This window comes from Ectopseudomonas guguanensis (assembly GCF_900104265.1).
Taxonomy (GTDB): Bacteria; Pseudomonadota; Gammaproteobacteria; order Pseudomonadales; family Pseudomonadaceae; genus Aquipseudomonas; species Aquipseudomonas guguanensis.
The window spans coordinates 1-57,671 of the sequence record NZ_FNJJ01000017.1 but is presented as its reverse complement, the minus strand read 5'-3'; the positions used below and the strand labels follow the sequence as shown (position 1 = coordinate 57,671).

Below are 57,671 nucleotides of genomic sequence, written 5' to 3'. Positions count from 1 at the left end.
CGAGCGGCAGGCCCAGATGGATCGGCCCGTCGATCTCGCTCAGCACATGGTCGACGGCTTGCTCGAGGGTACAGCGGTGCGGCATCTGACGCTCCTCGCGACATCCATGACGAATGCAGCTTGGACTGTCTGGATACCGGCATGGTTGCATGCCACCGCCCTAATAACCTGCTTACGATCTGCTGCGCGTCGGCCCTACCGCGTCAAAAACAGGCTCGGACTGCTCATTTACAGCTCGTAAACTCCGCGTCCTCGCCTGTTTTTTCCTTGTATGGCTCTAGCTCGCGAGATCGTAAACAGGCTCTAAACGAAAAAACCGCCCGGAGGGCGGTTTTTTCAGCGAAGCGTCGGGTCTTACAGACCGGACATCTTCTTGATCGCTTCGCGCAGCTCGTCGTCGGAGCAGTCGGCGCAGGTGCCTTTCGGCGGCATGGCGTTGATGCCGGAGATGGCAGCGGCGAGGATGCCGTCGAGGCCGCCCTGGTGATCGGCGCGCTCTTTCCAGGCAGCGGTGTCACCGATCTTCGGAGCGCCCAGTACGCCAGCGCCATGGCAGGCGTTGCAGTGCTTGGCGATGATGTCGTCAGCGGTACGCGCACCACCGCCGGCGGCTGCGGCAACGGTTTCGACGCCCTTGCACTCTTCACCCATGACGCACACCTCGCCTACAGGCTTGAGGCGCGCGGCAATGGCTTCATCGGTCGTGGCCTGAGCAGTCACTGCCCACAGGGCCAATACGGCAGCCGGTACTGCCAGCATTTTCTTCATCAGATTCACGGTACACCCTCTTCGTGGCTAGTCACGCCCGCGGCCACGGTTTCGCGAGCGGGCGCCAGTATAACGGTAAGCATCCCTGGCCGAAACAACCCAATTGTCGCAGGAGGAAGGCTTCAGGCTTCAGGCTTCAGGCTTCAGGCTTCAGGCTTCAGGCTTCAGGCTTATCAGTATGGACTGCAGAACCGCATCGAACGTTTCCGCTTCTAACCTGCGGCCTGTAGCTTGCGGCCTGCCGCCCCTTCCTAGAAGTTCGCTGGCGTGGTGGCGCTGATCAGGCGCGCCGGCACGTCGAACGGGTTGCGGAAGCGGTGCGGCTTGCTGCTCTCGAAGTAGTAGCTGTCGCCCGGCTCGAGGATGAACACCTCGTTACCCACGGTCAGTTCCAGCCTGCCTTCGACCAGCATGCCGGCTTCCTCGCCCTCATGGGCATACATCTCGTCACCGGTGTCGGTACCGGCCGGGTAGGTCTCGTCGAGGAAGGAAATGGCGCGGCTCGGGTGGGCCTTGCCGATCAGCTTCATGGTGATGGCGCCACTGCAGATATCGGTCAGCTCGGCGGCGCGATAGACCACCTGGGTCTGGTTCTCCTGCTCCATGTCGAGGGAGAAGAATTCCACCAGCGACATGGGAATACCGCCGAGCACCTTTTTCAGCGAGCTGATCGAGGGGCTTACGCTGTTCTTCTCGATCATGGAAATGGTGCTGTTGGTGACACCCGCCCGCTTGGCGAGCTCACGCTGGGAAAGACCTTTGAGCTTACGAATCGATTGCAGTCGAACGCCGACGTCCAATGCTGGGGTCCCCCTCTGGGAGTGATACGGAAAAGTGTTCGTATCATGGCATAGCGTTCGGAATTTACAACACTGGCGTTCATGCTCTTCTACAGCCGGCTGGATCAGCCGCCGAGATAGAGCAGCGGCACCCGCCGCAGGTTGCAGAAGATCTGGTAGGGGATGCTGCCCGCAGCCATGGCCACGTCACTGGCCAGCACCTGCTTGCCCCACAGCTCGACACGGCTGCCCAGGCCAGCCTGTGGCAGGTCGGTGAGATCGACGGTGAGCATGTCCATCGATACCCGACCGATCAGGCGGGTCGGCTGGCCGTCCACCATCACCGGCGTGCCGCTCGGTGCGTGGCGCGGATAGCCGTCGGCGTAGCCCATGGCGACCACACCGACGCGGGTCGGCCGCTCACAGACGAAACGCGCACCATAGCCCACCGGTTCGCCGGGCGGCAGCTCGCGCACGCTGATGACCTTCGACTCCAGGGTCATCACCGGGCGCAAACGCGCGGCCTGCTCCTGAGCCAGCTCGAACGGCGTGGCGCCGTACAGCATGATGCCGGGGCGCACCCAGTCGCTGGGCACTTGTGGCCAGCCCAGCACGGCCGGCGAATTGCGCAGGCTGACCTCGGCGCTGAGGCCTTCGCGAGCCTGCTGGAACACCGCCAGTTGCTCGGCGGTACGCTCGCACTCGGGCTCGTCGGCACGGGCGAAGTGGCTCATCAGCACGATCTTGCTGACCTTGCCGCTGGCCAGCAGGCGACGGTAGGCATTCTGGTACTCGGCCGGGTGCAGGCCGACGCGGTGCATACCGCTGTCGAGCTTGAGCCACAGGGTTAGCGGCTTGCCGACCTGAGCCTGCTCGATGGCCTCGATCTGCCACTGCGCGTGAATCACGCACCACAGCTCATGCTGATCGATCAGTGCCAGTTCGTCGGCCTCGAAAAAGCCTTCGAGCAGCAGGATCGGCGCCCGGATGCCGGCCTCGCGCAACGCCAGCGCCTCTTCGATGCAGGCCACGGCAAAGCCGTCGGCCTCGCTCTCCAGCGCCTGTGCACAACGCACCGCTCCATGCCCGTAGGCATCGGCCTTGACCACCGCCAGGGCGCGGGCGCCGCTGAGCTCGCGGGCCAGTTGGTAGTTGTGACGCATGGCGTCGAGATCGATCAGGGCACGGGCAGGGCGCATGGTTCGTTATTTCTCACTGCTTCGCTGATTTCGTAGCCCGGATGCAATCCGGGGATGGTCGTTGCCAAGCCCCGGATTGCATCCGGGCTACAGGCTATAAAAAAAGCCCGGCGGGACAGCCGGGCGAGAAGCCAACACAAAAAATTGTCCGGAACAATTCTTGACGTCGTTCTGCGACGGGCCGCCAAAACTGTTCACTGCGGAGACTGCCTCAGACGGCAGCCACCACGCACATTTCCACCAGCACCTCGGGCTTGTACATCTTCGCCTCGACGCAGGCACGGGCCGGCGCGTGGCCATCGGCGACCCAGGCGTCGTACTCGGCGTTGAGGCCGTCGTAGTCGGCCATATCCTTGAGGAAGATGGTCAGCGACAGGATCTTGCTCTTGTCGCTACCACCCTCGGCCAGCATCTTGTCGATGTTGGCCAGGGTCTGGCGAGTCTGCTCGCGGATGTCACCGCCGAAGTCGTCGGCCAACTGGCCGGCTAGGTAAATCGTGCCGTTGTGGATCACCACTTCGCTGTAGCGTTTGGCCACATGCAGGCGCTGGATCGACATGCTGCGAATCTCCTTTGAATTTCCGGGCCGCGCAGCCTATCAGGTGCGCAGCGGCTGCGGCGCGCCGTGCATTTCGCGAGCCTTGCGCGAATAACGCGAGATATCCAGGCCGTCGGCGCTGATCTGCGGACGCTTGTTGGCCATCAGGTCGGCGAGCAGACGACCGGAACCGCAAGCCATGGTCCAGCCCAGGGTGCCGTGACCGGTATTGAGGAACAGGTTACGGAAGGCCGTGCCACCTACGATCGGCGTGCCATCAGGCGTGGCCGGGCGCAGGCCGGTCCAGAACTCGGCGCGCTGCAGATCGCCGCCTTGCGGGTAGAGATCGGCAGTGATCATCTCCAGGGTTTCACGACGACGCGGGTTGAGCGACAGGTCGAAACCGGCGATCTCGGCCATGCCACCGACGCGGATACGACCATCGAAACGGGTGATGGCGACCTTGTAGGTCTCGTCGAGAATGGTCGAAGTCGGCGCCATGTCGGCGTTGGTGATCGGCACGGTCAGCGAGTAACCCTTGAGCGGGTAGACCGGCGCGCGCACGCCCAGCGGCTTGAGCAGCTGCGGGCTGTAGCTGCCGAGGGCGAGCACGTAGCGATCGGCGGTTTCCAGCTTGCCGTCGATCCACACGCCGTTGATGCGGTCGCCCACGGCGTCCAGGCGCTGGATGTTCTGGCCGAAACGGAACTCGACACCGAGCGCCTTGGCCATGTCAGCCAGCTTGGTGGTGAACATCTGGCAGTCGCCGGTCTGGTCGTTGGGCAGGCGCAGGGCACCGGCCAGCTTGTGCTTGACGCCAGCCAGGGCCGGCTCGACGCGAGCGATGCCGTCGCGATCGAGCAGCTCGAACGGCACGCCCGAGGCTTCAAGCACGGCGATGTCCTTGGCGGCGGCGTCGACCTGGGCCTGGGTACGGAACAGCTGGGTGGTGCCGAGCTGACGGCCTTCATAGCTGATGCCGGTCTCCGCACGCAGCTCGTCGAGGCAGTCGCGGCTGTACTCGGACAGACGCACCATGCGCTCCTTGTTGATCGCATAGCGGCTGGCGGTGCAGTTGCGCAGCATCTGCGCCATCCACAGGTACTGATCGACGTCACCGGTGGCCTTGATCGCCAGCGGAGCGTGTTTCTGCAGCAGCCACTTGATGGCCTTCAGCGGCACGCCCGGGGCGGCCCAGGGCGAGGCATAGCCGGGGGAAACCTGGCCGGCGTTGGCGAAGCTGGTTTCCAAGGCGGGGCCGTTCTGACGGTCGACCACCACCACCTCGAAGCCCTGACGGGCGAGGTAGTAAGCACTGGCGGTACCAATCACACCGCTGCCGAGAACCAGAACACGCATGTTTTTCTCCCCGCCGCGCCCAAGGCGCGTGCGTTACAGGCCATTGTTGTCGATGGGCGCAGTATAGGAAGAGCCGTGCAGTGCTTTTCACCATATACACAGCTATATTTGGCGAGAATTCTTGGCAAAAAGCCGTTTTGCAGAGGCGGATTCCCCATGAGAACCCAGCATCAAAGCCGTCGTGAACTGGACAAGATCGACCGCAACATCCTCCGCATCCTGCAGGAGGACGGGCGCATCAGCTTCACCGAACTGGGCGAGCGCGTGGGGCTGTCGACCACGCCCTGCACCGAGCGCGTACGCCGCCTGGAGCGCGAAGGCATCATCATGGGCTACCACGCCCGCCTCAACCCGCAGAACCTCAAGGCCAACCTGCTGGTATTCGTCGAAATCAGCCTGGACTACAAGTCCGGCGACACCTTCGAGGAATTCCGCCGCGCCGTGCTCAAGCTGCCCCACGTGCTGGAATGTCACCTGGTATCCGGCGACTTCGACTACCTGGTGAAGGCGCGCATCAACGAGATGGCCAGCTACCGCAAGCTGCTCGGCGACATCCTGCTCAAGCTGCCGCACGTGCGCGAGTCGAAGAGTTACATCGTCATGGAAGAGGTGAAGGAATCGCTGGCCCTGCCGGTGCCGGAATGAGCCAAGGCTGCGGACCGTAGGGTGCGCCATGCGCACCAGCTTTATATGCATTGGTGCGCACGGCGCACCCTACTCACAGCCTAGGCGGCCCCGCGAAACCCTACACGAGCCGCTGCCGCGTGGTGGCGATCAGCCGGTGCACCTGGCGCTCCACCGCCGGCTCGATCGGCTGCTCCGGTCCGCGGCCGTGGGGACAGGGCAGGTTCGGCGTGGTACCGAACAGCCGGCAGATCAGCGGGCGCTGGTCATACACCTCGCAGCCATCCGGTCCCAGGTGTACGCAGTTGTATTCGGCCAGCGCCGCATCGTGCTCGGCATCGCTCTTGACCGGCAGGCGGGCCAATTCCTCGGACGAGGCCGTGACCGGCCCACAGCAGTCGTGGCAACCGGGCACGCAGTCGAAGCGCGGGATCTGCCTGCGCAGGTGGTCGATCTTGCGGTCGGTGCAGCTCATCATTGGACATCCTTAAGCGACAGCGGCAAGTTTACTGCCAGGCGCCGCAATGTCATTCGCTCAGACGCCTCCAGTCGCGGCTGAAGCCCTTCCCACCACGGCCCGGCACTCCCTGTGAGAAGCGCTTCAGCGGCGACAGACCAAAACGCCATGAGCGAAGGCAGGCTGCTTTTTTCTGCCTGTCTCTTGGCGTGATAACAGTCACGCGCTTATGCTGCGTTTAATTTTCCACACAACAAAATCAGGATTTCGCACATGAACGCCCGCGTTCACCAGCCCGTCCACAGCCCGCAGCACGCCGCTTCCTATTACGCCGCCAGCGTCAATCGCCAGCTGGCCTACCCGCCGCTGGGTGGCGAACTGCGGGTGGATGTGTGCATCGTCGGGGGCGGCTACAGCGGCCTGAACACGGCCATCGAGCTGGCCCAGAAGGGCCTCTCGGTGGCCCTGCTGGAGGCGCGCAAGATCGGCTGGGGCGCCAGCGGGCGCAACGGCGGGCAGCTGATTCGCGGCGTCGGCCATGATGTCGAGCAGTTCGAATCGGTGGTCGGCAAGGAGGGCGTACGCCAGTTCAAGCTGATGGGCCTGGAAGCCGTGGAGATCGTGCGTAGCCGCGTCGAGCAGTTTCGCATCGACTGCGACCTGACTTGGGGCTATTGCGACTTGGCCAACAAGCCGGCGCACATGGACGGTTTTGCCGAAGACAAGGCCGAGCTGGAAAGCCTCGGTTATCGCCACGAACTGCGCATGGTGCCGAAGGAGCGCATCCATGAGGTGGTCGGCTCCGACAATTATCACGGCGCCATGATCGACATGGGCTCGGGCCATCTGCACCCACTCAACCTGGCGCTTGGCGAAGCCGCTGCCGCCCAGTCGCTGGGCGTGCAGCTGTTCGAAGACTCCCCGGTGACCGGCATCGACTACGGCAGCGAAGTGCGCGTGCACACTGCCACCGGCCAGGTACGCGCCAAATACCTGGTGCTGGCCTGCAATGCCTATATCCACGGTCTCAACCCGACGCTGAGCGGCAAGGTGCTGCCGGCCGGCAGCTATATCATCGCCACCGAACCGCTTTCCGAAGAGCAGGCGCGCCAACTGATCCCGCAGAACATGGCGCTGTGCGACCAGCGCGTGACCGTCGACTACTACCGTCTCTCGGCCGACCGTCGCCTGCTGTTCGGTGGAGCCTGCCACTATTCCGGGCGCGATCCGGCCGACATCGCCGCCTACATGCGGCCGAAGATGCTCAAGGTCTTCCCGCAGCTGGCCAACGTGCGTATCGACTTCCAGTGGGGCGGGATGATCGGCATCGGTGCCAACCGCCTGCCACAGATCGGTCGACTCAAGGACCAGCCCAACGTGTTCCACGCCCAGGCCTATGCCGGGCACGGCGTCAACGCTACGCATCTGGCCGGCAAGCTGCTCGCCGAGGCCATCGCCGGACAGGAAAGCCGCGGCTTCGACCTGTTCGCCCAGGTCCCGCACATGACCTTCCCCGGCGGCAAGCACCTGCGCTCGCCGCTGCTGGCACTGGGGATGGCCTGGCACCGCTTGAAAGAATTGCTGTAGGCCTACAGATCGCGGCTGAAGCCGCTCCTGCGGCGTGCCGTGCAGTGAAGCCGGCCCCCTACAGGTTCCAGAACGGCAGGCGCGCCTCGCGCTCGGCCTGGGCGCGGCTCAGGCCGATGTCGTGCAGTTGCTGATCGTTGAGCTTGAGCAGCACGCGACGAGTGTTCAGGCGCCGCCAGAAGGCCGGCCAGTCGCGGCCGAAGTAGCGAACCTCGCCCTTGTGCGTAGTAATCCGCACGGCCTCACCTAATGCTACAAAATCTGTATTGCTGAACCCGGTCATGGCTGTTCTCCCGTTGCCTTCTGTCATGGGAGATCAGAATGCCGTCAGAAGAAAAGTCATGACAGATTCAAAAAACTCTTATTAACTCCATACAGATCTCGTCAAACTTCCCTGAATGGGATTTTTCACCGCGATCTGTACTGGTTGCTGTCCATACACCTTGCAACAGGCGGACGATTGTCATGACGCTCTATCTGAATCTGGCCGAACTGCTCGGCACCCGCATCGAACAGGGGCTGTACCGTCCCGGCGACCGCCTGCCATCGATACGCAGCCTCAGCCAGGAGCACGGCGTCAGCCTCAGCACCGTGCAGCAGGCCTACCGCCACCTCGAGGACATGGGGCTGGCCGCACCACGGCCGAAATCCGGCTACTTCGTGCCGGTAGCACGACAGATACCGGCCCTGCCGCAGATCAGTCGCGCCGCCCAGCGCCCCGTGGAAGTCTCGCAGTGGGATCACGTGCTGGAACTGATCAGCAGCTCGCCGCAGCATGACATGCTGCAGCTGGGCCGCGGCCGCCCCGATATCAGCAGCCCGACGCTCAAGCCGCTGCTGCGCAACCTGTCGCGCCAGGCGCGCCGGCAGGACCCGGACGTACTCACCTATGGCGGCATTCGCGGCGATATTCGCCTGCGCGAACAGATCGCCCGGCTGATGCTCGACTCCGGCTGCCAACTGGAAGCCCAGGACCTGGTGGTCACCACCGGTTGCCACGAAGCCCTGTCGGCGGCCGTGCGCGCCATCTGCCAGCCCGGTGACATCGTCGCGGTCGACTCGCCGAGCTTCCATGGCGTCATGCAGGCGCTCAAGGGTTTCGGCATGAAGGCGCTGGAGCTGCCCACCGACCCGCTCACCGGAATCAACCTCGACGCCCTGGAAATGGCTCTGGAGCAGTGGCCGATCAAGGCCATCCAGCTCACCCCCAACTGCAACAACCCGCTCGGCTACATCATGCCCGACGCCAACAAGCGCGCCCTGGTCGCTCTGGCGCAGCGCTTCGATGTGGCCATCATCGAGGACGACGTGTACGCCGACCTCGCCTACAGCTACCCGCGCCCACGCAGCATCAAGTCCTACGACGAGGATGGCCGCGTGCTGTTCTGCAGCTCCTTCTCCAAGACCCTGGCGCCCGGCCTGCGCGTCGGCTGGATCGCCCCGGGGCGCTACCTGGAGCAGGTGGTGCACATGAAGTACCTGGGCACCGGCAGCACCGCGCAGCTGCCGCAGCTGGCGCTGGCCGAGTATCTCAAGGACGGGCATTACGAACCGCACCTGCGGCGCATGCGCGCGCAGTACCTGCGCAGCCGCGACCTGATGGTGGATTGGGTCAGCCGCTATTTCCCTGCCGGCACCCGGGTCAGCCGACCGCAGGGCAGCTTCATGCTCTGGGTGGAGATGCCACAGGGCTTCGACAGCCAGAAGCTCAATCGCGCGCTGTTGCCGCACAAGATCCAGATCGCGCCGGGCAGCATCTTTTCGGCGGCCGGCAAGTATCGCAACTGCATCCGCCTGAACTACGCCGAACCGCCGAGCGCGACCATCGAGGCGGCGGTGAAGCAGATCGGCGCGACCATCGCCGAGCTCATCGAGGAAGCCGACCTGCAGCAGACCCAGGCCTAGGCGCAGTAGCCCCGAGCGCGATCAGGAACGCGCTGCGCGTGCCGCGTCCATCTCGCTGAAGGCGCCAGGCTTGCTGGCCAGAATGACGAACACCAGCGCACCGGTGGCCATCATCAAAGGCAGCGCATGGCCGCTCAGCCACTGGCTGACGGCGCCGGTGGTCAGCGGCCCGACCAGGCAGCCCAGCCCCCACAGCTGGGCGACGTGCGCATTGGCGCGCACCAGCTCGTCGTCACGATAGCGCTCGCCGATCATGATCAGCGACAGGGTGAACAGGCCACCGGCGCTGGCACCGAAGGCCACCAGCACCGGCCAGATCAACGGCGTGTGCAGCAAGGATGGAATGGCCAGGCTGGACAGCAGCAGCACCACGCCGCAGGCGCGGAACAGGGTCTGCCGCGACATGCGGTCGGCCAGCCAACCGATGGGCAGCTGCAGCACCGCATCGCCAACCACCACCACGCTGACCATGAACAATGCCACTTCCTGAGTGAAGCCCTGGCGCAGGCCGTAGATCGGCAACAGGGTCAGCATCATCGCTTCGAAACCGGCAAACAGCATCACCGCCCAGGCGATCGCCGGCAGCTTGCGGCAGAACACCAGCAGTCCGCGCCCGGAGGCGCTGTGCGCATCCACCTGCGGCGCGCCGCTGCGCCCGAGCAGGATCAGCGAGCCGCCGATCAGCAGGCACACGCCCGTCCAGAACCCCGCATCGGTCGCCGTGCCGAGCGCCGTCAGCAGCAGGGGGCCGCTGAGCTGGCTGAGGGCATAGCCGGTGCCGTACAGGGCCACCAGGCGGCCGCGCCACTTCTCCACAGCAAGTTGGTTGATCCAGCTTTCACCGAGGATGAACACCACGGTCAGCGCCACACCGATGAACAGGCGCAGGCCAACCCACACCGCATAGTTCTGCACCAGCGCCAGCCCCGCCACCGACACTGCACCGAGCAGCAGGCACAGCTGCATCAGCACGGTGGTGCCGAAGCGCGCCGCCAGGCGCCCCGCCAGCAAGGCACCGAGCAGCACGCCAACGGCCGGAGTGGCGGCCATCACGCCGATGGCGAAGGAGTCGTAGCCCCAGCTTTCCAGGCGCAGCGACACCAGCGGCATGGTCACGCCCAGCGCCAGGCCGATGCTGATGACCGCCGCACAGACGGCGAAATAGGTGCCCCAACGCATTGCCAGACTCCTTTATGTCGTGGCCCTGAAACAAAAGACCATGCCCCTGCTCGGCAAGGGCACTGTGTAGGGTGCGCTGTGCGCACCGGGGGTTGCTGCTTGCGCCGGCACCTGGTGACAAACGCTGGTGCGCGCGGCGCACCCTACGAACCCGGGCCATCGCCCTCATGGATGACAGCTGCCCCCAACACGGCATTGATCCAACGCCAAACAAAACGGCCGGACTTCCCCAAGGAAACCCGGCCGCAGGTATGACTCATGATGAGTCGGCCCCGAAGGGCGGACCTTCAGACGGCCAACGGCCGCCCGTGACGCAGCGTTACAGTTTGATCCAGGTGGCCTTCAGCTCGGTGTACTTGTCGAACGCGTGCAGCGACTTGTCGCGACCGTTGCCGGACTGCTTGAAGCCGCCGAACGGCGCGGTCATGTCGCCGCCGTCGTACTGGTTGATCCACACGCTGCCGGCGCGCAGCGCCTTGCCTACCAGGTGGGCGCGCGACAGGTTGCTGGTCCACACCGCAGCGGCCAGGCCGTAAACGGTGTCGTTGGCGATGGCGATGGCCTCGTCCTGATCGTCGAAACCGATTACCGACAGCACCGGGCCGAAGATCTCTTCCTTGGCGATACGCATGGCGTTGTTCACGCCGTCGAAGATGGTCGGCTCGACGTAGGTGCCGCCGGTTTCTTCCATCACCCGCTTGCCGCCGGCCACCAGCCTGGCGCCGTCGTCATGACCGGCCTGGATGTAGCTCAGCACGTTGTTCATCTGCGTGGTGTCGACCAGCGCACCGACATTGGTCGCCGGGTCCAGCGGGTTGCCCGGCTTCCAGGCCTTGATCGCCTCGACCACCATGGGCACGAACTTGTCCTTGATGGAGTTTTCCACCAGCAGGCGCGAACCGGCGGTGCAGACCTCGCCCTGGTTGAAGGCAATGGCGCTGGCGGCGGCTTCGGCAGCGGCTTTGAGGTCCGGCGCGTCGGCGAAGACGATGTTCGGGCTCTTGCCGCCGGCCTCCAGCCAGACGCGCTTCATGTTCGACTCGCCGGCGTAGATCATCAGCTGCTTGGCGATCTTGGTCGAACCGGTGAACACCAGGGTGTCGACGTCCATGTGCAGGGCCAGGGCCTTGCCGACGGTGTGGCCGAAGCCCGGCAGCACGTTGAACACGCCCGCCGGAATGCCGGCCTCGATGGCCAGCTGGGCGATGCGGATACCGGTCAGCGGCGACTTCTCGGAGGGCTTGAGGATGATCGAGTTGCCGGTGGCCAGCGCCGGGCCGAGCTTCCAGCAGGTCATCAGCAGCGGGAAGTTCCACGGCACGATGGCGGCGACCACGCCGACCGGCTCGCGGGTGACCAGGCCCAGCTCGTCATGGGCGGTGGCGGCGACTTCGTCGTAGATCTTGTCGATGGCCTCGCCGCTCCAGCGGATGGCGTTGGCCGCGCTGCTGACGTCGATGCTCAGCGAGTCGCTGATAGGCTTGCCCATGTCCAGGGTTTCCAGCAGGGCCAGCTCCTCGCCGTGCTGTTCGATCAGCTCGGCGAAACGGATCATCACCTTCTTGCGCTTGGCCGGGGCCAGGCGCGACCACACGCCGGACTCGAAGGTGGCGCGGGCGTCCTTGACCGCCAGCTCGGCGTCGGCCTGGTCGCAGCTGGCCACCTGGCCGAGCAGACGGCCGTCGACCGGGCTGATGCACTCGAAGGTGGCGCCGGACTCGGCGGCGCGATATTCGCCATGGACGAAGGCGCGGGTTTCGATGGTCAGGGTCTTGGCGCGCTGTTCCCAGTCGGCACGAGTCAGGCTAGTCATTCCGGCATCTCCAGGTTGGAAGCGGCGCCTGAACCAGGCGCGCACTGTCAATAATTCTGCAAGGCCAGGTCGCTGGCCGAATCCTGCTCGCCACACTAAACCAGAGGCCTGTAGCTTTTCAATATTTTTGACAAAGGCTGGCAAAAGCCCCTTGTCATGTTCGTTTTTTTAAACATAGACTGCTGCCACGACTTCGCCAGCTGCACCCGTACGGGGCACGGCTGGCGCCACCGACCACCACGGAACCGCCAGATGAACATCGAGCAGATCGTCGACTTCGCCCAGGCCGGCACGGCCGCCGAACACTATCGCCCCGCAGCGGAGAAAGTGCTCAAGGGCGACCCCGAGCAGAGCGTACGCAACCATTACAGCAGCCCCTGCGGCCAGTTCAGCACCGGCATCTGGGAAGGTGCAGTGGGCCAGTGGACGGTGAACTACACCGAGCACGAGTACTGCGAAATCCTCCAGGGTGTTTCCGTGCTGCGTGATGCCGATGGCAACGCCAAGATCGTACGCGCCGGCGACCGCTTCGTGATTCCCGCCGGGTTCTCCGGCACCTGGGAAGTGCTGGAGGCCTGCCGCAAGGTCTACGTAATCTTCGAACCCAAGTAAGTACCTGACCCCGAGCCTGACGCACTGGTTCCGGGCTCGCCGAATCCTGTTGTTGCTTGTCACCCTTCGACCCGCCTCGCGCGGGTCTTTTTCTGCGCAATGGCTGCCTCAGCGCGCGGGCACAGCCTCGACCACAGCCGAGCGCATGGCGCCTGCCAGCAGCGCCAGCAGCGCGAAGAGCACCACGGCATGCGTCAGGCTCAGCCAGCTCGCCAGAGCGCCGAACACCGGTGCACCCAATGTCTGGCCAACGGCAATGCCGAGAAAGGCGATGGTCAGCCCGGTGGCGGGACGTTCTGACAATGCAGCCACGCCCCAGACCAGATAGATGCCGCTCAGCGTGATGTAGGCCGCGCCGAACAACGCCCCGCCGAGCAGCACCAGGGCAGGCGCGCCACCCATGCCGACCAGGACGATGGCCGCCGCCAGCGCGGCCAGACACAGCCGGTGCGCCCAGTCGATGCCCAGCCTGGCGACCAGAGCGCCAGCCCCGGCGCCGGCGATCCCGGCGGCGCCGATCACCACCCAGAGCAATCCGGCCCCGGCGCTCTGCCACCCCAGACGCTGCGCCACGATCTCGCTGCCGAACGACCACAAGGCCGTGCTGGCCGCGCCCATCAGCAGGGACGCCACCACCAGTCGCTTCAGGGTAGCGCTGAACAGTGCCGCCCCGGCGTGAGCCTGCACAGGCGGCGCGGCGGTACGCGGCACATGCAAAATCGCCAGCACCGCCAGCACGCATGCCGCGGCTGCGAAAACGCCGTAGGCCAGCCGCCACTCGGCGCCGAACATCAGTGCGACCGGGCCGGACAGAATCACGCCTGCACTGGTGCCGGCGTTGATCAGGGTATTGGTGCCGTCCTGACGCTGCGGCTGCACGATCGCCGCCACTGCTGCGGCCATGGGCGGTGAAGCCAGCCCCGTGCTCACGCCCGCGAGCAATACCGCAGCGGCGAGCCAGAACGCCGATGGTGCGAGGGCGATACCGAGCATACCGAGCATGGCGATCGATGCGGCAACGAAGGCGACGGTACGCGCGCCGAGACGCTCGGTCAGTTGTGCGGCGACGACAATGGCGAGGCAGTAGCCAAGAAAGGAGCCACCGGCGATCAGGCCGCCAACGGCGTCCGGCAGAGCGAGATCAGCATCGATCTGCGGCAGGAACAGGCCGAAAGCGAAACGGGCGAAGCCGTAGCACACCGCGATCAGGCCGAAGCCCGTGACACCGAGGCGCCATTCGCGGGTCATGCCTGCCCCCGCAGGGCCAGCAGCGTCGCCGCGCGCCCTGCCGTGGCCACTGCAGCCGGGCCGCGGTAGCTGGCCGCGGCCGTGGCACCTTCGAAGAGAATGACCACCTGCTCGACCAGTTCCTCATCGGGGCTGGCGCCCAGCTGACGGGTGAGAATCCGCCGCACCGTCTCGCTGAAGCGCGCCTTGTACGCCGCCACGACCTCGGTGACCTCCGGCAGGGCCGTGCCGAGTTCGCCCTGAGCACGCAGGAACAGGCAGCCCCGAGCCCCCTCCTCGCCCATCCAGCTGGCCAGTGCATCGAACAACGCCGCGACGCTGTCCAACTCCAGGCGCCGCAGGAAACGCTGTCCACGTGTCATCAGCACGGCGGCGATCAGCTCGTTCTTGCTGCCCGCGTGCTTGTACAGCGTGCGGCTGGACATCCCGGCGGCCTGCGCCAGTCGATCCATGCCGGTTGCGTTGAAGCCGTGACGGTCGAACAGCTCTTCGGCCACGGATATAAGCTTGGCGTCGATATTCATGGAATCAAGGTAAAACGATCATTTTACCTCGTCAAGCAATGATGAATGCTCGGGCAAAAAAAGACCCGCACAGGGCGGTAATACTGTTCACTTAAGGTTGCACACGTTTTGCTCCCCTCTCCCATTTATGGGAGAGGGGCTGGGGGAGAGGGCCGAAAACACCGCGAAACTGCCGGTTTCCCCTCTCCGAACGCGGCCCGCCCTAACCCTCTCCCCAAAGGGGCGAGGGGACTAATCGCGTACGACCATTTCTTATGTAAACAGCATTACCGCACAAGGCGGGTCTTTTCATCAGCACGCACAGGCGTGCTCAGGGTCCGGCTCAGGCCAGCTCGTCGAAGCACTCGGCGACGATGGCGATGCCTTTTTCCAGCTGCGCGTCCGGGATGGTGACGGGCATCAGGAAGCGGACGACGTTGTAATAGGTGCCGCACGACAGCAGGATCAGGCCTTTCTCGCGCGCACGGGCGACGATCTTGCCTACCAGCTCGGCCGCCGGTTTGCCGTGGTCGCCGCCTTCGAACAGCTCGATGGCGACCATCGAACCCAGGCCACGTACGTCACCGATCACCTTGTGCTTCTCGGCGATGGTCTTGAGGCCGGCCTTGAGCTTCTCGCCCACGGCCTGGCTGCGCTCCAGCAGTTTCTCCTCGTCGAACACCTTGAGCACGGCCAGGGCTGCGGCGCAGGCGATCGGGCTGCCGGCGTAGGTGCCGCCCAGGCCACCGGGGGCGATCTTGTCCATGATCTCGGCCTTGCCGCACACGCCGGAGATCGGGAAGCCGCCGCCAACGGACTTGGCGAAGGTGGTCAGATCCGGCACCACGCCCAGTTGCTCGGTGGCGAAGAAGGTACCGGTACGGCCCGCGCCGGTCTGCACTTCGTCAGCGATCAGGAGGATGCCGTGCTGGTCGCACAGGGCGCGCAGGCGCTGCATGAAGGCCGGGGAGTTGACGTAGAAACCGCCTTCGCCCTGCACCGGCTCGATGATGATGGCGGCGATGTCCTGCGGCTGCGCGTCGTTCTTGAAGATGCGCTCGATGCTGGCGATGGACTCGTCCTCGCTCACGCCATGCAGCGGGCACGGCGCCTGGGCGCGGTACACACCGGCGGGCATCAGGCCCATGCCGGCGGAGTACGGTACCACCTTGCCTGTCAGCGACAGGGTCATCATGGTGCGGCCGTGGTAGGCGCCGGTGAAGGCGATCACGCCGGCGCGGCCGGTGGCGGCACGGGCGATCTTCACGGCGTTCTCGACGGCCTCGGAGCCGGAGGTGACCAGCAGGGTCTTCTTGGCGAAGTTGCCCGGCACGCGCTTGGCGATCTCTTCGCACAGCTCGATGTAGGGCTCGTAGGCCAGCACCTGGAAGCAGGTGTGCGACAGCTTGGTCAGCTGCTCCTGAACGGCAGCGACCACCTTCGGATGCAGGTGGCCGGTGTTCAGCACGGCGATGCCGCCGGCGAAGTCGATGTACTCGCGGCCTTCGACGTCCCATACGGTGGCGTTCTCGGCACGCTCGGCGACGATCGGGTGGATCTGGCCGACACCGCGCGGTACGGCGGCGGCACGGCGTTGCAGCAGGGATTCGTTGGTCTTGCTCATGGTGTCCTCATGGCCGTCATCGGGCGGCTCGGTTGCAAGGAAATGCCTCTGGAGGTGGGTCGCCGCAGCATACGATGATCGACTGCGTCGGGCCGCCGGAGGCGGGGGAAGATCTGGTTCGCGACGGCCCAGTCAGAGCGCCAGGCGCGTCGCGAACTCGTAGGGTGCGCCGTGCGCACCATGGCACTTCAAGAGAGACGCGGAGCCAATTGCCCCGTGCCCTCGCTACCGGATCAGATGCCGCCCAGGCACATGTACTTGATCTCGAGGTAGTCCTCGATCCCGTACTTGGAGCCTTCGCGGCCCAGGCCTGAAGCCTTCACACCGCCGAACGGCGCGACTTCGTTGGAGATCAGGCCGGTGTTGATGCCCACCATGCCGTACTCCAGCGCCTCGGCCACGCGGAACACGCGGCCCAGGTCGCGGGCATAGAAGTAGGAGGCCAGGCCGAACTCGGTATCGTTGGCCATGGCGATCACCTCGGCCTCGTCCTTGAAGCGGAACAGCGGCGCCAGCGGGCCGAAGGTTTCTTCCTTGGCCACGGCAGCGGTTTTCGGCACGTCCACCAGGATGGTCGGTTCGAAGAAGGTGCCACCCAGGGCATGTGGCTTGCCGCCCAGGGCCAGCTTGGCGCCCTTGTTCACCGCGTCGGCGATGTGCTCCTGCACCTTGGCCACGGCCTTCTCGTCGATCAGTGGGCCGGTGGTGGTGCCATCTTCCAGACCGTTGCCGATCTTCAGCTTGGCTACGGCGGCGATCAGCTTCTCGGCGAAGGCATCGTAGACGCCATCCTGCACGTAGATACGGTTGGCGCAGACGCAGGTCTGGCCGTTGTTGCGGTACTTGGAGATCAGCGCGCCTTCGACGGCGGCGTCCAGGTCGGCGTCATCGAAGACGATGAAAGGCGCGTTGCCGCCCAGCTCCAGCGACACCTTCTTGATGTCCTGCGCGCATTCGGCCATCAGCTGGCGACCGATTTCGGTCGAGCCGGTGAAGGACAGCTTGCGTACGATGGGGTTGCTGGTCAGCTCGCCACCCACTTCGCCGGCGCTGCCGGTGACCACGCTCAGCACACCTTTCGGGATGCCCGCGCGCTCGGCCAGCTCGACCAGGGCCAGGGCAGAGAACGGAGTCTGCGAAGCCGGCTTGATCACCATGGTGCAACCGGCGGCCAGTGCCGGGCCGGCCTTGCGGGTGATCATCGCGGCAGGGAAATTCCACGGAGTGATGGCGGCGGTGACGCCGATCGGCTGCTTGATCACGATCAGGCGCTTGTCCGGCTGGTGGCCGGGAATCACGTCACCGTAGACACGCTTGGCTTCCTCGGCGAACCACTCGATGAAGGAGGCGGCATAGGCGATCTCGCCCTTGGCTTCGGCCAGCGGCTTGCCCTGCTCCAGGGTCATCAGGCGACCGAGGTCGTCCTGGTTCTCCATCAGCAACTCGAACCAGCGGCGCAGCTTGTTGGCGCGCTCCTTGGCAGTCAGTGCACGCCAGGCCGGCAGCGCCTTCTCGGCGGCCTCGATGGCACGGCGCGTCTCGGCACGGCCCATCTTCGGCACATGACCGATGATCTCACCGGTGGCCGGGTTGTTCACGGCGATGGTCTGACCGCTGTCGGCGTCCAGCCACTGGCCATCGATATAGGCCTGTTGGCGCAGCAGCTGGGGGTCTTTCAGTTGCATGGCAGTCTCCTTCAGTTCCGGCGCCCGGGCGTCGGGGTAAAGTCGTTGGAGTCACGGGCAGAACCCGCAGGGCCGGGAAGCGAACCGTGCGAGGCCTGGTAATGGATTCAGAGCCGTTGAACGTGCGGGGGTTCAGAATGACCGAACGCACCGTTTGAAATCTCAAACGAATCCTAGGAGCGGCAACGGCAAAGGGCAATAGCCGAAGGGGCTAAATCGACGAAAGAATGATAAAAAACTTGCGTCAACCGGCTGCCACAGGCCAAAAAGTGTAAAGCTCGTTCGAAATAACGCACACTCATGCAGAATGGACGCTAACCGCCGACATGCGTATGATTGCGCCCCGCAACGCATCCGTAGCTCAGCTGGATAGAGTACTGCCCTCCGAAGGCAGGGGTCGTGGGTTCGAATCCCGCCGGATGCGCCAGATCAATCAAGGGCCCAGGTGAAAACTTGGGCCCTTTGTTTTTTCTGGTGGGTGCATGGCACGGCTGCCACTTCCAACCAGGGCCTTATGCTGCGGCAAGGGGTCTTCCATGCAGCACCTGGCGCGCTCATGTCCTCGTGCCTCGGCTCTCGCACATCAAAGTCACAGGTGCGACACACTGCAAGCCAGGCTCTGATTCCCAGGTTGGCCTTCAGTGACACGCTTATCCGGTTTGAGCCGTTTTAGCTTGGATATCCCAGCTCGCGTGATAGGGTTAGCCCCTGCTCACCTTAAAATTGGCCACAAGTGGCCCTCACAAGGGCAACCACATGCAAGCCAAGGCCCGCGAAGTGCCTGTGCTGCAAGATCTGCGTGCCGGTACCGCGGAACTGCACATCAGGCTGGAAAGACAGCTTCCTTTTTTCTCTGACCTGCTCGACACGAACGCCTTTCAACGACTGATGCAGGCGTATTACGGCTTTTATATGCCGCTTGAAAACGCTTTGCTCGCCAGCGACATGACGTCTGCCGATTTCGATCTGGTGTCGCGCCTCAAAGCACCCACACTGTGCAAAGACCTGCATGCGTTAGGCCTGTCGGCCGAGGCCATCGAGTGTTTGCCGATCTGCCATTCATTGCCGGCAATTAACTGCAGGCCCACCTGCCTGGGCGTTCTATATGTGCTCGAAGGGGCAACGCTCGGTGGGCAAATCCTGCGCCGGGAAATGGCTTCGCGGCTGGGCCTGAATGCCGACAACGGAGCGGCATTTCTCGATATCTACGGCGCGGACACCGGGCGACGCTGGCGTGATTTCATTGCCTATCTGGGTAGCCGATCCCTGGATACGGGCGAACGCGGAGCCGTTGTCATGGCGGCCCGAGCCACATTCGGCTGTTTCGAGCGCTGGCTCGAAAGCAGAGAGGTACTGATATGACCCCGCAAAACAAAGATGCCTTTGAAGACTTGCTGAACAACTGCGCCGACGAGCCGATCCGCTTCCCCGGCGCGATTCAGCCCCATGGCTTGCTGCTGACACTCAGCGAGCCCGCTCTGGAAATCATCCAGATCAGCGCCAATGTCGAAACCTTGCTGGCGCACACGCCGCAAGAACTGATCGGCCAACCGTTACACAAGCTGATTGGCCAGGCCCATACCGAGGCAGTACGCGAGGCGTTGGTGCGTCCAGCGTTCTCCGACGCAGGGCCCCTGCACTTTCACATCAATGGCACGGCATTCGAGGGTTTGTTGCACCGGTATCAGGGCGTGTTGATCCTGGAGCTGGAAATCCACGTGGAAAATTTCCAGCCGCGAAACGTCGCGGGGCTCAAAAGCAACCTGGGCCGCCTGCTCCAGCGCCTGCAGGTAGCGACCACGCTGCAGGAGCTGTATGAAGTCAGTGTCAGGGAAATTCAGGCGATGACAGGTTATGACCGGGTACTCATCTACCGCTTCGAGGAAGAGGGCCATGGTCAGGTCATCGCTGAAGCCTCCGCGCCGTCAATGGAGCTCTTCAATGGTCTGTTCTTCCCCGCCTCGGACATTCCCGAACAGGCTCGCGAGTTGTATCGCACCAATTGGCTGCGCATCATCCCCAACGCCGATTACCAACCGGTGCCTCTGGTGCCTAAGCTGCGTCCCGACACGCAGACCCCGCTGGACCTGAGCTTCGCCACGCTGCGCAGCGTTTCCCCGATTCACTGCCAATACATGAAGAACATGGGTGTGCTGTCGTCGATGAGTATCTCCCTGCTCAAGGACGACAAACTCTGGGGTCTGATCAGTTGCGGCAATCGCCAGCCTTTGCACGTACCACATGAGCTGCGCAGCGCCTGCCAGACTATCGGTCAGGTGTTGTCGTTACAGATCAGCGCCATGGAGTCGCTGGAGATCAACCGTCAGCGTGAAGAGAAAATCGATGCGCTGACGCTGCTCAATCAGGCAATGATCGATTCGCCGCAGACCGTTTTCGATGGGCTGGCAGGACGACCTGACGTGCTGATGACGCTGACGGCGGCTGGCGGTGTCGCCATCATCGAAGACAAGCAGCTACACCGATACGGCAACTGCCCGCAGCCCCAGGAAATCCGCGCGTTGTACAAATGGTTGCAGGACAGGGGCGAGCCGGTGTTTTCCAGTCATCACCTTTCTGCTGTGTATCCGCCCGCAGCGCAGTATCCGCAGGTGGCCAGCGGTGTACTGGCGATGAGCCTGCCCAAACCGGTGGATAACGCTGTGTTGTGGTTTCGTCCGGAGGTGAAGGAAAGCATCAACTGGAGCGGCGATCCGCGCAAACCCATGGATCTGGAAAATTCCGATGCAGGCCTGCGCTTGCGGCCTCGTACATCGTTCGAAATCTGGAAGGTCGAGATGGCCGGTATCTCAACCAAATGGAGCCAGGGAGATCTGTTTGCGGCCAACGACCTGCGCCGCTCGGCGCTGGAGCATGACCTCTCCCGGCAAGTCCGCCGCGAGCAGGAGGCGGTGCGTGCCCGTGACGAGCTGGTTGCCGTGGTATCGCATGACCTGAGAAACCCCATGACGGTGATTTCGATGCTCTGCGGCATGATGCAGAAGACCTTCAGCTCAGACGGCCCGCACACCTCGCGACGCATCGCCACGGCACTCGACACCATGCAGCAGGCCGCCGGACGGATGAATACCCTGCTCGAGGATTTGCTCGACACGTCGAAGATCGATGCAGGGCGCTACACCATCACCCCGCAGAAGCTCGATGTCGGACACATGTTCGAAGAGGCGCAATCGCTGCTCGCCCCCCTCGCCCTGGATAAGGACATCAGCATCTCTTTCGAGGCTGATCCGGACCTGCGCATTCACGCTGATCCAGAGCGGCTGTTTCAGGTGCTCTCGAACCTGATCGGCAATGCGATCAAGTTCACCCCACGACAGGGCAAGGTCGGAGTGCGCGCGAAATCTGTCGGTGATGACATCCTGTTTACGGTGCGCGATACCGGCGAGGGCATCCCCAAGGAGCACCTGCCTCATGTGTTCGACCGTTACTGGACGGCGAAGGATGGCAATCCAACCGGGACCGGGCTTGGTTTGTACATTACCCAAGGCATAGTGGAAGCCCACGGCGGGCATATCGTCGTCGAGAGCGAACTGGGCAAGGGGTCGGCGTTTCAGTTCACCGTGCCGGCGCTTGCGGAAAGTGCCCTGTAGGCGGCTCGGACGCCTCTCTAGCGGCGAGGTTTTCGCTGGGTAGGCGTCCGAGATCAGCAGGCCGGTGTCGCCAGGATCATCGCTAAGGCAATGGAGAGAAAAACGCATGGATATTCTGCCGCTGATCGCTATCGCATTCGTGGTGCTTTTCATCTACTCGTGGCAACGCTCAAGGCCCAAGTCACGCGCAGGCAAAAAGAGGAGAAGCGGCCTGAGCGGGCAGGATTCCAGCCCTGGCTTCGGTGACGGGGGCTTCGACTCGGGCGGCGGGGGCGATGGCGGCGGCGGAGGGGGCGACTGAGCCGTCGCCCCTGCCTCAAATCACGCCCAGGGTCAGCGCCTTCAAGGTTGCCGCTGCGCGCGTGGAGCACTGCAGTTTGCGGAACACGCTCTCGACATGAGTACGCACCGTGCTCGGGCTGATGCCGAGGTCGCGCGCCACTTCCTTGTTACTCGCCCCGCTGCTGATGCGTTGCAGGATCTGCGTCTCGCGCTCGCTGAGCAGGCCATTGCCGGGCTTGCTGGCCAGCGGCGCCTGCTCGCCACGCGCGGCGCTGATCACCGCCTGGCAGGCGCGTGGGTCGAAGCGGCCCTGCTCGGCTTCATCCAGCAATACGCGGGAGGCCTGCTCATCGCTGAAGGCAGCGCGCCAGGGGCGTTCGCCACGCAGCGCCAGCCAGGCCAGCGCGGCGCTCAGCAGACGATGCTCGGCCTGCAGCGCCTCGCCACTCAACGAGCGGAAATAGCCGCTGCCATCCAGGCGTTCGTAGGCATGCGCGGCCAGTTGTCCGGCTTCGCTCAGGCCGCCGATCTGGCTACAGGCGCGGTGCGTCCAGTAGGGCACCAGGCGTACCGATTCGAGGTCGCCTTCGAGCAGCGGGCCGGGCGTGCTCCAGATTCGATTGGGCACGGCCGCGCGGCCCAGGCCATGGATCAGCGCCGCCTTGGCGAGTATGTCGAGGCGCTCCTCGGGCAAGCCCCACAGCCGGCCGGCATCGCGCACCAGGCTGGCAGCCTGGCGTGAATGGCCGGCCAACCAGGACAACTTGAGATCGATCACGTCGCCCACCAGGGTCAGCGAGACCTGCGACCCGACGCCAGGCCGTATTCCCTCGGGCGTGCGCAGTGCATCCAGCCACTCTGCGGCGTGGCGGACAAGCAGCTCGGCGAGGCCCGCAGGATAGCGGCGATCGCCCTGCGCGCCGATCCATTCCAGAGCCGCCTCCAGACCATGGACGCGCGAGAGGATTTCCAGATCGCCGGCCAGCACCACGTGATAGACCACCTGCGGAATATCGGGATGACGCAAGCCCAGCGGCCGGCCGCTGCCGTCGTAGCATTCGAAGATGTGCCGCAGCCCCAGCTCGACCTGCCCCGGCAAGTCGAGGGTGCGGGCCACCTCGCCGGCGACTTCGCAGTGCACCACGGCCAATGGCGTGGTGCGCAGCATGGCGCGGTGGCCTGCGGCATCGAGGGTGTGCGCCAGCATGGCGCGGCGGCCGCCGACGTCGTCGCCGAGCAGACGCATGAAACCATCGGCATTGGCGGTACAGCCGGACCAGCGCAGCAGCGCCACCTGCCGGGCCGCATCGATTTGCGCCTGATCACCGCCACAGGCCTGCGCCAGCCATTGCGCCAGGCGCGCGGTACGCCGCGACTGATCGATGGGCTGCCCCATGCTCAGATCGCCGACCATGGCCAGTGCCAGCATGACGTCTTCCAGCGCGACGGCGTCATTCACCTGCATGGGCAGCTCTCCTATTTTTGCCGGCCTCGGATAAACGACCGATACCGGGGCACCGGCGCATTATCGACACTGAACTCCCCCAAGCACAGGAGATTCAAGCATGTTCAATACCAAGCCGCTGATCCTCGCCCTCGCCATCGCCAGCCCCTTCTTCGCAGTCAGTGCCCAGGCCGCCGACGCCAAGCCGTCGGTGGTGATCGTTCACGGCGCCTTCGCCGACGGCTCCGACTGGGCCAAGGTCGTGCCGCTGCTGCAGGATAAGGGCATCAAGGTTACCGTGGTGCAGAACCCGCTGACCTCGCTGGCCGACGACGTCGCCGCCACCCAGCGCGTGCTGAACAACCAGGACGGCGACGTGGTACTGGTCGGCCACTCCTGGGGCGGCACGGTGATCAGCCAGGCCGGTAGCGACGACAAGGTGCGCAGCCTGGTCTATGTCGCGGCTTTCGCGCCGAATGCGGGCCAATCCACCGGCGAGCTCTACGGCGGCTATCCCACCGCGCCGGGCTCCAGCCAGATCGCGGCGGACAAGAACGGCTTCCTCTACCTGACGCCGCAGGGCATGGCCGCCGACTTCGCGCAGGATCTGCCTGCCAAGCAGACGGCGATCATGACCGCCACGCAGGGTCCGATCCGCGCTGCCGCCTTCGATGACCGCACCAGCGTCGCGGCCTGGAAGCAGAAGCCGTCCTGGTACCTCGTCGCCAGCGATGACCGCATGATCGTGCCGCAAATGCAGCGCGACTTCGCCAAGAAGATCGGCGCGCAGACCACCGAGGTCGCCGCCAGCCACGTGCCGCAACAGTCGCGTCCGGCCGATGTGGCCAAGGTGATCATCCAGGCGGTGGAGAAAACCCAGGCCGCTGCCAAGTAAGGTTGCAGCCGCCTGAACGAAAAATGCCGCACCTTGAAGGGTGCGGCATTGTTCGTTGCAGCGCCCGGATCAGCTCAGCGCGTCACGGGTATGCACGCCGTCGACCAGGCGTTGAATGCCCAGCGGGTTGGCGTTCTGCAGCGCCTCCGGCAGTACCTCATCCGGGTAGTTCTGGTAGCACACCGGACGCAGGAAGCGGTGGATCGCCAGGGTGCCGACCGAAGTGCCGCGAGCGTCGGACGTCGCCGGGTACGGGCCGCCATGGACCATGGCGTCGCAGACTTCCACGCCGGTCGGGTAGCCATTGAGCAGCACACGGCCGGCTTTGACTTCCAGCAGCGGCAGCAGGTCGCGGAAGGCGCTGAGGTCGTCACGCTCGGCGATCAGCGTCGCGGTCAGCTGGCCGTGCATGCTCTGCAGGGCACGGGTCAGCTCGGCGCTGTCGGCGACTTCGACGACGATGGTGGTCGGGCCGAAGACTTCTTCCTGCAACAGATGGTCGCCTTCGAGCAGCATGCTCACGTCGGCCTTGAACAGCTGCGGCTGCGCCTGGTTGCCGGTCTGCTCGTTGCCCGCCAGGTGGCTGACTTTTGCATGGCCTTTGAGCTGCGCGACGCCGCCGGTGTAGCTGCGCAGGGTGCCAGCGTTGAGCATGGTCTGCGCCGGCTGGCTGGCGATGGCGTCGCTGAGCCCTGCGACGAACTCACTGAACTCGGCGCTGCGAATGCCGATGACCAGGCCCGGGTTGGTGCAGAACTGGCCGCAGCCCAGCACCACGGAGCCAGCCAGCTCCTTGGCCACGGTGGCGCCACGCGCCTTCAGGGCGCCCGGCAGGACGATCACCGGGTTGACGCTGGACATCTCGGCGAACACCGGGATCGGCTGCGGACGGGCAGCCGCCATGTCGCACAGGGCGCGACCGCCTTTCAGCGAACCGGTGAAGCCCACGGCCTGGATGACCGGATGCTTGACCAGGATCTCGCCGACGCCGCCGCCGAAGATCATGTTGAACACGCCCTTGGGCATGCCGGTTTTCTCGGCCGCGCGGATCACTGCACTGGCCATGCATTCGGCGGCGGCCATGTGGCCGCTGTGCGCCTTGAACACCACCGGGCAGCCGGCAGCCAGGGCAGAGGCGGTATCGCCACCGGCGGTGGAGAAGGCCAGCGGGAAGTTGCTGGCGCCGAACACGGCGACCGGACCGACGCCGATCTGGTATTGGCGGATATCCGGGCGCGGCAGCGGCTGACGATCCGGCAGGGCGCGGTCGATGCGCGCGCCGTAGAAGTCACCACGACGCAGCACCTTGGCGAACAGACGCATCTGGCCACTTGTACGACCACGCTCGCCCTGAATGCGGGCAGCCGGCAGGGCGGTTTCGCGGGTAACGAGGGCAACGAAGTCATCACCGAGGGCATCGATCTCGTCGGCGATGGCCTCGAGAAACTCGGCACGGCGCTCAGCCGACAGGTTGCGGTAGGTCGGATAAGCGGCAGCGGCAGCCTGGGCGGCAGCGTCGACTTCTTCCGGCGTGGCCTGGATGAAGGTGTACGGCAGCGCTTCCCCGCTACTGGCGTCGATGCTCTTGAGCAGGGTGGTGCCAGCGGCGCGGCGCTCGCCACCGATGTAGTTGTGGCCAGTCAGACTCAGCATTGCGTTCTCCTGTCAGTTGAAGCGAGGACATCGCTCCGGGACGATCAATGAGCCCTCGGCGCGGCCGCCGAGGTTTCGCAACCGCCTGCGCAGTTGTAGGACGTATGATAAGTGACAACTTAACTTTTGTCCCCTCATACGAACGCGGAAGCCGAACCAAGCCGAGTTCCTTGCAGGAATCAGCGGCCCACGGGGTGCTCACGCAGAACACGACCGACACAAGGCCAGGCGGCGGGACGAGCGATGGGCGCAGCCTGGCGACTGCGCCATGACGCGAAATGGCCGGCGCCGTTCGCGCCAGGGAGAGGACTTAAGCCCCGCCGAGGAGCGGGCATGGCGGGGCAGCAGCGCTGAAGACGTGCTCAGCCGGGTTGACGGGGCTCCGGGTACCCCGGCTCATGGGCCGCTAGCGGCTGAACATGAAGGTCTCGTACTCGAGGTCATCCAGCGCCTCGTTGAGGCGGTAGAGGCCGAGCAGCACGCACAGCAGCAGCGACAGGGTGAAGCCGTAGCCGAAGAAAGTCGGGCCGAGCATTTGACTGAACAGGGTCAACGCACCGTTGGCCAGGACGAACAGCACGCAGAGTTCGAGCACGATGGCGCGCTTGTCGAGATAGAAGAACACGTTGAGCAAGGCCATGAACACCACCTGAATGCTCACGCCGATCACGTCGATGTAGAACAGCGGCAGGTAATAGAGGGAGATACCCAGCCACGACAGCAACTGCGGCGCCAGCAGAAACAGCAGCACCAGGGTCAGCCCCTGGACCTTGCAGATTTCCATCAGGCCCTGGCGAATCGCCAGGATCATCTGCTCCTTGAGCCAGCCGATGTGCTGCAGGGTTTCCCCACCACGAATCGCCTCGTAGACGCGCTCGTACCACTCGGCGAAATCGGTCTCGATGCGCACCAGGAACACCGCCATGCCGGGGATGATGGACAGGTAGGCGAGGAAGATCGGCAGGTCATAGAGGATCGATGCCCGCAACGGGCCGATCACCGCTTCGGAGGTCGAGGGGTTGAACCAGAAGATGAACTTGTCGATCCAGATGCCCAGGTTGTAGCACAGCCCGGTCAGCAGCAGGCTGACGAAAACCTGGCGGCGCTTGAGAAAATCGAACGCGACCAGGCGTTCTGCCGGGTACTCGCGCAGGATGTCGAAGAGGAAGATGAACAGCAGGCTGGAGTGGCCGATCAGCAGGCCCAGCAGCAGGCCGTCGATATTGAGGAAGCGCAGTAGATAGGCCGAGGCGACCATCAGCGAGTAGCCGAGGAACATCACCCCGAGGATGCGGTTGTAGGCCTTCATCCCCGACAGGAAGATGATCACCAGCCACAGGTTGCACAGCACCACGAAGTTGGCCATCACCAGCAGGCGGTAGGAAAACGGCTGATCGAACAGCAGCCCCAGCACGCAGATCGCCAGCAGCCCCGAGACGATCGTCACCAGCAGCAGTATGCCCACCAGGTTGGGCAGGATCAGGTCCAGGCGTTTCTCGAACAACCGGTCGGAGACGAAGCGGGTGAAGAACAGCTGCAGCCCGCCGGTGAGAATCAGCGACGTGGCCATCAGGTAGGTGACGGTGACCAGGAACTGGCCGATCAGCGTTTCCGGTAGCACCGCCCCCAGGCTCAACACGCCGATGAGCATCACGCTGATGATCGATAATACCCAAGGGCCGGAACTGATCAGGCCGGCATACAGATAGGCGCGCATCGTCGAGGTGTAGGAGTCCTTGGACAGGATCTTCCTCAGTTCAAAGCCAATACCCGCCATTACGCGCTCTCCGTGCCTTCGCGATACAGCTCGCGATAGCGCGCGAGCATCAGTTCTTCGGTGTAGTAACGCCGCACACGCTCCAGGCCGACGGCCTGGGCAGCCTTCCAGCGCTCCGGATTGCGCAACAGCGAGAGGATGGCGCGCGAGGTGGCCTGAGGGTCGGCGATGGCCACCACCTCCCCTGCCGTACCGAGCTGGCGATCCTCCGGCGTGGAGCCTTCGACCAGCTCGCGGCACGAGCCGACATCACTGGTCACCACCGGCGTGCCGGCGGCCCAGGCTTCGAGCACCACCAGCGGCTGCGCCTCGCTGATCGAGGTCAGCACCATGACGCCCAGTTGCGGCACGACTTCGCGCACCTGGCGGAAGCCGAGAAAGCGCACCTTGTCCTGCAGCCCCAGGCTGGCCACCAGGCTGTGGCACTCGGCGGCGTAATCCGGATCCTCTTCCTCCGGGCCGACGATCCAGCCTTCGGCTTCGGGCATGACGCTGACCACGCCACGAATCGCGCGGATGAAGGTTTTGACGTCCTTGATCGGCACTACACGCCCGACCAGACCGGCCACCGGCGGCACGCCCTCAGGACGGCTGAGCAGCGCCTGATCCCAACTGGCCAGATCGATACCGTTGGGGATGACTCGCGTACGCGCCTCGGGAGCGCCATCGAGAACCTGACGCCGCCTGTTGCCCTCGTACAGCGCGATGATGGAGTTCGCCGATCGATAGGTGATCAGCCCGATGCGCTCGAAGAAACGGATCCACAGCCTGCGGATATAGCTGACCTCCGCATCGAGGCCGGTGCTCAGGCGCTCGTCGGGGCTTTCGGCGATCCAGCCCGCCTGGGCCAGATCGATCTTGCGCTCCTTGGTGTAGATGCCATGCTCGCTGAGCAGGTAGTAGCAGTCCCAGCGGCGCTGCAGGACGCTGCCGATCATGCCGGCATACCCCGTGGAGATGGAGTGCAGCATGCGCGCGCGCGGGAGCGTTCTGGAGACTTCCGCCAGCATGAACAGCGGCGCCTGCATGGAGCGCAGCGTCCAGAAATAATTGACGAATGACGGATCGGCGCAGTGCTGGGTATAGCCCTCGACGATGGCATCCCAGCTGGCGCGGCTCTGCAGGAAGGCCTCGCGGCCGATACGACCGGCTGCCAGGGTGTCCACGAAGGCCTTGCCCTGCTCCTCGCTGGGTTCCTCCGGATTGTGCAGGAAGCGGTGCACATCCAGCATCAGCTCGGCCAACTCCGGGCTGGAACGGGTACTGGTGGTGGGGATCTCGCTCCAGGCGTCCTCGAGAAAGTGCTCCTGAATGTGCACCACGTTGTCGGGGATGGCGTAGTGGCGCTTGCCGTAGGCCTCCTTCTGGCCACCGATGAACAACACCGAGAAGGTCAGCTCGGGCAGCCCCAGGATCAGCTGGTTGATCCAGCTCGACACGCCCCCGCGCACGTAGGGCCAGGTTCCTTCGAGCAACAGGCAGACATCGACGCTCTGCACGTCGGGAACAGCGGATCTTTCACTCATAACCAGTATCTAGCCAATGCCGCGAAGGGGGGACGTTGCAACAGCTCGGCCGGCATCGTGGCCAGCATTTGCGCAACTTCGTCATAGCGTTGGCGCAGAAACGCGATTTCGGCGCGATAGGGCGCCAGCTGCATCGCATCCATCCCGCTCTGCGCGGACCGATCGAACTGCGCCAACGCTTCATCGAGGTTGCCCTGCTCCATGGCGATACGCCCGGCGAGCAGGTGCAGTTCACCACCCGGGTTGCCCAGCAGCGCGGCCGTGACATGGCTCCAGGCCTGCTGCAGCACGTGATCCAGAACGCTGCCCTGGGCCAGGCCGACGTATGCCAGCTCCCAGTACCAGCGCGCCAGCTCGCCATGCAGGGCGATCTTGCGGTCCGTGCTGGCGCTGTCCATGCTCGCCAGGGCGTGCTCGATACGCTGGTTGATTCGACTTTCACGCTGATCGAGCATCGAGTAGGCGAGCAGACGCACGTCATCGGATGGATCACGCAGCGCCAGTTTCAGAATCGGAATGGCTTCCTTGCTGCGCATGCGGCGTGTCGCGAAGATCGCCGTCAAGCGCTGATCGGGGTCACGTGCATGACGCAGCACGTCCTGCAGGCCACCATCGCTGAACATCAACTCCTGCTTGCGCTCGCGCGGCTTGAAAGGCAGCTCGGGAACGGCGGTGGCCTCCCAGGGCTGCACCTTGCGCTTGCGCGGCAGGTAGAGCGCGGGAAACAGCGCCAGCGCCACGCCGATCATGCCGATCAGGGGGATGAAGAACGAGACGCTGAAGATGAACAGCGGGCTCCAGGGGAACGGGTAACGATAGCGACGCGGCAGTAGCAGCCAGATGCCGGCAGCCAGCATGGCGCTGCCCAGGCCATGCGCGGAAGCGTAGAGCAACGCGGCCTGATGCACGGGAAGATCGCTGACGGCACTGGCCCAACTGCCGATCTCGAGCAGCGCGGCCCCGCTAAACAGCCACTTGCTGATCATTCAATGCGCACTCGTTGAAAAGGAAATGTCTCAACGCATCGCGCTCATCACCGCCCTCGAACAGGAACTGATGGGTCTGTACACCCAGCGATTCCAGCTCCCGGCCCTGGCCGAAGCGCTCGGCGAAAAGTTGCCGCAGACGCACCAGGTAACCCAGCGCACCCTCACCCGAGGTCAGCGGCAGCAGCACCAGCACCAGACGGTGACCGCGCCCGTTGATCGCCTTGAGCTGTACGTCGAGACCGCGCTGGCTGCCCTCCAGGAGGCGCTGAATCTCTTCGCCGTTTTCCTCGGACAGTTCGAATGCGAACAGGCTGGCCGGCAGATCGTGGTCCCGCGCGTCGCTGAGCGAGCGCTTGAGCAGTTGCGAGTAGTGCTGGGCATCGGCATCCGGCAGTTGCAGGGCCTGGGCATCGCTCATCAGCAGATCGGCGATATGCCCGGCGAGAATCGCCAGCAGGCTGAAGCTGCGTTCGTGGAACATGAAGAACGGCATCTGCTGAATCGCCAGAACCGCCAGGATGCGGTCTTCGGTATCGATCAGCGGCACGCAGACCTGCAACGCGGAATGACGGCCGCCCTCGCCACGCGCCAGTACCTCGGAACGCACACTGACCAGCTCACCGCGCTGCAGGCACTGCCGCAGGAGCACATCGTCGCGGTTCAGCTCGCCCATCTCGCCAAGCGTGGCAAGCGGTTGCAGCTCGACCTGCTCGTTGTCCAACACCCGGTAGAGCCCTGCAACCCGCAGCGAGCCGTATTGCGCAAGCAGCGAGATGACCGTGTCGGCCAGGGTCCTGAGGGCATCACGATCACCCGGCAAAGCCCGCAGCTGTTCGCGCAGGCTGAGCAGGGAGCTGCGCAGACTCTGGTCGTTGCCCGCCACGCGCTGCTCCAGGCGATCATGGGAAATACGCAGGATGTGATGAGAGCGGGTGAACTCGTCGAGGCGCAGCTGGCGGTACTCGTTGGCCAGGCTGAGGCGCTCGAGACGACGCTCCCAGATGTCGCGGAACTCGCCTACCAGCATGCTGCACAGCAGCATCCCCACGATGAAGGAGGCCGGAGTATCCAGATAGATTTCGCGCCCGGCCAAGCGAAACACGAACAGCGCTGCGATGAACAACGCCGCACTGAACAGCCCTTGCAGGAATCCATAGCGAACGCCGAGCAGTATCGGTACGAGAATCATCCAGGGAAACGACGCCGCCACGAGCAACGGATCGTCCGGCGATAGCCAGTAGCCGAAACCCAGGGCGAGCAGCGTCAGCAGGCAGGTTTCCCACCAGGAAACGCGGCCACTGGCCCTCGGCGCAAGTATGAAATCCTTGTGGGCAGACTGCATCGTCATCACTCGAAGTCGAGGTTACCGACCAGCTCACGCAGTACCTTCTGCGCCGCCCCCGCCAGGCTCTCGCGCGACCAGCCCGCACGTGCGCCGCTCGAACTCCAGAGTACGCGCCCGGTGGCCGGCTCCAGCACCTGCAGGCTGAGGCCTACGGCTGGCTCGCCATCGAGGCCATTCTTGTACTGCCACTCCTCGACGCTGCCGGTGATCACGTAAGCCAGACGTTGCTGGCGCGCCCAGTCCAGGGCCTGGATCTGGCGTTCACGGTCGTCCTGCAGCAGCAGGTCCTGCCGCGGCGGCTGCGGATACATCAGCGGCCGCACGCCCTCTTCAGCCAGAATGCTGATCAGAATCTGCTCGGCGCGCTCACCGGCCTGCGGGGCCTGGGCGTAATTGACCAGCGGCGCCACGCCCCAGGAGGCGTTACGCGGCAGCGTCTGACCACTTTCGCGGGTGAAGCTCGAGCACCCGGTCGCGAGTGCTGCAATGACCACCAGGGTCAGGCAACGGATGATTTGCATCGTCATTCCTCCTTTGAGAATCCTTGCTTAGCGCCCGAAGCGGGTGCTGTAGGTAATGCCCATGGACCCGCCGGCATCACCCTCTCCACCACGCGGGGCGGATTGATAGCCGAGGGTCACCGCCAACTCGTCATCGCCGAACAGCTCTACGCCAACGCCCAGGTTGATACCGTAGTTGAACTGCTTTTCCGTCCACTGCCAGCCGGCAATGGTGTCGACCATCCAGGTGAACTGCGGACGGGTTCGATTCAGGGCGCCGGGGAAACCACGGCGCCAGGTGCTGGCGACATACACCTGGCCGTAACGGTCCTGCATCAGCTCCTCGCCCAGAATCGTCGCGCCCGGCGTGGTGTCGAAGGGTATGTAGGGGCCTCCGTTGGCACTCAGCAGCTCGCTGGGTACCTCGCTCTCGACGCTGTTCTTCTGGTAATCGAGGCCGGTGCGCAGCAGCCAGGAGGGATCATCGAAGAACAACATGTGCCCCCACTCGAGGGACACCGCATTACCCGTGCCGAGCGCATCGCCGCCTCTCGAGTTGTAGCGGCTGTGGGTGATCGACCAGCTCAGCTGGTCACGCGCGGAAAAGCCGTGCTGACCTCTCAGGCCCAGGCCGTCACGCATACCCAGCGCGCGCAACAGCCCGGTGTCATCGGCCAGCCTGTGCCAGTCCAGGGCGACGCCCAGCTCGTCGCGCGAACTCAGTCGCCAGGTCCGCTCGACGCCCAGGCCATGGCGGTCATCGTCATCGCGCAGGCTGCTGTCGAGGTACAGGCTGAGGTCGCCATCGGACAGCTCCCGGCGGGCATGCAGCTTGAGATTGCGCTCGTTGCCCATCACCGCGCTGTCCAGGTTGGCGCTGTCATAGCGCATCTGGTCGAGCTGCAGATCGGCATACCAGTCGTCGCCCAGGTTGCGCGCGACGCGCAGGCGAGGGCCGGACATATCCAGGTCGCCGAAATCCATCTTGTGCCAACCCAGCTGGATGCCCTGCGGCGAGCGCTCGAGCATGCCGGTGGTCTGGTTGAGCAATTGCTGGCGAATGGAAACCGGCTGCTCGTCGCCCTGGGCGCTGAGCGCAGTGGCCAACGCCTCGCCGTCGTGTCCCAGGCGGGCGAGTACCTCGACCTGATGGGCGACGTCCAGGCTGCCGCGCTGCAGGAGACGCTGCATCTGCTCGCGATTGTCGCTGCGTAGCGCCTGCTGGATCTGATCGTAGTTGCCGGGTTCGAGGCCGCGCGCCGCGCCCCAGGCCAGCCAGTCGTCCTTGAGCGCCGCCTGGTTGCCAGCATCCAGCCGCTCGAGAAAATGTTCGAACCAGAGCTGCAGTGTCGCCTGTTCGCCGTTCCACAACTGCCTGGCTTGCGACAGGGAGACCAGCGAGCCCTGGCTGCCGGCGAGCAGGCGCAGGTACATGGCATAACCTTCCGGCGTCGCGATGATCCGCGCGCGGTCCATGTCCTTGAGCAACTGGCGACGCAGGCGCCAGGCCAGATCGGCATAACCGGCCGCCTCGGCGGCATCGGCGTAGGCGGCCAACGCCAGGCGATCGGCTGGATTGGACTTGAGGTACTGGCGGAACCAGAGCAAGGCCTCATGCGTGTTGTTGAGCATCATGTGGCCGGTGGCATAGGGCAGCCACAGGCGACTGTCGGCAACGGCGCGTGAGCGCCATTGCGGCAGCAGCGCTGCAAGGACATCGCGCTGGGCGTTGTCGATGTAGAACCAGAGCATGCGCTGACGCACCAGGTTGTCTTCCGGGAACTGAGCCAGGGCCTGCTTGTAGAAGTGGTTGGCCTGCTCGTACTGCCCATCCTCGGCAGCCAGCGCCGCACGAGCGAGCCAGTATTGCGAACTGCCACGCCCCGCCGGCGACTGCTCGGCCTCGGCCAGCAGCGCTCTGAGCGTGTCCCAGTCGCGCAAGGTCTCGGCCAGCTGCAATGCCACGGTCAGCCGCGCCACCCTGCCGGTGCGGCGCCAGCTGTCCACCAGCACCTGCAGCGCACGGCGCGGCTCCTTGTCCCAGTAGATGCGGATCAGACGGTCCTCATCGTCCCGGCCCAGCGGCACGTCGAGGCTGACCAGGCGCTCGTAGGCCTCGCGCACATCGGCATCCCGCTCGAGCTTCCACGCCAGGTCGGCACGCAGTTGCCAGTACTCCGGGTCATCCACCGCGGCCGCGTCCATGGCAGTCAGCACCGTCCAGGCCCGCTCCGCCTGGAAGAGGTTCCAATGCACCCTGGCCCAGCGGATGCGATCTTTCGTGGTCAGGCTCGTGCGCTCGGCCATGCTGGCCCAGAGCTCGGCTTCCTTGTCGAGCTGCTGAGTGTTCTCCAGCAGCATGCGCAGGCGCTTGCGGGCGAACAGATGGTTGGGATAGCGCTGCAGGTAAGCGCGCAGCCAGGACTCCGCGTCCTCGGGGGTGCCGCGAACTTCATGGCTGTACACCAGCGTATCCACTTCCTGATCCGTCATCTGCCGCTGGCGGTCGATGGCCGAAAGCGTGCTGACCACCTGATCGAAGTCGAACAATTGCAGCGCATAACGCCAGACGCGCTCGCGCATCGCCGGGTCCTCTCGATGCGCCAGCATCTGCACCCAGTAGTTCAATGCCTGCTGGGTGTGCCCGGTCCATTCTGCCAGGCGCGCCAGTTCGGCCATCAGCTCGAAATCGTCGGGCGTCTGCGCCAGCAGCTCCGGCCCGATCTGCCAGGCACGATCGATCGCGCCGGACGCCAGGCTGAGGCGAAAATCGGCATTGAGCGCCCGATGGTCATCGGCCTTCAGGCTCAACCAGCGCTGAATGAACAGGTCGGCGAGGTCGAAGCGCTGCGCCGCCTGAGCGGCATCCACACCCTCGGCGAGCCAATCCAGCGATTCCTGCTCGGCGTCCAGCTCGCCGAGATGCTGCACCAGCAGTTCGGCGGCCTGCTCGGAGTGGTCCGCAGCGCGCAAGGCGTTGAACGCCTCACGCAGGTGCTCGGCGCGCTTGCGAGCGTCGGGTTCTTCAGCAGCCAACTGCAGGTAAAGCTGCGCGGCGCCGCTTTGATCGTTGTTCGCCAGGCTCCACAATGCGGCCTCGCCAAGCCAGTGCGTACGCCGCGCGGTATCGCGTTCGGCAAGGGCCCTGTAAGACGTCACCGCTACATCCAGGCCGCCGATTTCCAATGCGTAGCGCGCAATACGCTCCAGCTTGCCATTGTCCATGTCGGCGATCTGCAGCGCGCGCAACGCCTCGATCAGTTGCGCCCGTCGCTCTTCGCCAATCCCCTCGGGGTCGGCCTGGGCCCTGAGAATATCCAGCATCGCGGCATAGAACGGCGTGACGGTCAGCAGGCGGCCCTGCAGCTGCTCCAGATACTCGCGCGCACGCTTGAAGTCACCGACCTGAATCAACTGATCGATCAACCTCAGGCGTAGCTGATCGTCTTCAGGGTGGGCCTTGATCAGCAACTCCGTATAGCTGATGGCCACCGCGTCGGGGGGCGAGTCGTCAGAAGGGAGGAATACGTCCTCGCTCTTGTAGGAAAGAGCCAGCAGCGCCACCACGAAGAGCGCGACGAGTACGATCATCCAGGGGTTGAGCAGGCGCGTCTGGCGCTCGCGCTTACTGGTTGCAGATAAGCTTTCCATCTCTCACCCGCTTCATTGGCAATTCGAAGTGCCAGAGACCCTTGTCAGCCTTCGCCTGAAAGCGACTCCCACCCACCTGTACCTGACACGCCTTGCCCGAACGCACGCTGAATGCCAGCGGGAATTCTCCCTCGAAGGAAAACGTGACGTTTCCGTCATCGCTGTAGCGCCACGCCGTCAGCGGGATATTGGCCTCCTCCAGGGCAGGACGCGGATCGCGCGTTTCGCGCAGCGCCAGCACCGCCTCGGGCCCACTGAGGTGTACGTAACGCCCCTGCGGCAGGTCGCGCACACCGGCGACCCCCACGGAACGCGACAGATCGGGCCACCCCAGAGCCGGGTCGAGACGCAGCGTACGCATGCCCACCAGCCCCTTGATCGACCAGGCACCATCGCTACGCCTGGCCAGGCTCGCTCTGTAGAGGCCCTCTACGCGCTTGATGTAATCGCTCATCCACAACGACAGCGGCTGGCTGTCGACCATGGCCTGGTAGGTCTGCTTCATCACCCGGATGGAGGCCTGCTTGGTCCCCGAGTAGAAGTGGTAATACAGGTGAAAGCCACGCAGGCGGCGCGGGCTGTCCGTCAGCGCGAAGGTTTCCTGCACGCCGCGGAAGCCGTAGTAGGGGCCTGTCCAGAGATTGGTGTAGACGTTCTCGTTGATCACCGGCGCGTAGAAATGCAGGCCTCCCGCGGTCGGGCGAATCAATGGATAGAGCCCGGTGAGAGAGGGGTAGGCGTTGGTCAGAACCGTATTACCGCCGTTGACGTTGGGCAGACCGCTGTCATACGCCAGCTTGATGGTCTCGGCACTGGGCATGGCATCACCCGACCAGAAGATCATCTTCACCGGCTTTTCCGGAGTGGTCAGGCGCTGATTGATGTAGTCGCGCGTGCCCACGACCTCGCGCTGCATATCCAGCGTCTTGTAGCCCGGAATGGCCATCATGTAGCCGTACTGCGCCTCGAAATCCTCACGTTGCGACGACTTCTCCGGCTGCCAGAAAAAGGGGTGACTGTAGGTGTGGCTGGCCACCTCGACCTTCGGGTCGGCGAAGATCTTGCGGGCGATCGGCTCCAGCTCGCGAGCCAGGTGCGGATACATGCCCTTGGGGCCGACCTCGCCCTCGATCACCGATACCGAAGTCAGCAACGGATAGGGGGTGATGAAATCATCCAGTACCTGAATGCCGGAGTAAGGCGTACCGGTGACCTCGGCGCGCGACACGAAACCGTCGCCATCGAGGTGCACGGTGGCGATGCGCCGGCCGTTCTCCGTCGTGGTATCAGGCCTCGGCAGCGGGGGCAAGGCAAAGGCGCGCTGGAGGAAAGCGAAGGGGTCGACGATCCAGCGACGGTGATCCATTCCCTCTTCGAACACATAGGGCGTCAGCGCGAAGCCGCCCCAGGTGCCGGTCGCAACGGGCACGTAGCGCTTCTCGCCACCGCGAATGACCACAGCTGCCTGGGTGGTTTGCGGGTTGATGACGGTCAGCGCCGGCAGCTCGCGGGTACGCAAGCGCATGGGCGCCTCGAACCCACCAATCAGCGCCGCGTCATGCGACTCCAGCACGGCGTCATCGGTAACGGGCTGCGACAGGGTACGAATGCCCAGACGGCTGAGCAGGCTGTCGTTGTCCACCGGCAGACCGGAGAAGAATGCCAACGGAACCTGCTCATCGAGTCGCTTGTTCAGCCAGGCCTCGAAGATGTCGCGCTTTTCCGGGGCGCCACTGGTCATCCACACCACGACGCCGGCATACAGCCCCTTGAGCGAGCGCTGCGGCAGCGAAGCATCAGCCGGCCAGTAGTCGACGCGATAGCCAAGATACTCGAGCAGCCCGCCGAGATAGATATGGCCGGGATTGTCTTCCAACTCGCCTTCGCGGGGGTCGTAGACCAAACCGATGCGGCGAGGCTGAACCTCGATGGAGCTCATCCCCAGCGCGTTCAGTGCAGGCGATGTGATGTAGGGAATGAAGCCCTCGCGAACCAGACGAGCAGCAAGCTCGCGGGACTCCTCGCGCTGTTCGGGAGGCAGGTACTCTATCGCCACGACCGGGATGCCTTGTGACCTTGCGGCGTCCAGATGTGGCAACAACCAGTCGCGATCGCCCTGCGGCACCTGGCGGTAACCGCCACTCGCAGCGTCCCATCCGGCATACAGGGACTCTACGGCTACCGCGGCAGCGACGCCGGGCAGCTCAGGCAGAACATCGAAACCGCGGTTGAAGAACAGCTTGAGCGCAGGCTCGCGGCGGTGCATCTGCTGCAGCAGACTCTTCAATGCCAGGCGCTGCGGCTCCTGGGATTCCCTGGGCTGAAGATGGAAGCTGTCCAGCGTATCGAGAAAGACGCCGTCATAACCCTGCGCTTTCAGAGCGCTGGCTCGGCCAAGGAGATAGTCGCGCCAGGCAGGGGCGGCGAGGTCCATGACCTGACTGTTCCAGGCGCTGTTTCTGATGGTGCTGGCGGCATCCTGCAAGCCAGCGGCAGGGAGGTCGCCATCATATTCACCGACCGACAGGTAAGCGAAAACGGTACTGCCCTGAGCCTTTAGATAGGCGAGGTCGGACGGGGAGACATGCCCGGGCTCGACGACCACCCACTCGAACTGCGAAAGCTCGGGCAGCGGCGGCTCGTCGGCGTACCAGAAAGCCACATTGGAGGGGCGGGCAAGTGCCGTACTAGCGAAAAGCGCAACGGCCAGACTGAAAAGTCCGGCTATTCCCTTTGAGAATTTCAACTGATCAACCCGCTGAACTGGAAAGCGCTTGTACGCCTACATCTCACAGAAACCTCTGGCGAGGCATCCCCCCAGTCACGTATTGCACGATAGTCAGGTCCGAGACATTGCGCACAATCGCGACGCTTATATGTGCCGCCATTGATACCAGTACGGCAAACATAATGTCAATTTTCTGATACAAATCTCAGACTGCCGGCATAATCAAAACATAAAAGTCAAATAAATGGCATTTTATCTGAAATCAGCCTGCCTCGATAATGGCTATTTAGCATCACTGAAAGTGGCATTCATGTCAAATAACCGACATACCTCCTGTCTGCCAGGACGAGCCAGAAACAAGACTGACGGAATCACGCCCTGAACCGTCAAACCGGCGCGCTAGAGCGCATCGAGGCACGCTGGGCGAACGCCTGCTGGAAGGCTGCCAGGCGAGGATGTGCAGCGCGCCAGTCGAGATCGGCGAAACGGAAATCCAGATAACCCAAGGCGCAGGCCACGCCAATTTGCGCCATGTCCACGGGCCCTTGCAGTCGCTCGGCCTGACGTTCCAGCTCAGCCAGGGCGCGCTTGACCTTGCCCAGCTGGCCGTCGAGCCAGGCCTGGGATTGCTGCTCGGGCTGGCGCGCGGCCTTTTCGTAGCGCGCCAGCACGGCGGCGTCCATCAGCCCGTCGGCCAGCGCCACCAGACGCAGCACCGACCAGCGCGCGGCGTCCTGCGGCAGCAGGCGCGGGCCGTCGTGCAGGGTGTCGAGGTACTCGCAGATCACCCGGCTGTCGTACAGCGCCTCGCTGTCATCGGTCAGCAGCACCGGAATCTTGCCCAGCGGATTGAGGGCATTGACTCGCTCGTTCAGCGTGGTTGGCAGCACGGCGGTATCAAGCAGTTCGATTCGTTCCAGCAGGCCGGTTTCTGCGGCCAGCACGCGAACCTTGCGGGCGAAGGGTGAGGCAGCGGCGTAGATCAGTTGCATGCGCATGTTCCTGTGGCGTGTTGTGAGAGGACCGGCCGAAGCCTTAGGCTTGTGCGCACCTCAACCGGCGTGAATGTCCTATGGTCATCGAGAAAAAGATCAACACGGCGTCCGTGAACCTGAAATCGCTGGACCCGCTCGACCATAGCCTCGAGTTGCTGCATTTCGGCTTCCGCGGCCTGACGGTGGCGGCCGACCGCTTTCTCGAAGCACGCGGGCTGTCCCGCGTGCATCATCGCATTCTGTATGTGATCGCCCGCGCCGAGGCAATCAGCATCGGCGAACTGGCCACCACCCTGGGCATCAGCAACCAGGCGCTGCATCGCCCGCTGTCGCACCTGTTCGAACAGGCGCTGGTGCAATACACCCGCGAACCGGGCCGGCATCGTTTCAAGCTGCTGGCACTGAGCGCGGCGGGCGCGGCGCTGGAAGCCGAGGCCACCGAGCTGGAACGACAAACCCTGCGCGAGGCGCTGGCCAGCACCGACGCCGATGGCCAGGAGGCCTGGCGCCGAGTGATGCAGGCACTGGCCGAGCAGCTCAACTGAGAGCCATCAGGTGATGCGCTCGCGCACCACGATGCACTTGGTCAGCGGCTGAATCAGCGCCTGCGGCGCGTCCTCCCAACCCACCACCTGCGGCTCGACCAGCAGCGGATCGCAATAGCCGCTGTGCACCAGATCAAGCACCTTGGGGATATGCCGCTGCACGCTGCAGGCGCCGACCGAGAAGGTGACGTCGCGCAGGTACATGTCGAACAGCGGAATCTTCGGATCGTCGAAGATGATACCGATGCACGAGCAATGCCCGCCGGGCGCCAACGCCAGCAACCCCCTTCGCAGCGCCTGATGATCGCGGGTAGCGGAGATCACCAGGTCATAGCTGCGGTCGAGATCGCGCCCCATCAGATCGACACCGGCGCCACTGCGCGCGGCAAGCTGCTGGCGCAGTGGATGCTCGTCGAGATAGTCCACGCTGGCCGCCCCGGCGGCCCGCGCCATCTGCACGGCAAGCACGCCAAGGCTCTCCGTACCACCGACCACCAGCACACGGGCATCCTGCCGTGTGGCCAGCGGCCGGCTGGCGGCCACCCAGGCATCGGTGAGGTTGTCGCTGGCGCTGGCAACCGCCAGCGGGTCGAGCCCGGCAGGCAAGGGCACCAGCATGGCGTCGGCGAACGGCACCAGTGCCTGCTCGGAGAACAGCCCACCCCAATGCCCGCCCGCCGGTACGCCATAGCAGGCCATGCGCGGTACCGTGGTGCACGCGCTGGAACGTCCGGCCAGGCACTGGGCACAGGCGCCGCAGGCGATCTTCCAGGGCACCGACACCAGATCGCCACGGTGCAGGTTGCGCACCGCTGAGCCCACTTCCAGCACCTCGGCCACGCATTCGTGGCCCAGCGCAAAGGGCGGCTTGAACGGCGTGGTGCCGGCGATCAGACGACGATCTAGATCACAGGAGGCCGAGGCGATGGGCCTGACCAGCGCACTGGCCGGAGTCGTAAGTTGTGGTTCAGGCGCCTCGACCCAAGCCAGTTGGCCGGGGCCCTGAACGATAAGTTCCTTCATGCCTAGGCCACTCCGATGACAAAGGTGGTGGTGGCCTTGGCGCACAGCTTGCCCTGCGCATCGACGATCTGCGCATCGCAGATCGCCAGACTGCGGGTACGCTCGACCACCCAGCCGCGCACCTGATAGACCTCGCCGGGGCGCAACGGGCGCACGTACTTGACGTTGAGATCCACCGTCGAGTGCGGCACGTCCGCCTCCAGGATGGAGAACAACGCCAGCGCCGCGGCGCCATCCAGGCAGGTAGCCGCGAAGCCGCCATGCACGGCCCCGGCCGGGTTCAGGTGCCGCTGGTCCGGGCGCCCCTCCAGGGTGATGCTACCCGCCTGCACCTGCACCGCCTTGATACCCATGGTCTCGCCGATGGAGGGCGCCGGCAGCTCGCCGCGAATCAATGCTTGCAGGGCCTGCAGGCCGGAGGTCGCGGGCAGCAAAGCGAAATCGTTCATGGCGCAATTCCTCGAACAGTGGGCCTGACGCAGGCATTGCCTGCGCCGATGCGGGACTGCTTCTACGGTAGTGCCTGACCGGCAATCACATCAACACTATTGAAATGACAAACGACGGGGCATTTCAGACAGCGCGTCATCTGCCACCAAAGTCGCAACGACCGATTGCCGCCGAGTCTCGTGGATGCGGCACAATCGCCTATCGCTGGATAAGGACAGGCCCATGCTGATCGATGAAGAACTGACCCTGAAAAAGCTGGAGGTCTTTCTCGCCTTCATGCGCAGCGGCAATCTGGCGCGTGCCGCCAGCGAGCTGCAGACCAGCAATGTCAGCGTGCACCGCGCCATCCATTCGCTGGAAAGCGCGCTGCGCTGCCCGCTGTTCAAGCACGAGGGGCGCAATCTGATTCCGCTGGAGAGCGCCTATATGCTGGAGGAAAAGGCGCAAAAGCTGATCCAGGACGCCCAGGAAATGGTGCGCCTGACCCGCGAGGCGGCGGGCTTCGGCGCCGAGCGTTTCAAGCTCGGCGCGCTCTACTCGCTGACGGTGAAGACCGTGCCGCAGCTGATCATGGGCCTGAAGCTGCGGCGTAGCGAGCTGAACATCGACCTGGTGCTCGGCTCCAACGTCGACCTGCTGTACAAGCTGAAGAACATGGAACTGGACGCCATCCTCATCGCCCTTGACGACAGCGTCAGCGACCCGGATTGCGAGCAACTGCCGCTGTTCTCCGACGACATTTTCCTCGCCGCGCCCAACGATTCGCCATTTGCCGATCACACCGAGGTGGACCTGGCCGACCTGCGCGACCAAACCTTCATCACCCTGACTCAAGGCTACGCCACCTTCCGCGATGGCGAGCGGGTGTTCCAGCAGGCCGGCTTCGAACCCAAGGTGGCGATGCAGGTGAAGGACATCTTCACCCTGCTCAGCATGGTCAGCTCCGGCGTCGGCTACGCCCTGCTGCCGGGGCGCGTGGCGGCGGTGTACGAGAACCGGGTGAAGCTGATTCCGCTGCAGGCCAAGTACCACTTGCAGCAGCATATCGGCGTGGTGTTCCTCAAGGCCAAGGAGCGCGACCCGAACCTCTTGGCACTGCTGGCCGAGTGCCGGATGTACAGCCGGCAGGCGTAGAGGACGCCACGTACCTAGGCAGACGGTCCCTGGTGCGCACGGCGCACCCTACTGTCCGCCGACTTCCGCCAAGTGTGCACACCGGGACAAACGGGTGGCCGGAAAATAAAAAGCCCGCCACAAGGGCGGGCAAAGAGTCAGCCTAGAAGGCCGCGCATCAGAAAGTAGAGCAGCGATGGGCCAAGCAGGCAGCCCAGGGCGGTGTAGAAGGCTGCAGTGAGGCAACCGTAGGGCACCAGCTTGGGATCGGTCGCCGCCAGGCCGCCAGCCACGCCGCTGGAGGTGCCCATCAGGCCGCCGAAGATCACCGCGCTGCGCGGATTGTTCAGACCGATATACGGCGCGATGAAGGGCGTGGCGACCATCACCAGGATCGCCTTGATCAGGCCGGCGGCAATCGACAGTGCCATCACGTCGGAACTGGCGCCGATGGCTGCACCGGTGACCGGGCCAACGATATAGGTCACCGCGCCGGTGCCGATGGTGGTCAGGCTGACCACGTCGGTGTAGCCGAAAGCCATGGCCACCGCCACGCCAGCCACGAAGGACGCCAGCACGCCGACGAACAGCGCCAGCACCCCGGCAAAACCGGCGCGCTTGAGCTCTTCGACACTGACGCCGAAGCCGGTGGCGACAATGGCAAAGTCGCGCAGCATGGCGCCGCCGAGCAGGCCGATGCCGGCGAACAGTGGAATGTCCACCAGGCCCTTCTGGCCGCCGGTGTAAACGCCACCGATGTAGGAGAGCAAAAGCCCGAGCAAAATGGCGATGGCCGAGCCGTGCAGGCGTCCCTTGGTGAGCTTGTCGGACATCCAGTAGGACACCCACATGGTGATGCCGACGATGGCGAAGCCGCTGAGCAGGCTATAGCCGGTAATGACCTTCATCAGAGATTCGTACATGGCAGTCACCGCGGCGCTTTGGTCAGGGAGGGGGCAGCTTCGCTATCGGACTTTTTTTGCCCGATACGACTCAGTGCGGGAACCAGCGCGAAGCCGATAGCGACCGCGGCAGTCCCGGCGAGAATCGCCATCGGGCCGCCGCTGAGAGCACCGTAAACGTTCTGCTGAGCGGCCATGGCGACCACGATGGGGATGTAGATGGCGCTCCAGAATTCCACGCCCTGTTCCGACTTGCCGGTGAACAGGCCACGCTTGTTCAGGTAACTGCCGAGGAAGATCAGCAGCATCATGGCGATACCGACACCGCCGACGTTGGCGGGTACGCCAATGAGTTTGCCCAGCAGCTCTCCGATGAAGATGCCTGCCAGGGTGCAGAACGCCAGAAAGGCGACACCGTAGATGATCATTGTTGTTGTCCTCGTCTTACGTATCGAAGTTGTTGTTCTTGTGCTTCGGTAAACGCTACGGCTCAGCGGTCGCGGCTTACCTCCTGACGCAACATGGCGTCGAGTGTATCCAGACGTGCGCCCTCGAAGGCGATTGCCTGGCCCGGTTCGAAGACGCGGCGGGCGAGCCCGGTCAGCACGCCGCCGGGTGGCAGTTCCAGGTGCAGGCGCACGCCGCGCTCATAGGCATTGACGAGCGCGGCCTGCCAGTCGACGACGCGGCTCATGTTGTAAGCCAGGTCATCACGCAGGGCTTCGGGATCACGGATCAGCCGCGCCGAGCTGCTGCTCAGGTAGCGCACCTGGGGCGCGCGCAAGTCGATGCGGGCAAAGGCGGCGGCCAGCGCGCGAGCCGGCTCATCGAGCAGCTCGCAGTGCGACGGCACGCTCATCGCCAGGCGCTTTGCCGCGCCAGCACCGAGGGCGCGAGCACGTTCGGCCACCTTGGCCATGGCGGCATCGCTGCCGGCAATGACAAGCTGGGTTTCGGCATTGATATTGGCCAGGTACACCGGGCTCTCGGCATCGGCCAGCAGGCGCTCGATGCTGGCCTGGTCGAGGCCAAGGATGGCGGTCATGCCGTAGCCGTCGGGATAGGCGCGCTGCATCAGCTCGCCACGCAAGGCGACCAGGCGCACCGCGTCGGCAAACTGCAGCGCGCCGGCCACCACGGCAGCGGCATAGGCGCCGATCGAAAGCCCGGCGACCATATCCGGACGATGGCCTCGCTCGTTCAGCACGCGCGCCGCCGCTACGCCGGCAATCAACAGGCAGAGTTGCACGGCGCGGGTATCTTGCAGCGCTTCGGCCGAATCGAGCAGACGTACATCCTCGTCCAACGCAGCGCTGGCTTGCTCAATACAGGCCTGCACCACCGGTGCCTCGGGCAAGGCATGCAGCATGCCGGGCTGCTGCGCGCCCTGACCAGGGAAGGCCCAGAGCGTACTCACGCCGCCACCTGCTGCAGGCGCCAGGGGTCGCTGACCAGCAGCGGGCCGTTCTGGGTTTTCAACAGCACGCGTGACGCCTCGCCGGCCCATTCGCGCAGCGCCACAGCGCCGTGCGGGGTTTCCAGTTGCAGGTCGATACGGCCCGGCGCTTGATCCAGCAGTGCGCACAATGCCCGCGCCTCGTCGCGCGAAAGCGGATGGGGTACACGCAGCGACAGATCGAGATCGCTGTCCGGGTGCGCGGCGCTGATACCGCTGGCCAGCTCGAAGCCCAGGCTGCCGGTCACGCCCCAGGCCAGGCTCAGCTCGTCGAGACGCGGCGCCAGCTGACTCAACGCGCACAACGCCGGCCAATATGGCCGAGGGTGATGGCGCCAGCGCCCGGCGCGTGCCACTGCCTGCGGGCTGACCAGCCGGCTGATATCACTCAGGCGCATCCAGGCGGCATGTCGCTGTTCGCGCGCCGCGCCACGGATACCGACCGCAACCCAACCGGGTTCGGCCGGGGCTCGGCGCACCACCACCGGCACATGCCCGCCCAGGGCGGCGCGAGCCCAGGCCGGCGCCTCCTGCGGCAGTTGCTCCGGGCGCAGGCCCCAGAGCAGATCATGTGGACGGGGTGTCAGGTGCATCGATGCGTTCTCCGTAGGGCGGGTGCAACCCGCCATTTCACGTCATTCAGGATTGGCGGGTTTCACCCGCCCTACGCTCACCACTGCGCACGCAGGGCCTCGCGAACCCTGGAGGAAGCCGCGCGATTGGCGGCGCCCAGGCGATTGCGCAGATCGCGCGGGGCCTCGGCGATATCGGCCAATGTCCGGCTCAGGGCGTCTTTTACCAGCGACAGATCGGTCGCCGTCGGCTGCGTCACCTGCTCGACATCGAGCACCTCCGCCAGCAGGCCCAGCGAGGCGTAGTTGTCTAGGTCGTAGGCCATCGGCGGCACGCTGGCGGCCAGCGCCTCCAGCTCGTCGACGCTGCGCAGGGTGATGCGCGCGGCAGCGGCCTTGCCCATGGCGTGCACCATCACCCCGGCGTCGCGCAGGGCGATCAGGCGGTTGGCCTGGTAACCGTGAGCGAGAAAGGCGCCGGACATGGCCTTGCCCACCAGCAAGCCGATCACCGCATGCCCGGCCAGGCGGGCACGGGCATAGGCGTCCACCGCGCCGGCCAGCGCCTGGTGGATGCCATAGGCTTCCTCGCGGCGGCCATAGGCCTGGCTCGGCACATCGACGATGGCGATCAGCGCGCGCTTGTGCGCCTGGTCGCGATCCGCCTCGATGGCCTCGTCCACGGCCTGGGCCAGGCCCCAGCCTTCGAGCAGACCGACCTCGCCGTTGCGGGCGCGAGGGAATGGATTGTTGGCATCGGCGATCACCGCCAGATAGCGCACCGCCTGGCCGCCCAGTTCGCCATCGGCCACCCGCAGCGAGGCAGGCAGTCCGGGGATCGACTGAGCATCGCCGGCCAGGGCCTGGAACCAGTGCAGGCCGCGTTGTTGCTGTGCAGTTGTCATGTTCATGCTCCCTGGTAGGCGCTGCGCACGGCAGCGGCATCGGCCTGGACAGAGGTGTCGACAGCGCGCAGGCGCTCGAGGAACCAGGCGTGGCGCCGGCTGCGCTCAAGCTCAGGTTTGCCCTTGGCGAGCAGCCCGTGCAGCTCGCTGCGAATGGCCTCGACGTCATCGGCCACATAGCCATCGACCAGGCCGCTGGCGTGGCGCTGCTCGCCGCCGGTCAGGCTCCAGATAAAGGGACGGTCGCGCGAGTCGTACTCGTCCAGCCCGGCTTCCTGTTCGATCACCTGCGGGCCGTTGAGACCCAGGCGCGCCTCACGAGTGACCAGCAGGTAGCTGCACAGCCCGGCGGCGATGGACATGCCGCCGAAGCAACCAACCGGGCCGGCGACCAGGCCGATCACCGGCTGATACTGGCGCAGCTCGACGATGGCGGCCTGAATCTCGGCGATGGCCGCCAGGCCCAGGTTGGCTTCCTGCAGGCGCACGCCGCCGGTTTCCAGCAGCAGCACGACGCGGGTCGGCGTGCCGCCCTTGTTGTCCTCGACGGCCAGCTCCAAGCTGCCTGCGATCTTCGCCCCGCCCACTTCGCCCAGGCTGCCGCCCTGGAAGGCACCTTCGATGGCGACCACCACCGCAGGCGCGCCATCGATCAGCCCCTTGGCCACCACCACACCGTCATCGGCCTGGGGCACGATGCCCTGCTTGGGCAGCCAGGGCGACATCAGCCGGGCGAAAGGGTCGAGCAGCTCGCGGAAGCTGCCGGCATCGAGCAGTGCCCGGGCCCGCTCGCGGGCACCGAGTTCAGTGAAGCTGCGCTGCGCCAGCAGGCGCTGGATGTTCTGCTCAGCCATGGTTCAGTTCCTCCAGGCCCTGTTCCAGGCGCAGGCGCACCACGCCGGGCGTAGCGCCAAAATCATGAATGGCGATGTTCAGCGCCGGCAGTTGCTGCTCGCGGAACATGCGTTCGAACAGCAGTTGCCAACGCGGCGCGCTGCCGTTGACCGAGGTGACCACTTCGATGGCCAGGGTGCCGGCCTGGCCGGGTTCGAGCATCACTTCCAAGTCGCCGGAGCCGACGCAGCCCACCAGCGCGCGGCCCTTGGCCGGTTGCCCGGCGGGGAATTCAAAGGACAGGGTTTCCATTTCACAGACTCCCAAGCTGCGCCGGCAGGCCATGCTGCAGGCGGTCGAGGAACAGGGTGGCGGCGAGCAGATCGGCAGCGCCGCCAGGCGAGGCACGCAGGTGCAGCATGTCGCGCTCCAGCTCGCGCAGGCAGCGGCGCCCGTCGAGGCTGGCGCAACCGCCGGCGGCGAGCACCGCACGGGCGCCGCTCTGCATGCGGGTCAGCCCGGCCATGCCGGCGCGGTAGAGCACGCAGGTGTCGGCCAGCTGGGTCATGATCGCCAGCAGCGCATCCAGGCGGGCATTCTGCTCCCCGGCCCCGGCGGCGCGGCTGCGCGCCAGTTGCGGTAGCGCCTGCTGGATCACCGCAGGAAAGCCCAGCTGCGCCTCTTCGCGTGCGCCGTGTACGCCATACAGGCGGCAGACCTGGGCGCCATGGCTGTCGCCAGTCACCGGGGCGGCGCGGTCATCGAGCAGGGCCAGGCGCGCGGCACGCAGGGCGACTTGAGCTGGCGCCAGCTCACGGGGTTCCAATGCGGCAGCGGCACTGAGCAGCCCCAGCGCCCAGATCGCGCCGCGATGGGTGTTGACGCCGCCGGTAACGCGCAGCATCTCCACCTCGCCTTCGCGGCCAATGAGTCCGACCGTTTCACGCAGATGCAGGTCGATCTCGCCACATTGCTGCGCGGCCTCGGCCATGGCCTTGAAGCTGGGCCACAGGGCCAGCGCCGAAGCGTGCATCAGGCCGAGGTGCAGGTCGGTGTGCGCGCCGCTGCCACGCCGGTCGACCAGGCCCGGCTTGGGCGACAGGTCGGCCTCGTCGATCAGCGCGTCCACCGCCAGATCGGCCAGCCAATCCCCTAAAGAAAGCTTCGGCTGAATTGCAGTCAGTGCATTCATCACCAGCTCCTGAATTTGGCGGGCGGGTTGTACAGGCCGCCCGACCACTCGACCAGCTCGGCGATGCTCTTGGCCGCGAGCAGTTCACGGCTGGCATCGGTGCGGCGGATGCCGAGGTCTTCGGGCAAGGCGATCAGCCCTTCGCGGCGCATGCGTGCGGTGTCTTTCGGGTCGTGGCGCAGGCCGATTGCGGTCACCCCGGCCACCGCGGCGATCATCGCCTGGCGCTCTTCGAGGGTGCGCGCCTTGTACAGGTAGGCGATGCCCTCTTCGGTCAGCAGGTGAGTGACGTCATCGCCGTAGATCATGATCGGCGCCAGCGGCATACCGGCCTTCTTCGCTACGTCGACGGCATCCAGGCGCTCGACGAAGGTGGGCTTGCCGCCCTCCTGAAAGGTTTCGACCATCTGCACCACCAGCTTCTTGCCGCGTTCGAGCAGAGTCACCGGGCCTTCGCCGCCGGGCGTCGCCATGTCCAGCCAGGCCGGTGTGCTGTGCCGCCGGCCGCGCGGGTCGTGGCCCATGTTCGGCGCACCGCCGAAGCCGGCCAGGCGCCCACGGGTCACGGTGGAGGAATGACCATCGCCGTCCACCTGCAAAGTGGCGCCGATAAACAGGTCCACCGCGTACTGCCCAGCCAGCTGGCACATCATGCGATTGGAGCGCATGGAACCGTCGCGGCCGGTGAAGAACACGTCCGGGCGCTGGGCGATGTAGTTCTCCATGCCCAGCTCGGTGCCGAAGCAGTGCACGCTTTCCACCCAGCCGGTCTCGATGGCCGGAATCAGCGTCGGGTGCGGGTTGAGCGTCCAGTTGCGGCAGATCTTGCCTTTCAGGCCCAGCGATTCGCCGTAGGTGGGCAGGATCAGCTCGATGGCGGCGGTGTTGAAACCGATGCCATGGTTGAGCGACTGCACCTTGTGTTTTTCGTAGATGCCACGGATCGCCATCATCGCCATCAGCACGTGCACCGGCTTGATATGGCGCGGGTCGCGGGTGAACAGCGGCTCGATGTAGAAGGGCTTGTCGGCCACCACCACGAAGTCGACCCAGGAGGCAGGGATGTCCACACGCGGCAGCTCGTCGACGATCTCGTTGACCTGGAAGATCACGATGCCGTCGGAAAACGCCGTGGGTTCGACCAACGCCGGAGTGTCCTCGGTGCTCGGCCCGGTGTAGATGTTGCCGTGGCGGTCGGCCTGGAAGCCCGCGACCAGCGCGACATTGGGGATCAGATCCACCAGCAGGCGCGAGTACAGCTCGATATAGGTGTGGATGGCGCCGACTTCCATCTGCCCGTCTTCGAGCAACTGGCCGATGCGCAGGCTCTGCGGCCCGGCGAAGGAGAAGTCCAGCTTGCGGGCGATGCCGCGTTCGAACAGATCGAGGTGCTCGGCGCGGCTGACGCTGGGCATGATCATGTGCAGGTCGTGCAGGCGGCCGGGGTCGGCCTTGGCCAGCGAGCGGGAGAGGAAATCCGCCTGCTTCTGGTTGTTGCCCTCGAGCACCACGCGGTCGCCGGGGGCGATCAGCGCTTCGAGCACCGCGACCATCTTGTCGCTAGGCAGCACCACGCCATCGGCGAGATTGCGCACCTGATCGAGTCGCCGCGCCTTTTCCGCGCGACGGCGCGACCACTGCGGCGGTGGGGATATTGTTGTTGTCATTGAAGACTCCACGAGTTCCGCTGTCGTGGAGGCACCTTAGGAGCGCGACCCTGTGGTCATCAATCAAGCAGGTGGCGCAATCGTTACGCCCAGGTTAACGATTGCTCAAGCACGGGCGTCGGCGGCATCGCCTCCTGGTGATTGGGCAGTCATGCCCGCTACTTCCAGGCGGTCACGACCGCGCTGCTTGGCCTGGTAGAGCAGCTTGTCGACAGCGTTGAGGAAATCCAGCGAACGGTCATGGGCACCCGGCACGATGCTGCCCACTCCGAGGCTGATGGTGAGCAGGGATGACACCGAAGAGCGTTCATGGGCGATGCGCTGCTGGCGCACCTGCTGGCGGCAGCGTTCGGCGATGTGCCGGGCGGCGGCCTCGTCGGTTTCCGGCAGTACCAGCACGAACTCCTCGCCACCGAAGCGCCCGACGAAATCCCGCGGCCTGTTGACCGCGAGGCTCAGCGCCTGGCCGACGCTCTTCAGGCAATCGTCGCCTTGAACATGGCCGTAATGGTCGTTGTACTGCTTGAAGTGGTCGATATCCAGCAGGATCAGTGACAGCGGCTGCTGACTACGCTGGGCGTTGGCCCATTCGCTGGCCAGCACCGTGTCGAACATGCGCCGGTTGGCCACGCCGGTCAGCCCATCCTTGTACGAATACTCCTCCAGCTGCTTCTGCAGGGTCAGCAGCTGCTCCTCGGTCTTCTTGCGTTCGCTGATGTCGAACATGAAGCCGATCAGCGCGTCCACCTCGCCGTTGTCGTCGCGCACCACGTGCACCACGTCGCGGATCCACACGTAGTCGCCGGCGGCGGTCAGCGCGCGGTAGTCGGCCTCGTGGTCGACACCGTTCTGCGACTGCGACACGCAGAAGCCCACCACCCGCTCGCGATCCTCCGGGTGCATGCGCGCGGCCCAGTCCTCGGCGCTGACCCAACTGGCCTGCGACCAGCCCAGCAGCGTCTCGATCTGCGGGCCGATATAGGCGAAGGTCATGGTCTTCCAGTCGATCTTCCAGGGGATCGCCCGGGTGGATTCGAGCAGAGTCTTGTAGACGGCGCTGTCGGTTGCTGCGGCTTGGCTCATGGTGGCCCGGAGTGTCGAGAAGGCGAGGTTTCCTTATACACCAGCGCAGCGGCGGTCTCGATGCCGTTCGCGGCAAAGGAGCCGTAGAGTGCGCTGTGCACAACAGAGACTCGCGCCAATGGTGCGCGCCGCGCACCCCATTGTCATCCCGTGCTTTGCGCCACGGGCCGCAGGTGACCTGTGACATGCTTTGCATTATTCCGTTCCAGCTCACGCTACGGGATGGCGGCTCTTCACATGGCATCAGGCCATCAAGTACATTCCCGCGCTAGTTACTTGAGGCCCGGCCCAATGTCGGGCGGGCACTCGCCGCAAAGGAATGCAAATGTCCGACGAACATCAGGGTTCTACCGGTGCGCCTGCCGTAGACACCGGCCTGGCCTGCCTGGTCATGCTGGCCCGTTTCCATAACGTGGCTGCCTCACCTGAACAGCTCGCCCATGAGTTCGCCGACGACGGTCGCGCTTTTGGCCGCGCCGAATTGCTGCTGGCGGCAAAAAAGCTCGGTCTTAAAGCGAAGTCCGCGCGCAGCTCGCTCGAGCGCCTCGCGCACACGCCTTTGCCGGCCATGGCCGCCGACCGAGACGGCCGCTTCTTCATCATCGCCCGCCTCGACGAGGGCAAAGGCCAGGCGCTGATCCACGATCCGCAGATGCAGCGCCCGGAAGTCATTGCACTCGAGCAGTTACAAGAGCGCTGGAGCGGCGAGCTGATCCTGATCCGCTCCGAAGCCTCGATGGCAGGCGACCTGTCGCGCTTCGACTTCACCTGGTTCATCCCGGCCATCGTCAAATACCGCAAGCTGCTCGGCGAAGTATTGCTGGTGTCCTTCGTGCTGCAGATCTTCGCGCTGCTCACACCGCTGTTCTTCCAAGTGGTGATGGACAAGGTGCTGGTGCACCGGGGCCTGTCGACACTGGATGTGATCGCCATAGGCCTGCTCGGCATCATGATCTTCGAGACCCTGCTGTCGGGCTTGCGCAGCTATGTGTTCGCCCACACGGCCAGCCGTATCGACGTGGAGCTGGGGTCGAAGCTTTTTCGTCATCTGGTGACCTTGCCACTGGCCTATTTCCAGGCGCGCCGGGTCGGCGATTCGGTGGCACGGGTGCGCGAGTTGGAGAACATTCGCAGTTTCCTCACCGGCAATGCCATCACGCTGGTTCTCGATGTGTTGTTCTCGGTGGTTTTCATTGCTGTGATGTTCTATTACAGCGGCTGGCTCACCCTAGTGGTGATTCTGTCGCTGCCGCTGTACTTCGTGATCTCGCTGCTGATCACCCCAATGCTTCGCGCCCGCCTCAACGAAAGCTTCACGCGCGGCGCGGAGAACCAGGCCTTTCTGGTCGAGACAGTCAATGGCATCGACACCCTGAAGGCCATGGCAGTCGAGCCGCAGATCAACCGCAAGTGGGACAACCAGCTTGCGGGCTACGTCGCTGCCAGTTTCAAGACGCAGAATCTGTCGGCCATTGCCAATGAAAGCGTCGGCTTCGTCGGCAAGCTGGTCACCGTTGCCACGCTCTGGCTGGGCGCGCGCCTGGTGATCGAGGGCGATCTGACCGTGGGTCAGTTGATCGCCTTCAACATGCTAGCCGGGCGGGTGTCGCAGCCGATCATGCGCCTGGCCCAGCTGTGGACCAACTTCCAGCAGACTGGGGTCTCAGTGCAGCGCCTGGGCGATATCCTCAATACCCGCACCGAACTGTCCCAGGCGACTCGCAGTGCCCTGCCGCCGCTAAAGGGGCAGATCGAGTTCGACCAGGTGCACTTCCGCTATCGTCCGGACGGTTCGGAGATTCTGCGTGGCATCAGCTTGCAGATTCACGCCGGCGAAGTGATCGGCGTGGTCGGTCGCTCCGGCTCGGGCAAGAGCACCCTGACTCGACTGTTGCAGCGCCTCTATACCCCTGAGCGCGGCCGGGTGCTGGTCGATGGCATGGACCTGGCGCTAGCCGACGTCTCCTCCCTGCGCCGGCAGATCGGCGTGGTGTTGCAGGACAACATGCTGTTCGCCCGCAGCATCCGCGAGAACATCGCGTTGACCGATCCGGGCGCGCCCATCGAGCAGGTGATGCAGGCGGCCAAGATGGCTGGTGCTCACGAGTTCATCCTGGAGCTGCCGGAAGGCTACGACACGGTGGTCGGCGAGCACGGCGCCTCGCTGTCCGGCGGGCAGCGCCAACGAATCGCCATTGCACGCGCACTGATCGGCAACCCGCGCATCCTCATTTTCGACGAGGCCACCAGCGCCCTGGACTATGAGTCCGAGCGCATCATCCAGCAGAACATGCAGGCCATCTGTAAAGGGCGCACGGTGATCATCATCGCGCACCGCCTGAGCGCGGTACGCGATGCCAACCGCATACTGGTCATGGATCGAGGGCAGATCGTCGAGCAGGGCAGCCATGCTGAGCTGCTTACCCATCAAGCCGGCCACTACTCTCGCTTGCACCGTCTGCAACAAGGCGGTGCCGCATGAGTGCCAAGCGCGACTTGATCAACCGCTACCGCCAGGCCTGGCGCCACTCCTGGCGTAACCGCAAAGCAATGGATGCTCCACCACGCCTGAATCACGAAGTGCACTTTCTGCCCGCTGCGCTGGCCTTGCAGGAAGCGCCGGTACACCCCGCGCCACGGATCATCCAGTGGACAATCATTGCCTTCGCCGTCCTAGCGTTGCTCTGGGCCTGTATCGGCGAAATCGACGTGGTCGCCACCGCGACTGGCAAGATCGTACCCAGTGGCAAGAGCAAGGTCATCCAGCCCAGCGAAGTGGCGGTGGTCAAGGCCATTCATGTCTATGACGGGCAGACCGTAAAGGCCGGTGAGGTACTGGTCGAACTGGATACTCAGATCACCGGTGCGGATGTCCAGCGCCTGCAAAGCGACCTGCTGGCGGCACAGGTCGATACCGCTCGCGCGAGCGCATTGCTCGATGCGATTGAGGAGAGTCGCGACCCGGCATCCCTGGTAGGCCGGATCCCGCAAGCCTCCGAGTCACAGCAGCTGTCGGCACAGACCTGGCTGAGAGGCCAATACCTGGAACTGCAAAGCGCATTGCAGCAGAGCGACGCCGAGATCGCCCAGCGCACGGCGGAGATCCAGGCCGCCCGCGCCTGGGTGTCCAAATTGCAGGAATCGCTACCCATTGCCCAGCAGCTGGCCGCGGACTACAAACGCCTGCTGGACAAGGCCTATGTCGCCAAGCATGCCTACCTGGAAAAGGAACAGCAGCGCCTAAATCAGGAGCGCGAGCTGGCCGTGCAGCAAGCCCGCGTGCTGGAACTTCAAGCCGCGAAACAACAGGCCGAAAGCCGCCGTCAGAGCGTACTGGCGCAGACGCGCCGGGCGATGCTCGACCTGCTGCACGAGTCCGAGCAGCGTGCCGCCGCCCTGCAACAGGAACTGAGCAAGGCCGAGCAGCGCAACCGCCTGATGCACCTCACCGCCCCGGTAGACGGTACCGTCCAGCAACTGGCCATCCATACCTCTGGTGGCGTGGTGACCGAGGCCCAGCCGCTGATGGTCATCGTACCCAGCAATCAGCCTGTGGAAGTCGAAGCCCTGTTGGAGAACAAGGACATCGGGTTCGTGCGTCCCGGCCAGGAGGTGGAGGTCAAAGTGGACACTTTCACCTTCACCAAGTACGGCGTGGTGCACGGCACCGTGCAGAGCATCTCTGACGATGCCATTGAGGATGAACGCCTGGGGCTGGTGTACAGCACGCGGATACAGCTCAAGGAGAACAGCATTCTGGTGGGCAGTCAGCAGGTGCCATTGACGCCGGGAATGTCGATCAGGGCAGAGGTGAAGACGGATAAGAGGAAGGTGATCGATTATTTCCTCAGTCCGCTAAAGCAACATCAGAGCGAAAGCCTTTCTGAAAGATAGCAAAGTAAATTTAAATAACTCAAAGCCCCCAGAAAAAGCAGACAATAGAATCGTTAGCACCATAGGAACTTACAAAGTTACTAACTCTGCATCATCTATTGCGCAAGCAGCAGCGCATGCTGCCCAACCAAACGCACACCAAAAATAGTTAATCTACAGAGCAATCAACACAAGGAGGTTATCATGTCGCAACAAAACACAAATGCTGAGCCACATGTAGACTATCGCAACAAATATGCAACAGACTCTGTCACCAATGCCCTAAAGGCCGCCTATACCGCGTGGAAGTCTGGGGGCGAACCGTGGAGCCCCGACAACCAAGAGGGCGCCAGAGAAACAGCCGAACAACTTCTAGGCGGAGACGTTAACCTCAAACCTGTGTTTAACTCTATTAATGCACACAATCAGGCTCTTAGAGATGCTCTCGCATATGACAGACATATCAGTCCAGATACCAATACCAATTTAAATTTAGCCAATCGTACCGCCTCTCCCATAGTTCTTGACCTTGACGGCGATGGTATAGAGACGTTCGGCGCAGAAGGCCGGGTGTTGTTCGACCACGATGGCGACGGCGACAAGCATGGTTCTGGTTGGGTCGGGTCAGACGATGGTCTACTGGTTCTAGATCGCAATGGCAATGGAACCATCGACAGCGGCCTAGAGCTATTCGGCGAGAACACCCTACTAGCCAATGGACAGAAAGCCCGTGACGGCTTCGAAGCCATGAAAGCTGTCGACGCAAATGGCGATGGTAAGCTGGATGCTGGCGATGCTGTCTGGAGCGACCTGCGTGTATGGCGGGACCTCAATAGTGACGGTATTAGCCAAGGTGGCGAATTGTTCACCCTAGATGAACTGGGTATCAAAAGCATCAATACGGAGTCAGACGGCAAACGCCTAAACTTGGGCAATAACAATCACATCGATGGCTTCAGCACCTTCGAATGGGAGGAAAACCGGGGTGGAGGCACCGGCGTCAGCGGCGATGTCTACTTCGAAAACAACCCTTTCTACCGCGAGTTCGGCGACCGCATCGAGATTCCAGCTGAGTTGGCTGACGCCCCCAACATGTATGGCTCGGGTGCCGTACGTGACCTACGCGAGGCAGCAGCAACAAGTAATAACCTAAAAAATATTTTAGGCGAATACTCGGTTGCCGGCAGCCGCCAGGAACAACAGGTACTACTGGATAAATTAATTAGCGCTTGGGCTGATAGCGCTGACTTCCGCACATTCGACGAGCGCATATCCGATCTAGCTGATGGCAAGATTTACGATATTAAGTTTGCTTATTCTTGGGAAATTGACAGGGCGCCACTCCTCAGCTCGGGCTCAACCAGTGGGGGCGGTACTGGTAGCGGTTCTATTGCGCCAGGTGAAATTCAGCAAGCCCCCTCCCCAACTGCCGAGCAGTTGCGGAGAAAGGAACTACTAGAGATGGTACGCGTGCTGGAAGTATTCAATGGCCAGTACTTCTTTGACTTTAAGCCAACCAATGATGACGGCAAAGATGGAGAGATCAGTATCTCCTTCGCAGCTGGCTCCCAAGGTCGGTCAGGTAGCGCGGGAGGCGGCTCAATTGCCTTTGGTTCCACTTATTACCTTACAGAGGAAGGATTCTCCTTTGGGCCGAACCAAGAGAAGTACATCAGGGCCGCATACGAGGCGTTGGTAAGTTCTGTATATGAGGGTCTGTTGCTCCAGACTCGCCTCAAGCCCTATCTTGATGCAGTGTCTATAGCACTGTCTGAAGAGGGTGCCACTGTAGACTTCAGCGGTGCACTAGGCAAACTGGCGCAGGTTCATACGGAAAATCCTGTCAAGGGTGTTGTTGATCTTCTCGAGTTTGGCTCGGCTGTCGCAGGCACCATTGGCTGGGCATCCAACGAAGTGGCTATCGCGGGGGAATGGGTACGCCAACTGAATGCGGTACAAATCGAAGACCTCCAGAAACAGTTGGGCGCTTCCAGCACAGTAATTATTGATTCAAGCACGAATAGCACACTGACCGGTGGCGACCATACAGATTTTCTTTTCGGCGAAGCGGGTAATGACTTCCTGACCGGGAATGGCGGCTCAGACTTCCTGGATGGTGGCGCCGGCGATGATCGTCTCTATGGTAACGACGGCAATGACGTGATATTCGGTGGTGCCGGTGCTGACCGCCTGTACGGCGGCAATGGCAATGATGTGCTTGATGGGGGCACTGGCAATGACACCCTCAGCGGCGACGCAGGTAGCGATACCTACCGTTTCAGCCGTGGCTGGGGCCAGGACACCATCAACAACTACGACACCGGCACCAACAAGGTCGATGCCATCGTCTTCGCCGACGACATCACGCCTGATGACATCGTCATCACCCGCTCCAGCACCAACCTGATCCTGTCGCTCAAGGGCAGCACTGACAAGATCACCGTTACCAGCTACTTCAACAGCGACGGCACCAGTGCCTACAAGCTCGAAGAGATCCGTTTCGCCAATGGCACCACCTGGACAATCGATCAGGTCAAGGTCATGTCGATTCAGAGCACCGATGGCAACGACACCCTTACCGGTTATGCCACCGATGACACCATCAGCGGTGGCCTGGGTAATGACTATCTCTACGGTCAGGACGGTGACGATGTCCTCGACGGCGGAGCAGGCGATGACCGCCTCTATGGTGAGAACGGTAACGACACCCTGATCGGTGGAGCCGGCAACGACATCCTCGACGGCGGCAATGGCAACGATCTGCTGCTCGGAGGCGAGGGTAA

Annotated in this window: 49 protein-coding genes and 1 tRNA gene (1 of these 50 running past the window's edge); 14 read left to right on the top strand and 36 right to left on the bottom strand. The window is 64.1% G+C overall.

The window, feature by feature from the left end:
• From BLS61_RS21510 to dadA, 6 genes are all read right to left on the bottom strand, one after another.
• Positions 1–85, bottom strand: the start of a protein-coding gene (locus BLS61_RS21510; RefSeq protein WP_090434482.1) for an acetyl-CoA hydrolase/transferase C-terminal domain-containing protein. It extends 2,051 nt beyond the left edge of the window; the window shows 85 of its 2,136 coding nt (coding positions 1–85); its start codon is at positions 83–85; its stop codon lies off the left edge, out of view.
• A 269-nt stretch (positions 86–354) separates the two neighbouring features.
• The gene (locus BLS61_RS21505; RefSeq protein ID WP_090434480.1) at positions 355–777 is read right to left on the bottom strand and encodes a c-type cytochrome; all 423 of its coding nucleotides are present in this window, start codon (positions 775–777) and stop codon (positions 355–357) included.
• A gap of 242 nt (positions 778–1,019) precedes the next feature.
• On the bottom strand, positions 1,020–1,568 hold the full coding sequence (locus tag BLS61_RS21500) for a cupin domain-containing protein (RefSeq protein ID WP_090434477.1): 549 nt from the start codon (positions 1,566–1,568) through the stop codon (positions 1,020–1,022).
• A 104-nt stretch (positions 1,569–1,672) separates the two neighbouring features.
• Positions 1,673–2,746: an alanine racemase gene (gene alr, locus BLS61_RS21495; RefSeq protein ID WP_090434474.1), complete on the bottom strand. Its 1,074-nt coding sequence runs from the start codon at positions 2,744–2,746 to the stop codon at positions 1,673–1,675.
• A gap of 211 nt (positions 2,747–2,957) precedes the next feature.
• Positions 2,958–3,305 (bottom strand): RidA family protein, encoded by a 348-nt coding sequence (locus tag BLS61_RS21490; RefSeq protein WP_021487631.1) that lies wholly within the window; start codon positions 3,303–3,305, stop codon positions 2,958–2,960.
• Positions 3,306–3,344: 39 nt separating this feature from the next.
• Positions 3,345–4,643: a D-amino acid dehydrogenase gene (gene dadA, locus BLS61_RS21485; RefSeq protein ID WP_090434471.1), complete on the bottom strand. Its 1,299-nt coding sequence runs from the start codon at positions 4,641–4,643 to the stop codon at positions 3,345–3,347.
• Between the two features lie 156 nt (positions 4,644–4,799).
• On the opposite strand from dadA, the gene dadR reads away from it, so the two are divergent.
• On the top strand, positions 4,800–5,288 hold the full coding sequence (gene dadR, locus BLS61_RS21480) for a transcriptional regulator DadR (protein WP_017678280.1): 489 nt from the start codon (positions 4,800–4,802) through the stop codon (positions 5,286–5,288).
• 100 nt (positions 5,289–5,388) lie between these two features.
• On the opposite strand, the gene BLS61_RS21475 is transcribed toward dadR, so the two are convergent.
• Positions 5,389–5,742, bottom strand: a complete 354-nt coding sequence (locus tag BLS61_RS21475; RefSeq protein ID WP_090434670.1) for a YkgJ family cysteine cluster protein — start codon at positions 5,740–5,742, stop codon at positions 5,389–5,391.
• Between the two features lie 255 nt (positions 5,743–5,997).
• Here BLS61_RS21475 and BLS61_RS21470 point away from each other — a divergent pair, with 255 nt between their 5' ends.
• Complete coding sequence (locus tag BLS61_RS21470) at positions 5,998–7,311, top strand: NAD(P)/FAD-dependent oxidoreductase (RefSeq protein WP_090434468.1); 1,314 nt, start codon at positions 5,998–6,000, stop codon at positions 7,309–7,311.
• Positions 7,312–7,369: 58 nt separating this feature from the next.
• Here the strand turns inward: BLS61_RS21470 and BLS61_RS21465 are convergent, their stop codons facing one another.
• Positions 7,370–7,549, bottom strand: coding sequence for a DUF1127 domain-containing protein (locus BLS61_RS21465; RefSeq protein WP_394328156.1), 180 nt, complete (start codon positions 7,547–7,549; stop codon positions 7,370–7,372).
• A gap of 227 nt (positions 7,550–7,776) precedes the next feature.
• On the opposite strand from BLS61_RS21465, the gene BLS61_RS21460 reads away from it, so the two are divergent.
• Positions 7,777–9,216, top strand: coding sequence for an aminotransferase-like domain-containing protein (locus BLS61_RS21460; RefSeq protein ID WP_090434461.1), 1,440 nt, complete (start codon positions 7,777–7,779; stop codon positions 9,214–9,216).
• Positions 9,217–9,237: 21 nt separating this feature from the next.
• On the opposite strand, the gene BLS61_RS21455 is transcribed toward BLS61_RS21460, so the two are convergent.
• Both BLS61_RS21455 and BLS61_RS21450 read right to left on the bottom strand, forming a co-directional pair.
• Positions 9,238–10,395, bottom strand: a complete 1,158-nt coding sequence (locus BLS61_RS21455; RefSeq protein ID WP_090434459.1) for an MFS transporter — start codon at positions 10,393–10,395, stop codon at positions 9,238–9,240.
• Between the two features lie 319 nt (positions 10,396–10,714).
• Complete coding sequence (locus BLS61_RS21450; protein ID WP_090434456.1) at positions 10,715–12,208, bottom strand: aldehyde dehydrogenase; 1,494 nt, start codon at positions 12,206–12,208, stop codon at positions 10,715–10,717.
• A gap of 252 nt (positions 12,209–12,460) precedes the next feature.
• Here BLS61_RS21450 and BLS61_RS21445 point away from each other — a divergent pair, with 252 nt between their 5' ends.
• Complete coding sequence (locus tag BLS61_RS21445; RefSeq protein ID WP_090434453.1) at positions 12,461–12,820, top strand: cupin domain-containing protein; 360 nt, start codon at positions 12,461–12,463, stop codon at positions 12,818–12,820.
• A gap of 108 nt (positions 12,821–12,928) precedes the next feature.
• On the opposite strand, the gene BLS61_RS21440 is transcribed toward BLS61_RS21445, so the two are convergent.
• The 4 genes from BLS61_RS21440 to gabD all read right to left on the bottom strand — a co-directional run bounded on the left by BLS61_RS21440 (position 12,929) and on the right by gabD (position 17,880).
• Entirely contained in the window at positions 12,929–14,068 is a 1,140-nt protein-coding gene (locus tag BLS61_RS21440; protein WP_090434450.1) for an MFS transporter, read from the bottom strand.
• Entirely contained in the window at positions 14,065–14,592 is a 528-nt protein-coding gene (locus tag BLS61_RS21435) for a TetR/AcrR family transcriptional regulator (protein ID WP_090434447.1), read from the bottom strand. The genes BLS61_RS21440 and BLS61_RS21435 overlap by 4 nt, the downstream gene beginning before the upstream one ends.
• 322 nt (positions 14,593–14,914) lie before the next feature.
• Complete coding sequence (gene gabT / locus BLS61_RS21430) at positions 14,915–16,195, bottom strand: 4-aminobutyrate--2-oxoglutarate transaminase (protein WP_090434444.1); 1,281 nt, start codon at positions 16,193–16,195, stop codon at positions 14,915–14,917.
• A gap of 233 nt (positions 16,196–16,428) precedes the next feature.
• Positions 16,429–17,880 carry an NADP-dependent succinate-semialdehyde dehydrogenase gene (gabD, locus tag BLS61_RS21425; protein WP_090434440.1) on the bottom strand — a complete coding sequence of 484 codons (1,452 nt, stop codon included), beginning with the start codon at positions 17,878–17,880 and terminating at the stop codon, positions 16,429–16,431.
• A gap of 350 nt (positions 17,881–18,230) precedes the next feature.
• Here gabD and BLS61_RS21420 point away from each other — a divergent pair.
• The 4 genes from BLS61_RS21420 to BLS61_RS21405 all read left to right on the top strand — a co-directional run bounded on the left by BLS61_RS21420 (position 18,231) and on the right by BLS61_RS21405 (position 21,789).
• A tRNA-Arg gene (locus tag BLS61_RS21420) sits at positions 18,231–18,307 on the top strand.
• A 329-nt stretch (positions 18,308–18,636) separates the two neighbouring features.
• Positions 18,637–19,242, top strand: a complete 606-nt coding sequence (locus tag BLS61_RS21415; protein ID WP_090434437.1) for a biliverdin-producing heme oxygenase — start codon at positions 18,637–18,639, stop codon at positions 19,240–19,242.
• A complete protein-coding gene (locus tag BLS61_RS21410; protein ID WP_090434434.1) occupies positions 19,239–21,488 on the top strand; it encodes an ATP-binding protein in 2,250 nt (749 codons plus the stop codon). The genes BLS61_RS21415 and BLS61_RS21410 overlap by 4 nt, the downstream gene beginning before the upstream one ends.
• A gap of 106 nt (positions 21,489–21,594) precedes the next feature.
• Positions 21,595–21,789 carry a hypothetical protein gene (locus tag BLS61_RS21405; RefSeq protein WP_090434431.1) on the top strand — a complete coding sequence of 65 codons (195 nt, stop codon included), beginning with the start codon at positions 21,595–21,597 and terminating at the stop codon, positions 21,787–21,789.
• A 15-nt stretch (positions 21,790–21,804) separates the two neighbouring features.
• Here the strand turns inward: BLS61_RS21405 and BLS61_RS21400 are convergent, their stop codons facing one another.
• Entirely contained in the window at positions 21,805–23,235 is a 1,431-nt protein-coding gene (locus BLS61_RS21400) for an HD domain-containing phosphohydrolase (protein WP_208598834.1), read from the bottom strand.
• A 100-nt stretch (positions 23,236–23,335) separates the two neighbouring features.
• Between BLS61_RS21400 and BLS61_RS21395 the strand changes: the two genes are divergently transcribed.
• Positions 23,336–24,109, top strand: coding sequence for an alpha/beta fold hydrolase (locus BLS61_RS21395; RefSeq protein WP_090434429.1), 774 nt, complete (start codon positions 23,336–23,338; stop codon positions 24,107–24,109).
• A gap of 69 nt (positions 24,110–24,178) precedes the next feature.
• On the opposite strand, the gene BLS61_RS21390 is transcribed toward BLS61_RS21395, so the two are convergent.
• The 9 genes from BLS61_RS21390 to BLS61_RS21350 all read right to left on the bottom strand — a co-directional run bounded on the left by BLS61_RS21390 (position 24,179) and on the right by BLS61_RS21350 (position 39,270).
• Positions 24,179–25,762, bottom strand: a complete 1,584-nt coding sequence (locus BLS61_RS21390; protein ID WP_090434426.1) for an aldehyde dehydrogenase (NADP(+)) — start codon at positions 25,760–25,762, stop codon at positions 24,179–24,181.
• 406 nt (positions 25,763–26,168) lie between these two features.
• Positions 26,169–27,539 (bottom strand): exopolysaccharide Pel transporter PelG, encoded by a 1,371-nt coding sequence (pelG, locus tag BLS61_RS21385; RefSeq protein ID WP_090434423.1) that lies wholly within the window; start codon positions 27,537–27,539, stop codon positions 26,169–26,171.
• A complete protein-coding gene (pelF, locus tag BLS61_RS21380) occupies positions 27,539–29,065 on the bottom strand; it encodes a GT4 family glycosyltransferase PelF (RefSeq protein ID WP_090434420.1) in 1,527 nt (508 codons plus the stop codon). Before pelF ends, pelG begins: the two co-directional genes overlap by 1 nt.
• A complete protein-coding gene (locus BLS61_RS21375) occupies positions 29,062–30,051 on the bottom strand; it encodes a tetratricopeptide repeat protein (RefSeq protein WP_090434417.1) in 990 nt (329 codons plus the stop codon). Before BLS61_RS21375 ends, pelF begins: the two co-directional genes overlap by 4 nt.
• Positions 30,029–31,396, bottom strand: a complete 1,368-nt coding sequence (locus BLS61_RS21370) for a PelD GGDEF domain-containing protein (RefSeq protein WP_090434414.1) — start codon at positions 31,394–31,396, stop codon at positions 30,029–30,031. The genes BLS61_RS21375 and BLS61_RS21370 overlap by 23 nt, the downstream gene beginning before the upstream one ends.
• Before the next feature lie 5 nt (positions 31,397–31,401).
• Positions 31,402–31,920: a penicillin-binding protein activator LpoB gene (locus BLS61_RS21365; RefSeq protein ID WP_090434411.1), complete on the bottom strand. Its 519-nt coding sequence runs from the start codon at positions 31,918–31,920 to the stop codon at positions 31,402–31,404.
• A gap of 27 nt (positions 31,921–31,947) precedes the next feature.
• Positions 31,948–35,550: a tetratricopeptide repeat protein gene (locus tag BLS61_RS21360; protein ID WP_167358766.1), complete on the bottom strand. Its 3,603-nt coding sequence runs from the start codon at positions 35,548–35,550 to the stop codon at positions 31,948–31,950.
• Complete coding sequence (locus tag BLS61_RS21355) at positions 35,525–38,296, bottom strand: bifunctional glycoside hydrolase/polysaccharide deacetylase family protein (RefSeq protein WP_244157990.1); 2,772 nt, start codon at positions 38,294–38,296, stop codon at positions 35,525–35,527. Before BLS61_RS21355 ends, BLS61_RS21360 begins: the two co-directional genes overlap by 26 nt.
• Before the next feature lie 368 nt (positions 38,297–38,664).
• The gene (locus tag BLS61_RS21350) at positions 38,665–39,270 is read right to left on the bottom strand and encodes a glutathione S-transferase N-terminal domain-containing protein (protein WP_090434409.1); all 606 of its coding nucleotides are present in this window, start codon (positions 39,268–39,270) and stop codon (positions 38,665–38,667) included.
• A gap of 80 nt (positions 39,271–39,350) precedes the next feature.
• On the opposite strand from BLS61_RS21350, the gene BLS61_RS21345 reads away from it, so the two are divergent.
• The gene (locus BLS61_RS21345) at positions 39,351–39,818 is read left to right on the top strand and encodes a MarR family transcriptional regulator (protein WP_090434407.1); all 468 of its coding nucleotides are present in this window, start codon (positions 39,351–39,353) and stop codon (positions 39,816–39,818) included.
• Between the two features lie 6 nt (positions 39,819–39,824).
• Here BLS61_RS21345 and BLS61_RS21340 read toward each other — a convergent pair whose 3' ends face one another.
• Together BLS61_RS21340 and BLS61_RS21335 are read right to left on the bottom strand one after the other, a co-directional pair.
• Positions 39,825–40,841 carry a zinc-dependent alcohol dehydrogenase gene (locus tag BLS61_RS21340; protein ID WP_090434404.1) on the bottom strand — a complete coding sequence of 339 codons (1,017 nt, stop codon included), beginning with the start codon at positions 40,839–40,841 and terminating at the stop codon, positions 39,825–39,827.
• Between the two features lie 2 nt (positions 40,842–40,843).
• Complete coding sequence (locus BLS61_RS21335) at positions 40,844–41,290, bottom strand: PaaI family thioesterase (RefSeq protein WP_090434401.1); 447 nt, start codon at positions 41,288–41,290, stop codon at positions 40,844–40,846.
• Positions 41,291–41,513: 223 nt separating this feature from the next.
• Between BLS61_RS21335 and BLS61_RS21330 the strand changes: the two genes are divergently transcribed.
• Positions 41,514–42,425 carry a LysR family transcriptional regulator gene (locus BLS61_RS21330; protein WP_090434398.1) on the top strand — a complete coding sequence of 304 codons (912 nt, stop codon included), beginning with the start codon at positions 41,514–41,516 and terminating at the stop codon, positions 42,423–42,425.
• A gap of 137 nt (positions 42,426–42,562) precedes the next feature.
• Here BLS61_RS21330 and madM read toward each other — a convergent pair whose 3' ends face one another.
• The 10 genes from madM to BLS61_RS21280 form a co-directional block, all read right to left on the bottom strand.
• Positions 42,563–43,327, bottom strand: a complete 765-nt coding sequence (gene madM, locus BLS61_RS21325; protein ID WP_024306336.1) for a malonate transporter subunit MadM — start codon at positions 43,325–43,327, stop codon at positions 42,563–42,565.
• Between the two features lie 5 nt (positions 43,328–43,332).
• Entirely contained in the window at positions 43,333–43,734 is a 402-nt protein-coding gene (madL, locus tag BLS61_RS21320; RefSeq protein WP_024306335.1) for a malonate transporter subunit MadL, read from the bottom strand.
• A 62-nt stretch (positions 43,735–43,796) separates the two neighbouring features.
• The gene (gene mdcH / locus BLS61_RS21315; protein ID WP_090434394.1) at positions 43,797–44,723 is read right to left on the bottom strand and encodes a malonate decarboxylase subunit epsilon; all 927 of its coding nucleotides are present in this window, start codon (positions 44,721–44,723) and stop codon (positions 43,797–43,799) included.
• Complete coding sequence (locus BLS61_RS21310; RefSeq protein ID WP_090434390.1) at positions 44,720–45,355, bottom strand: malonate decarboxylase holo-ACP synthase; 636 nt, start codon at positions 45,353–45,355, stop codon at positions 44,720–44,722. Before BLS61_RS21310 ends, mdcH begins: the two co-directional genes overlap by 4 nt.
• 77 nt (positions 45,356–45,432) lie before the next feature.
• Positions 45,433–46,239: a biotin-independent malonate decarboxylase subunit gamma gene (mdcE, locus tag BLS61_RS21305; RefSeq protein WP_090434388.1), complete on the bottom strand. Its 807-nt coding sequence runs from the start codon at positions 46,237–46,239 to the stop codon at positions 45,433–45,435.
• Positions 46,240–46,241: 2 nt separating this feature from the next.
• Positions 46,242–47,093 (bottom strand): biotin-independent malonate decarboxylase subunit beta, encoded by an 852-nt coding sequence (locus tag BLS61_RS21300; RefSeq protein WP_090434385.1) that lies wholly within the window; start codon positions 47,091–47,093, stop codon positions 46,242–46,244.
• Entirely contained in the window at positions 47,086–47,385 is a 300-nt protein-coding gene (locus BLS61_RS21295; RefSeq protein WP_090434382.1) for a malonate decarboxylase subunit delta, read from the bottom strand. Before BLS61_RS21295 ends, BLS61_RS21300 begins: the two co-directional genes overlap by 8 nt.
• A gap of 1 nt (position 47,386) precedes the next feature.
• Positions 47,387–48,265, bottom strand: coding sequence for a triphosphoribosyl-dephospho-CoA synthase (locus BLS61_RS21290; protein WP_090434379.1), 879 nt, complete (start codon positions 48,263–48,265; stop codon positions 47,387–47,389).
• Entirely contained in the window at positions 48,265–49,932 is a 1,668-nt protein-coding gene (mdcA, locus tag BLS61_RS21285) for a malonate decarboxylase subunit alpha (RefSeq protein ID WP_090434376.1), read from the bottom strand. Before mdcA ends, BLS61_RS21290 begins: the two co-directional genes overlap by 1 nt.
• A gap of 105 nt (positions 49,933–50,037) precedes the next feature.
• Complete coding sequence (locus BLS61_RS21280; protein WP_090434374.1) at positions 50,038–51,015, bottom strand: GGDEF domain-containing protein; 978 nt, start codon at positions 51,013–51,015, stop codon at positions 50,038–50,040.
• Positions 51,016–51,340: 325 nt separating this feature from the next.
• Here BLS61_RS21280 and BLS61_RS21275 point away from each other — a divergent pair, with 325 nt between their 5' ends.
• The 3 genes from BLS61_RS21275 to BLS61_RS23575 form a co-directional block, all read left to right on the top strand.
• On the top strand, positions 51,341–53,497 hold the full coding sequence (locus tag BLS61_RS21275; RefSeq protein ID WP_090434371.1) for a type I secretion system permease/ATPase: 2,157 nt from the start codon (positions 51,341–51,343) through the stop codon (positions 53,495–53,497).
• Positions 53,494–54,909: an HlyD family type I secretion periplasmic adaptor subunit gene (locus BLS61_RS21270; protein WP_090434368.1), complete on the top strand. Its 1,416-nt coding sequence runs from the start codon at positions 53,494–53,496 to the stop codon at positions 54,907–54,909. The genes BLS61_RS21275 and BLS61_RS21270 overlap by 4 nt, the downstream gene beginning before the upstream one ends.
• Positions 54,910–55,092: 183 nt before the next feature.
• On the top strand, positions 55,093–57,671 hold a 2,579-nt coding region (locus BLS61_RS23575; RefSeq protein ID WP_139205581.1), incomplete at its 3' end, for a calcium-binding protein.

Bases quoted from the DNA above. Each gene is read 5' to 3' on its own strand.
- alr (WP_090434474.1), bottom strand. From the start codon at position 2,746: ATGCGCCCTGCCCGTGCCCTGATCGATCTCGACGCCATGCGTCACAAC.
- BLS61_RS21490 (WP_021487631.1), bottom strand. From the start codon at position 3,305: ATGTCGATCCAGCGCCTGCATGTGGCCAAACGCTACAGCGAAGTGGTG.
- dadA (WP_090434471.1), bottom strand. From the start codon at position 4,643: ATGCGTGTTCTGGTTCTCGGCAGCGGTGTGATTGGTACCGCCAGTGCT.
- dadR (WP_017678280.1), top strand. From the start codon at position 4,800: ATGAGAACCCAGCATCAAAGCCGTCGTGAACTGGACAAGATCGACCGC.
- BLS61_RS21475 (WP_090434670.1), bottom strand. From the start codon at position 5,742: ATGAGCTGCACCGACCGCAAGATCGACCACCTGCGCAGGCAGATCCCG.
- BLS61_RS21470 (WP_090434468.1), top strand. From the start codon at position 5,998: ATGAACGCCCGCGTTCACCAGCCCGTCCACAGCCCGCAGCACGCCGCT.
- BLS61_RS21460 (WP_090434461.1), top strand. From the start codon at position 7,777: ATGACGCTCTATCTGAATCTGGCCGAACTGCTCGGCACCCGCATCGAA.
- BLS61_RS21455 (WP_090434459.1), bottom strand. From the start codon at position 10,395: ATGCGTTGGGGCACCTATTTCGCCGTCTGTGCGGCGGTCATCAGCATC.
- BLS61_RS21450 (WP_090434456.1), bottom strand. From the start codon at position 12,208: ATGACTAGCCTGACTCGTGCCGACTGGGAACAGCGCGCCAAGACCCTG.
- BLS61_RS21445 (WP_090434453.1), top strand. From the start codon at position 12,461: ATGAACATCGAGCAGATCGTCGACTTCGCCCAGGCCGGCACGGCCGCC.
- BLS61_RS21440 (WP_090434450.1), bottom strand. From the start codon at position 14,068: ATGACCCGCGAATGGCGCCTCGGTGTCACGGGCTTCGGCCTGATCGCG.
- BLS61_RS21435 (WP_090434447.1), bottom strand. From the start codon at position 14,592: ATGAATATCGACGCCAAGCTTATATCCGTGGCCGAAGAGCTGTTCGAC.
- gabT (WP_090434444.1), bottom strand. From the start codon at position 16,195: ATGAGCAAGACCAACGAATCCCTGCTGCAACGCCGTGCCGCCGCCGTA.
- gabD (WP_090434440.1), bottom strand. From the start codon at position 17,880: ATGCAACTGAAAGACCCCCAGCTGCTGCGCCAACAGGCCTATATCGAT.
- BLS61_RS21415 (WP_090434437.1), top strand. From the start codon at position 18,637: ATGCAAGCCAAGGCCCGCGAAGTGCCTGTGCTGCAAGATCTGCGTGCC.
- BLS61_RS21410 (WP_090434434.1), top strand. From the start codon at position 19,239: ATGACCCCGCAAAACAAAGATGCCTTTGAAGACTTGCTGAACAACTGC.
- BLS61_RS21405 (WP_090434431.1), top strand. From the start codon at position 21,595: ATGGATATTCTGCCGCTGATCGCTATCGCATTCGTGGTGCTTTTCATC.
- BLS61_RS21400 (WP_208598834.1), bottom strand. From the start codon at position 23,235: ATGCAGGTGAATGACGCCGTCGCGCTGGAAGACGTCATGCTGGCACTG.
- BLS61_RS21395 (WP_090434429.1), top strand. From the start codon at position 23,336: ATGTTCAATACCAAGCCGCTGATCCTCGCCCTCGCCATCGCCAGCCCC.
- BLS61_RS21390 (WP_090434426.1), bottom strand. From the start codon at position 25,762: ATGCTGAGTCTGACTGGCCACAACTACATCGGTGGCGAGCGCCGCGCC.
- pelG (WP_090434423.1), bottom strand. From the start codon at position 27,539: ATGGCGGGTATTGGCTTTGAACTGAGGAAGATCCTGTCCAAGGACTCC.
- pelF (WP_090434420.1), bottom strand. From the start codon at position 29,065: ATGAGTGAAAGATCCGCTGTTCCCGACGTGCAGAGCGTCGATGTCTGC.
- BLS61_RS21375 (WP_090434417.1), bottom strand. From the start codon at position 30,051: ATGATCAGCAAGTGGCTGTTTAGCGGGGCCGCGCTGCTCGAGATCGGC.
- BLS61_RS21370 (WP_090434414.1), bottom strand. From the start codon at position 31,396: ATGCAGTCTGCCCACAAGGATTTCATACTTGCGCCGAGGGCCAGTGGC.
- BLS61_RS21365 (WP_090434411.1), bottom strand. From the start codon at position 31,920: ATGCAAATCATCCGTTGCCTGACCCTGGTGGTCATTGCAGCACTCGCG.
- BLS61_RS21360 (WP_167358766.1), bottom strand. From the start codon at position 35,550: ATGGAAAGCTTATCTGCAACCAGTAAGCGCGAGCGCCAGACGCGCCTG.
- BLS61_RS21350 (WP_090434409.1), bottom strand. From the start codon at position 39,270: ATGCAACTGATCTACGCCGCTGCCTCACCCTTCGCCCGCAAGGTTCGC.
- BLS61_RS21345 (WP_090434407.1), top strand. From the start codon at position 39,351: ATGGTCATCGAGAAAAAGATCAACACGGCGTCCGTGAACCTGAAATCG.
- BLS61_RS21340 (WP_090434404.1), bottom strand. From the start codon at position 40,841: ATGAAGGAACTTATCGTTCAGGGCCCCGGCCAACTGGCTTGGGTCGAG.
- BLS61_RS21335 (WP_090434401.1), bottom strand. From the start codon at position 41,290: ATGAACGATTTCGCTTTGCTGCCCGCGACCTCCGGCCTGCAGGCCCTG.
- BLS61_RS21330 (WP_090434398.1), top strand. From the start codon at position 41,514: ATGCTGATCGATGAAGAACTGACCCTGAAAAAGCTGGAGGTCTTTCTC.
- madM (WP_024306336.1), bottom strand. From the start codon at position 43,327: ATGTACGAATCTCTGATGAAGGTCATTACCGGCTATAGCCTGCTCAGC.
- madL (WP_024306335.1), bottom strand. From the start codon at position 43,734: ATGATCATCTACGGTGTCGCCTTTCTGGCGTTCTGCACCCTGGCAGGC.
- BLS61_RS21310 (WP_090434390.1), bottom strand. From the start codon at position 45,355: ATGCACCTGACACCCCGTCCACATGATCTGCTCTGGGGCCTGCGCCCG.
- mdcE (WP_090434388.1), bottom strand. From the start codon at position 46,239: ATGACAACTGCACAGCAACAACGCGGCCTGCACTGGTTCCAGGCCCTG.
- BLS61_RS21300 (WP_090434385.1), bottom strand. From the start codon at position 47,093: ATGGCTGAGCAGAACATCCAGCGCCTGCTGGCGCAGCGCAGCTTCACT.
- BLS61_RS21295 (WP_090434382.1), bottom strand. From the start codon at position 47,385: ATGGAAACCCTGTCCTTTGAATTCCCCGCCGGGCAACCGGCCAAGGGC.
- BLS61_RS21290 (WP_090434379.1), bottom strand. From the start codon at position 48,265: ATGAATGCACTGACTGCAATTCAGCCGAAGCTTTCTTTAGGGGATTGG.
- mdcA (WP_090434376.1), bottom strand. From the start codon at position 49,932: ATGACAACAACAATATCCCCACCGCCGCAGTGGTCGCGCCGTCGCGCG.
- BLS61_RS21280 (WP_090434374.1), bottom strand. From the start codon at position 51,015: ATGAGCCAAGCCGCAGCAACCGACAGCGCCGTCTACAAGACTCTGCTC.
- BLS61_RS21275 (WP_090434371.1), top strand. From the start codon at position 51,341: ATGTCCGACGAACATCAGGGTTCTACCGGTGCGCCTGCCGTAGACACC.
- BLS61_RS21270 (WP_090434368.1), top strand. From the start codon at position 53,494: ATGAGTGCCAAGCGCGACTTGATCAACCGCTACCGCCAGGCCTGGCGC.